This is a genomic window from Streptomyces sp. NPDC006296 (assembly GCF_040613235.1).
GTDB lineage: Bacteria > Actinomycetota > Actinomycetes > Streptomycetales > Streptomycetaceae > Streptomyces.
On sequence record NZ_JBEXRT010000011.1, the window covers coordinates 56,609 to 113,207 of the forward strand.

The window sequence follows — 56,599 nt, forward strand, 5'->3', positions numbered from 1 at the left end:
AGCCTGTTCCGCACCTTCCACCCGGGCGGCACCCTCCGCGAGCACCTCGGCCTCGGACGCCCCGCCAACCGCTACGCCCACGCGGGCACCCCGGGAGGGACGTCGTGAGGCAGATGCACCTCGCCGCGCACTTCCCGGGCGTCAACAGCACCACGGTGTGGGCCGACCCCCGCTCGCGGAGCCAGATCGACTTCGCCTCGTTCGAGCACCTCGCCAGGACCGCGGAGCGGGGCAGATTCGACTTCTTCTTCCTCGCGGAGGGGCTGCGGCTGCGCGAGCACAAGGGCCGCATCCACGACCTGGACGTGGTGGGCCGCCCGGAGTCCCTCACCGTCCTCAACGCCCTGGCCGCCGTCACCGAACGCCTCGGCCTCGCCGCCACGGTCAACGCGATCTTCAACGAGCCCTACGAACTCGCCCGCCGCCTCGCCACGCTCGACCACCTCAGCGCGGGCCGCGCCGCGTGGAACGTGGTCACCTCGTCGGACGCCTTCACCGGCGAGAACTTCCGCCGCGGCGGCTACCTCGACCGGGCCGGCCTCCGGGACGCCGGCTCCGCCCGGCCGCGGGAGACCCCCTACACGCGCGCGGCCGAGTTCGTCTCCGCCGCACGTGCGCTGTGGGACTCCTGGACGCCCGACGGCACCGCCCGTCCCTTCGCGCACTCCGGGCGGCACTTCGAGATCTCCGGGGAGTTCACCGTGCCCCGCTCGCCCCAGGGCCACCCCGTCGTCATCCAGGCCGGGGACTCCGGCGAGGGACGGGAGTTCGCCGCGTCCAGCGCCGACGTCGTCTTCACCCGGCACGGCACCCTGGAGGCGGGACGGGCGTTCTACGCCGACGTGAAGGGCCGCCTCGCGGCGTACGGCAGGAGCCCCGGGGACCTGAAGATCATGCCCGGGGTGACCGTCGTGCTGGGCGACACCGACGCGGAGGCGCAGCGGAACGCCGCCGAGATCCGCCGGCAGCAGGTGTCCCCGCAGAACGCGATCGTCGCCCTGGAACAGGTCTGGGGGCGCGACCTCTCCTCCTGCGACCCCGACGGACCGCTGCCCGACGTCGACCCCGACCCGGGATCGGACCTGGTCCAGGGCCGGGTGCGGGTCGCCGACCCGCTCGCCGTGGCGGCGCGGTGGCGTCAGCTCTCCGAGGCCGAGGGGCTGTCCATCCGGGAGACCGTCATCGAGTCCACGGCGCGGCAGTCCTTCATCGGCTCCCCGCAGACGGTCGCCGCGGAACTGGAGAAGTTCGTCGCGGCCGACGCGGCCGACGGATTCATCCTGGTGCCGCACCTCACCCCGGGCGGGCTCGACGACTTCGTCGACCGGGTCGTCCCGCTCCTCCAGGAACGCGGGTCCTTCCGCTCCGAATACACCGGCTCCACGCTGAGGTCGCACCTCGGCCTGGCCGAGCCCGTGTGGAAGGGTTGACGGCATGAGCACGGACGCACAGCAGGACAGCGAGGAGTTCCGGGCCTGGCAGCGCTGGCACGAGGGGCGCATCGTCGCCGTGGCCGCGCCGCACGGCCCCCTCTCCCTCACCGGCACGCACTGGCTCGCCGACCATCCGGAGGGCCGCATCCCGGACGTACCCGGGGTGTGGCGTGAGGAGGAGGGCCGGGTGGTGCTCGCCGGCACCCCCGCGGACGGGCTGACCGTCGACGGGAAGCCGCTGGACGGAGAGGTCCGGCTGGGCGCCGACCGGGGCCCCGTCGACGCCTCCCGGGTGGCCCGGGGCGAGCGCCGGCTGGTCGTACTGAGCCGCGAAGGCCTCTGGGCGGTACGGGACTTCGACCCGCGGTCCCCGGCCCGCCAGGCTTTCAGGACCATCGACGCCACCCCGTACGACCCGGCCTGGTCGCTGGACGGCACCTTCCACCCGTACGACTCCGACCGGACCGTCCGCGTCGCGAACGCCGACGGGCGCGAACGGGGGCTGGGGCTCTCCGGGGAGATCGCCTTCACCCTGGACGGCAGCCGGCACACCCTCCAGGTGGCGGTCGAGCCCGACGGTTCGCTCTGGGCGGTCTTCGCCGACGCCACCAGCGGGGACGGCAGTTACCGCTTCCGCTTCCTGCGGCCCCCGGCCCCCGACGGGGACGGCCGGGTACGGATCGACCTCAACCGCGTCCTGCTGCCGCCGTGCGCCTTCGCCGACCACTTCATCTGCCCCTTCCCGCCGCCGGGCAACACCCTCACGGCGGCCGTGCCGGCGGGGGAGCGGAACCGTATCGACGGCTGACCGGTGCCACCCGGGACGGCGGGCCCGGGGCGCGGGCGATCCGCCGTCCCGTTCGCCGGGGCTCCGGCCGTTCGCCGGGGCGCCGGGCGGGTGCGGCGCCGGACCGGTGCGACCCGGCCGGACACCTCCGCACCCCCGTGAGCCCCCGCCGGTCCCCGGCGGGGGCTCCCTTTCGTCCGGCGGCTCTTGGGAAGATGCCGGTACGGTCGGTCGCAGAGGGAGCACGGGGGCGGCCGCGGTGCCGGCCCGGAGGGGTGCCCTCCGGGAGCCCCCGCAGACACCAGGGGGTTCCAGGTCCGTGAAACGCATCGGAGTGACCGGTCACCGCTCCATCCCCCCGGAGGCCCACGCGCACGTGACCGAGGGGCTGAGGGCCGCGCTGTGCGGGCACGGCTCCCTGGAGGCGCTGTCCAGCCTCGCGGTCGGGGCCGACCAGCTCTTCGCCGCTCTGGCCCTGGCCCGGGGCGCGGAGCTGACCGTGGTCGTCCCGAGCGGGGACTACGAGGCGGGCTTCACCGACGCGGCGGACCTCGATCGCTACCGCGCGCTCAAGGCGCGCGCGGCCCGCGAGGTCCGGCTGGACTTCCCGCACTCCACCGACGAGGCCTACTACGCGGCGGGGGCGTACATCGCCGACCACTGCGACCGCCTGCTCGCGGTCTGGGACGGCCGGCCCGCGCGGGGCCGGGGCGGCACCGGCGACATCGTGACGTACGCCCGCAGCCTCGGCCGCCCGGTCACCGTCATCTGGCGCGAGGGCGTCGAGCGGAGCTGAGCCCCGGCTCACATCCGGTGCCTGACCAGCCAGTCGGTGTGCTCGGGCGACACGATCCGCTCGGTCTCGAAGACGGCGGCCGCCCAGTGCCGTTCGGTCAGGGTGGTCTCCATCGCGGCCTGCAGGTGCTCCAGGTCCTCCTCCACCAGCGAGTGGGCCGTGACCAGGGGGTGGTGCCGGCGCGTCTCGTTCCAGGCGAGACAGGCCGCCGCGGCGGCGGAGAACGTCCCCGTCAGCGCGAGCGAACCGGCGCTCCCGAAGGTCCGCAGCACGGCCAGGACCAGCGCCGGGAGCGTCAGCGCGGCGATGGTGCCGGACCACACGAGCGCACCGCGCCGCGACGCGACCCGGCGCCTGCGGTACCAGCGCCGCTGCTCGATCAGCCGGTCCCGGATGTACGTCTCCTTGCGTACGGTGAAGGCCTTCTCGCGCAACTCCCGCATGGACGCGGTGATCAGGACGCCGCCCGAGTCGGGCATCTCCTCCCGCGGGTCCTGCCAGCCGACCTTCCGCAGCTCCTGGAGCCCCTCCTCCAGCCGGCTGGCGAAGACCGCCTCGGGGTGCAGGACGGAGGAGTCGAAGGGAGCGCCGTGGACCGCGTAGCGCCAGCAGTTCGACTTGATGAACTCCGCTGCGGAGCGGTTGAGTTGCCAGTGCGACTTCGCTTTGCGCCGGGAGGCCAGAAAGGTCGCTATCAGGACACCGAGATACGCCGAAACGGCTATGGCGTCCAGGAGTTGGACGCCCCCGCCGACCCGGACGCGCCAGGGGACCGCGGCGGGCAGGGTGCCGAGGACGAGCAGGACCAGCTGGCCGCGTGCGGTGTCGACGGCCTCACGCCGGCGTGCGACGGCCACGGCGTCGGTGTGGTGGAAGAGTTCGGGCAGATCAGCGCTCCTGAAGACCATGCTCTGCAGTGGTCCTGGAATCGCCGCCATGATCACCCCTGAATTCGATGTGGTGGTGGCCCCGGTCCCCGTGCGAACGGGTTTTCCGCCCATTCGGAGCAGTCGTGCGAATCGCTCGGGTCGCGGCTGTACGCGTTGAGTTGCGCACCGGGTCCATGAGGGTAAAGTCGTGCCGCCGGGCACTGCAATGGCGCAGGTGTCGGCGCTGTTTCCGTGTCCGGAACGAGCCCCTCGAGGACGACCGTGAAGACCTACGAATCCACCCCTGAATTCGCTGCCGCGAAGCGCCGTGTGCCGCTCGCGAAGATCGATGTGTCCGGCGGTGCGGCAGCCAGGAAGATGGGCCGGGTGCTCGCCGCGGCGAGCGGTCGCCCGACCGGAATCTCCACCTTCAACTCCTCGCTGTAGGAAAGCGCCGCGGAAACAGGACCTCCGGTCCGGAAAAAACCTGAATACTGCACTCGTCCGGTCGGCCGGCTTCTGCGATCGGGGCCCTGGCGCGCGCAGCGGCTGGACTAGAATGAGTGAAATGACAGGCCCCGCGGTCCCGTTCCGCGAAATCGTTCTGAAGGTCCACAGCAGGTGCGACCTCGCCTGCGATCACTGCTACGTCTACGAACACGCGGACCAGAGCTGGAGAACCCGGCCGAGGACGGTTTCCGACCGCGTCGTCGCCACGACCGCCCGGCGCCTGGCGGAGCACGCGAAGACCCACGCCCTGCCCTCCGTATCGGTGATCCTGCACGGAGGGGAGCCCCTGCTGGCGGGCCCCGAACGGCTCCGCCGGGTCTGCGAGGAGTTCGGTTCCGCCCTGTCGGGGGTGGCCGACCTCGACCTCCGGATCCACACCAACGGCCTCCAGCTCGGCCCCCGGTACCTGGACCTCTTCGCCGAGTTCGGCGTCCGGGTGGGGATCTCCCTCGACGGCGACCGCGCGGCCAACGACCGGCACCGCCGCTTCGCCGACGGCCGCAGCAGCCACCCCCTCGTGCTCAGGGCGGTCGAACTGCTCCACCAGGACCGCTACCGCCACCTCGACCTCGGTCTGCTGTGCACCGTCGACGTCCGGAACGACCCGCGCGCGGTGCTGGACGCCCTGGTCGCACTCGACCCCCCGCTCATCGACTTCCTCCTCCCGCACGCCACCTGGGACACCCCGCCGCCCCGGCCCGACGGGTCGCCGACGGCCTACGCCGACTGGCTCCTCGCGGTCTTCGACCGCTGGCAGGAGAAGGGCGGCGCGGTGCCGGTGCGCCTGTTCTCCTCGGTGCTCTCCACCCTGAGCGGCGGTCCGAGCCTCACCGAGTCCCTCGGGCTCGCCCCCACGGACCTCGTGGTCGTCGAGACGGACGGTCAGCTCGAACAGGTCGACTCCCTCAAAAGTGCCTACGAGGGCGCGGCGGCCACCGGATTCGACGTGTTCGGGCACTCCTTCGACGAGGTCGCCGCGCACCCGGGGGTCCGCGCCCGGCAGCTCGGTCTGGCCGGTGTCAGCGAGGCGTGCCGCCGGTGCCCCGTCGTACGGTCCTGCGGCGGCGGGCTGTACACGCACCGGTACAGCTCGACGGGCGGCTTCGACCGGCCCTCGGTCTACTGCGCCGATCTGGCGGCGCTGGTGCGGGGGATCGAGGCGCGGACCAGCGCCGCCACCGTCTCCCCGGCGGTCACCGACCGGCGCGAACTGGCCGCCGCGCAGGACGACCTGACCCGCACGCTGCTGGCCGGGCTGCACGACGCGCTGGACGGCCGCGGCGGTGCCCGCTGGGACGAGGCGTGGGGGCTCGCCGGTGTCCTGGAGTCCTCGGCGGAGGGCGCCGCCGGGCTCGATCAGGTCCTGGCGCACCCCTACACGCGTACCTGGCTGGTGGAGACGCTGGACGGGCTGCACGCCGAGCGGCCCGGTGCCGTCGGCCGGGCGCTGCGGCTGGAGTCGTACGTGGCCGCGGCGGCCGTGCGCTCCGGCCTCGGCCCCGAGGTGCCGGCCGGCTACCGGGACGGCAGGCTCTTCCTCCCCACCCTCGGTGAACTCCGGCTCGCGGGGCCCGGCGAGACGGGCCGGGCCCGGGTGCGGGCCGCCGGTGACGGCTTCTCGGTCCGGTCCGGGAGCGGTGGCGAGCGGATCGTGCCGATCGGGGCGGACGGCCCCGGATGGCTCCCGGTGCGGCGGGCGGTGACCGGGGGTGCGCCGGGGTTCGTCCTGGACGACCTCGACCCGTACCGGGACTGCTTCGAGGCCCCGGCCGCGCCGCGCCTGGGCCGGGCGGAGGCGGAGGCGTGGATCCGGGACGTCGGCCGGGCGTGGGAGCTGCTGGAGCGTGCCGCCCCGGGGCAGGCGGCCGAGGCGGCGGACAGCCTGACCACGCTGACCCCGCTCGTCGCCGGCCGGAACGCGGAGCGGCCGTGCGGCTTCGGGGCCGTCGGGCTGGTGCGGACGCGGGACGGCCGGGCGCTCGCCACCGGACTGCTGCGCGCTCTGCGCCGGACCAGGCTGCGGGCCCTGCTCGACGTCACGGACCTCTACGCACTGGACGGGGCCTGGCAGTACCGGCCGCCCTGGGACCGGAATGCGAAAGTCCCCTTTTCCGAACTACTGGCCTCCACCTACGAACGTGTGGGACTTTCCTTCCTCGCGCCCCGATTCCTGGACGGTGTGTCCGAGGCGCTCGACATGATGGACGGAGCGGCCGAACCGACCGTCGGAGGAATGCGGCTGCTGAGGTCGTTGCGTGACGAGGTGAAAGGTGTACAGGGGGCACGGGGGACGGACAGCCCTGTGAATGCCGCGGATCACGAACCTGTTCGGTGAATACCGAGCAGGTATGACCGAAAAGCGGCGCTGATTGACCGAACGCTATGGGGGTGGAGCACAGTCCGCTCCGGAATGATGAATTCGCTCGCCTCCCTTCACCGCCCCGGGACGCGGGTGCTCACCCAGGACGGGGGTCGTGTGCACGCATGACGCACCAGCGAGCGGACCATCGGCCGTACTTTTTCCTGAGCTACGCGCACACACCGGGGTACGGCGGTGGATCGGACCCGGACATGTGGGTCGAACGGCTTTTCCAGGACCTCTGCGGTCATGTGATGGCCATGACCAATCTCCCCGCCGGATCACCGGCCGGTTTCATGGACCGGGAGATACGCTCCGGCGAGGGCTGGTCCGAGCGCCTGGGAAACGTCCTGGCCGACTGCCGGGTCTTCGTACCGCTGTTCTCGCCGCGCTATTTCGCCAGCGAGATGTGCGGCAAGGAGTGGTACGCCTTCGAGCAGCGCGCCATCCATCACCGGGCCCGGTCGAACCAGCCGGCCGAGGCGATCGTGCCCGCGCTCTGGGTGCCGGTGCCGCCGAGCCGGCTGCCCGGTCCGGCCGAGCGGTTGCAGTTCAACCACCGTGACTTCGGGGAGCGGTACGTCAGCGACGGGCTCTACGGGCTGATCAAGCTCACCCTGTTCGCGCAGGACTACGAACAGGCGGTCTACCACCTGGCCAAACGCATCGTGCACGTCGCCGACACCGTGCGGATCGGCTCGGGCCGGCCGCTCGACTTCCGCCTCGTGCCCAGTGCCTTCGGCGCGCCGGGGGGCGGCACGGTCGGACCGCGGCCCATGCGCATCACCATCGCCGCGCCCACCCGCCACGATCTCCCGGAGGGCCGGAACCCCGAGTACTACGGCGACAACCCGCAGGAGTGGAACCCCTACCATCCGGCCTCGGCCCGGCCCCTGGCCTACGTCGCCGAGGAGCTGGTGCGGTCCCTCAACTACCAGGTCGTCGTCGCGCCCTTCGACGAGGAGCCGGGGCAGCGCGAGGGCAAGCAGTCCCCGAGCACCCCCGAGATCCTCCTGGTCGACCGCTGGGTCCTGCGGGACGAGGAGCTGAGGCGGCGGCTCGCCGCCTTCGACCGGGAGAACCGGCCCTGGGTGACCATGGTCGTCCCCTGGTGCAGGGACGACCACCAGGGCAGGGAGGCCGAGACCGAGCTGACCGAGATCCTCGAACAGACGATGCCCGCCACGATGCGGCAGGGGCGTGCCCTCTGCCGTACCGCGGCCAAGGGGGTGCCCAGCATGGAGGCGTTCGGCCGGATCCTTCCCCAGGTGGTCGAGGTGGCCGCCCAGCAGTACCTGCGGCACGCCGAGGCCTATCCGCCGGCGGGCGGACGGCACAGCGAGCGGACCCGGCTGACGGGCCCCATGGGCAGTACCCGGTTCATACCCGACATGCACGACCCTGCGATGGATGCGGAGGACGTATGACAGCCGGTCGTGACGGGCACATCGTCACCTTCTACTCGTACAAGGGCGGCACCGGGCGCACCATGGCCCTGGCGAACACCGCCTGGATCCTCGCCGCCAACGGCAAGCGGGTGCTGGCCGTCGACTGGGACCTGGAGGCCCCGGGGCTGCACCGGTTCTTCCACCCCTTCCTCGACCCCTCGACGCTCGGCGCCACCACCGGTGTGATCGACCTGATCACCGAGTACGCCTGGGCCGCGACCGACCCGGCCCGGCGGGCCGACGACTGGCACCGCGACTACGCCCGCATCCAGCCGCACGCGGTCTCGCTCACCCCCGGCACGCTCGGCTGGGAGTTCCCCCGGGGCGGCACGCTCGACTTCGTCTCGGCCGGGCGGCAGAACCGCGAGTACTCCGCCACCGTCTCGACCTTCGACTGGGACAACTTCTACGACCGGCTCGGCGGCGGGCACTTCTTCGACGCCCTGCGGGACGACATGAAGGCCCACTACGACTACGTCCTCATCGACAGCCGCACGGGCCTCAGCGACATCGCCGACATCTGCACCGTCCACCTTCCCGACGTGCTCGTCGACTGCTTCACCCTCAGCGACCAGTCCATCGACGGCGCGGCCTCGGTCGCCCGCCAGATCGCCGAGCGCTACACCGGCCGGCCGATCGCCATCTACCCCGTCCCGATGCGCATCGACGAGGGCGAGAAGGAGAAGGCCGACGCCGGCCGTGCGCTGGCCCGGCTGAGGTTCGACCGGCTGCCTCGCGACCTCTCGGGCGACGCGCTCACCGCCTACTGGGGCGCGGTGGAGATCCCCTACCGCCCCTACTACGCCTACGAGGAGACGCTCGCCACCTTCGGCGACGAGGCGGGCCTCAGCAACTCCCTGCTGTCCGCCTTCGAACGCCTCACCGCGTTCGTCACCCGGCAGGAGGTCACCTCGATGCCGCCGGTGGGCGAGGAGGCCAGGCTGCGCATCCGGGACGCCTTCACCCGGCGCAGGCCGGCCCTCCCCGCGGACCTCTTCCTCTGCTACGTGGCGGAGAACCGCATGTGGGCCGACTGGATCGAGTCGGTCCTCACCCGGGCGGGCTTCCGCGTGGTGCCGCGCGACGTCTCCGCCGACGCCGGGCCCGAGGGCGCCCCGCACACGGCCGAGACCGCGGCCCGCACGGTCTTCCTGCTCTCCGGCGCCTACCTCAAGTCCCAGCGGGCCGTGAACCTGTGGGACCGGGCGGTCTCCGGGGACCCCGGGGGCGGCCTGCGCCGGCTGCTGCCGCTCCGGGTCGGCGAGGTCCGGCTCACCGCGTCGTACATCGACCGCAACCCGGTCGATCTGTTCCGGCTCGACGAGGTCCACGCCACCGCGGCCCTGATGCGCGCCCTGGACCGGCCGCTGCAGCTCGGCGACGGGACGTCCCCGGGGCCCCGCTTCCCCGGTACCGTGCCCCGGATCTGGAACGCCCCGCCCCGCAACCCCGGCTTCACCGGCCGCTCCCTGGTCCTGGAGCGGATGCGGGACCAGCTCGGCGGGGGCATGGCCGTCGTGCTGCCGCAGCCGCAGGCGCTGTACGGCCTGGGCGGTGTCGGCAAGACCCAGGTGGCGCTGGAGTACGTGCACCGCTTCATGGCCGACTACGACCTGGTGTGGTGGATATCCTCCGAGCAGACCGACGACGTGGTGGCCGGCCTCGCCGAACTCGCCGGGCGGCTCGGCGCGCAGGGCGGCGACGACATGGCGGCCGCCTCCAAGGAGGCCGTGGACCTGCTGCGGCGGGGCGTCCCCTCGGAGCGCTGGCTGCTGGTGTTCGACAACGCCGACGACCCCCAACGCCTCACCCGCTACTTCCCGCAGGGCGGCTCCGGGCACATCCTGGTCACCTCCAGGAACCAGGCCTGGTCCCAGCACGGCGACGCGCTGCCGGTCGACGTCTTCCTGCGCGAGGAGTCGGTCGAACACCTCCGGCGCCGGGCGCCGGGGCTCAGCGACGAGGACGCGGACCGGGTGGCCACCGCCGTCGGGGACCTGCCGCTCGCCGTAGAACAGGCGGCGGCCTGGATCGCGGAGACCGCCACCCCCGTCGACGCCTATCTGGAGCAGCTGTCCCGCCAGGCACCCCAGGTCCTCGCGCTGAACCAGCCGGCCGGATACCCGGAGCCCGTCGCGGCCACCTGGAACATCTCCATCGAGCGCCTCAAGGAGCGGTCGCCCGCAGCGGTCCGGCTGCTCCAGCTCTGCGCGTTCTTCGCGCCCGAGCCGATCTCGGCCGACCTCCTCTACAGCAAGGAGATGATCGAGGCCCTGAAGCCGTACGACGCCTCGCTCCAGGAGAAGCTGGTGCTGGGCCGGGTCATCCGGGAGATCGGCCGCTTCGCCCTCGCCAAGGTCGACCAGGTCTCCAACTCCATCCAGGTCCACCGCCTGGTGCAGGCGGTCATCAGGGCGCAGCTCGACGAGGAGGAGCAGCGCGAGGCCCGGCACGTGGTGCACCGCATCCTGGCGGGTGCCCGGCCCGACGACGACGAGCCGATCGACAACCCGGCGACCTGGCCCCGCTTCGCGACGATCTGGCCGCACCTCGGCCCGTCGGACGCGCGCGACTGCCGGGAACCGGAGACCCGCAGGCTGCTGATCGACCGGGTGCGCTACCTCTGGAAGCGGGGGGACGTCCGCACGGCGGGCCGGCTCGGGGACGAGCTCCGCGACAGGTGGCGGGAGACGCTGGGCAACCGGGACCTGCAGTACCTCTACCTCTGCTTCCACCTCTCCAACATCCTGCGGACCCGGGGCCGGTACGGCGAGGCCAAGGAGCTCGACGAGGTGACCCTCGACCGGCAGCGGGAGGTGCTGGGACCGGAGCATCCGCACACGTACATGACCACCAGCAGCCTGGCCATCGACCTGGGGCTGCTCGGCGACTACACCAGGGCGATCGAGCTGGCGACCGCCGCGCACGAGGGGTTCAGCCAGATCTTCCACGACCGGCACCCCCGCACGCTGGCCGCGGCCAACAACCTGGCGCTGAACCTGCGGACCGTCGGGCAGTACGCACGCGCCCGCGAGATCGACCAGGACGTCTACGACCTGCGGTCCGAGGTGCTGGGCCCCGAGCACCCGTACAGCCTGTCCTCGGCGATGTCGCTGGCGCGCGACCTGCGTGAGGTGGGGCGCTACGAGGACTCGGTGGGCCTGCTCAGCCGCACCTACGACTCCTACAAGGCCACGCTCGGACGGACCTACCCCACCACGCTCAGCGCCGCCAAGAGCCTGGCGGTCTCGCTGCGCCGGGCCGGGCGGCTGGAGGACGCGCGCAGGCTGACGGTGGCCACCCGGGCCAGATACCGGGCCAAGTACACCGCGGCCAACCCGGAGTCACTGGCCTGCGACCTCAACATGGCGGCCGACCTGTTCGCCGCGGGGGAGACCGCGGCGGCCAGGGACGCCGCCCAGGAGGTGGTGGACCAGTGCATGAAGGTGCCGGGAGCGCGGCATCCGTACACCCTGGCGGCGCAGAACAACCTCGGTGTCTACCTCTCGGGCAGCGGTGCACCGGTGGAGGCGGAGAGGCTGCTGACGCAGGTGGTCGCGGCCATGCGCGAGGTCTTCGGGCGGGAGCACCCGGACACGCTCTTCTCGGTGATGAACCTCGCCAACGCCACCGCGGACCGGGGTGAGCTCGGGATCGTGCTGGAGACGGAGCGCACGGTGGCGGGCCGGCTGCGGGAGGTGCTCGGAGCGCACCACCCGGAGACCCTGGCCATGACCTCGAACCTCGCGGTCACGCTGGACGCGATGGGACGCGCGGACGAGGCGCTGAGGGTGCGGGCGGAGACCGGGGACGAGCTGGCGCGGCAGCTCGGTGACGACCATCCGCTGACCCGCACGGCGCGGGACGAGCGGAGGTTCCGCCGCGAACTGGAGCCGATGTCGGTGTGAGCCGCAGATCTCCCGGCCGGGCCCGGCTCTCCGGGGCCGGCCGGGGTCCGGTCCGGTCCGGGCCTCCACGGCCGTTCGGGGTCCGGGTCCGGTCGGGTTCCGGGGCCGTCGCGGTCAGCCGGCCGCCACGGTCCCCGGATCCTCCTCGTCCAGCAGCCAGTTGAGCACGCCGGGGAGCACGGACAGGGCGTCGAAGTGTGCCGCCGCCGGTTCCAGCACGGCGGTGGCGCCCGGGATCTGTCCGGCCAGCCAGCGGGAGTGGCCCACGGGGGAGAACACGTCCTTCACGCCGTGCCACAGCAGCACCGGGCAGGTGATGTCCGCGGGATCGAACCCCCACGGCCGGCAGAACGCGAGCGCGTCGTCGATCCAGCCGTACGCCGAGGTGCGCAGTCCCTCCCGGAAGTTGGCGAGGAGCATGGAGCGGATCCCGGCGTCGTTGACCACGGTCCGGTCGGAGTCGGTCAGCTCCCGGCGCAGGTCGTCCAGGAGCCGGACCGGGTTCTGCCGGATCTCCGCCGAGCGGCTGATGAAGGACTCCGCCAGCCCGTCCGGATCCGCCACCGCCCGGGAGTAGGCGAGGACGTTCGACTCCGCCATCCCCTCGAACCAGTCGAGCCCCTCGGCGTCCCGGGGCGCCAGGCTGACCAGAGCCGCGGTCCGGGTGACCCGGTCCGGCATCAGCGCGGCGCAGGCCAGCGCGTGCGGAGCGCCGCCCGAACGGCCGGCCACCGCGAACCGCTCCAGCCCGAGCGAGTCCGCGATCGCCCGTACGTCCCCGACGACGTCCCGCACCAGGCGCCCCGGCAGCCGGTCGGAACCGCCGTACCCCGGCCGGTCGTAGGCGATCAGCTGCATCCTCCGCTGGTAGAGGACCATCCCGCGCGGAGCGGGACCCAGCCGGCTGCCCGGCATGCCGTGCAGGAGGAACACCGGTCTGCCCCGGGGGTCTCCCTGACGCTCCACCATCAGATGCCGACCGTCCGCCACGCGCACCCGACTCCGCACGCCGCTCCTCCGCTCGGTCACCGTGCCCCGTCCGGACACCAACCACCCGAAATGTGCTGCCTGTTCGATGATGACCCATCGGAGGGGATACCGGCACTCCCCGTCCGGTCGCGCCGGTGGTGTCCGGGGCGTGCGGAGGCGCTCGGCGGTGTCCGGCTTCGGGGGTGTACGCCGCGGGATCCGGACTCCGGGAGTCATTACAGGACAGGACTAGTCCTCACCCGCTGCCGATCTTCCGTCGCACCGGGTGTTCGCGATCGGAACCGATGCGGCGGTGCGCAGGGCTTGTGAACACGGCGCGTACGAACCGTCGCCGTCGTGTGCGCGTCCGGAAGTCGACCTTGTGTGCTATCCATCCCGTCGGAATAGTGGGCGCCCCATCCTCCGTGTTCCGGACACCCCACATGTCCGTGCACGGCCCCACAGGAGGTCGAAGTTGAAGCACCGACGCATACCCAGCAAGCGCGTGGCGATGGCCGGTACGGCCGTTCTCGCCCTGGTCGCCGCAGGAGCGACGTTCCAGACTGCGAACGCCAGTGACGCCGTGCCTCAGTCCGACGCCCGCACCCTCAGCGCCGACTCGGCGGGAACTCTCGCCGCCACCCTGGACAAGGACCTGGGCGCCGACGCGGCCGGTTCGTACTACGACTCCGAGGCGAAGAACCTCGTCGTGAACGTCGTCGACGAGGCGGCGGCCGAGCAGGTCCGTCAGGCGGGGGGCAAGGCCAAGCTGGTCCAGCACACCCTCGCCGAGCTGAAGACCGCCCGGCAGACCCTCGCCGACAAGGCGTCCGTCCCCGGCACCTCCTGGGCCGTCGACCCGGTCAGCAACAAGGTCGTCGTGACGGCCGACCGCACGGTCGGCAAGGCGGACTGGGCCAAGCTCGGCAAGGTCGTCGACGGGCTCGGCTCCAAGGCCGAACTCAACAGGTCCGCAGGGGAGTTCAAGCCGCTGATCGCGGGCGGCGACGCGATCTGGGGCGACGGCGCCCGCTGCTCCCTGGGCTTCAACGTGGTCAAGGACGGCGAGCCGTACTTCCTGACCGCCGGCCACTGCACCGAGTCCATCACCAGCTGGTCCGACTCGCAGGGCGGCTCGGAGATCGGCGCCAACGAGGGATCCAGCTTCCCGGACAACGACTACGGCCTGGTCAAGTACACCTCGGACGTGGAGCACCCGAGCGAGGTCGACCTCTACGACGGCTCGACCCAGGCGATCAGCCAGGCGGGCGACGCGGCCGTCGGCATGTCGGTGACCCGCAGCGGTTCCACCACCCAGGTCCACGACGGTGAGGTCACCGCCCTGGACGCCACGGTCAACTACGGCAGCGGCGACATCGTCAACGGCCTCATCCAGACCACGGTCTGCGCCGAGCCCGGCGACAGCGGCGGCGCGCTCTTCTCGGGCGACACCGCGCTCGGTCTGACCTCGGGCGGCAGCGGCGACTGCTCCTCGGGCGGCGAGACCTTCTTCCAGCCGGTGCCCGAGGCACTGGCGGCGTACGGCGCCGAGATCGGCTGACCCACGGTTCCGGCTCCTGACGGCCGGCGAGCCCGCCCCTCCATGTGAGGGGCGGGCTTCGTGTGTGCCTCCGGCCGCCCTGCCCGCCGCTCCGGTTCCGGCCTTGCCTCAGCCGCGCGCGAGCGACAGGAACGCCGCCCACTCCGTACGGCCCACCCGCAGCGCCGGTCCGTCGCCGGCCTCCTTCGAGTCCCGCACATGGACCGCGCCGCCGCCGACGGCCACCTCCACGCAGTCGCCGCCGCCCGATCCGCTGTGGCTGCTCTTGAACCAGCGCAGCTCGTCCACGTTCCCGGTTTCCTGCTCGACGCTCATGTCTCTCCCACCAGCTGTCCGATGAGCCGCGCAGACTCCTGGGCGTTCAGGGCCTGCGATCGCAGCTTGCCATATCGCAGTGCGAAGCCGCTGACGTCTGCCGGATCACTGACGATGCATCCGATCTCCTGAGCCTCGATGTATCCGATGCGCCGGAGTTCGCTCGTCTCCACCAGGACGAACGGACCGTCCAGGCCGGTATGGAAACCGCTGCCGGCGGGCATCACCTGTACCTCGACATTGCGCAAGGTGCCCACCTCGAGCAGGCGTTGCCACTGCCTCCGCATCACCTCGACACCGCCCACCGGGTTCCGCAACGCCTCCTCCCCGATGATGAACGACAGCTCCGCCATCGGGTCCCGTGTCAGCAGGCGCTGGCGACCGAGCCGGGCCTCCGTGTGCCGGTCGACGGTCTCCTCGCCGAACGGCGGGCAGTGGCCGGCGAACACCGCCCGTGCGTACGCCTCCGTCTGCAGCAGCCCCGGCACCAGCAGCGGATCGTACGAGAAGCGGCTCAGCACCTCGGCCTCGATGAGCGCGAAGTTGCGGAAGAAGCGGGGGAGCTTCGCCCGGTCCACCTCGCCCTGGAGCACGTCCAGCACACCGCCCGCCTCCAGCACCCGCTCCGCGGCCACCGTGAACGTCACCTTCGCCGCCCGCCGCCCCTGCTCGACCGAGGCGACCTGCTCCAGCGAGTACCCGATGGCCTCGCCCAGCGCCTGCTGGTTCAACCCGGCCCGCCTGCGGAGGTGCTGGAGCAGGGTCCCGTACGCCACCCACACCCCCGGCAGTTCGCTGTCCTCCCTCTGCTTCTGCTTCGGCCTCGTCGCGCGCCCGCTGCCCGTCTCCCGCACTGTCCTCACGTCCTTCCGGCCACCGCACCACGGCTGGACATGGTTCAACCGCGGGGCGCCTTCCGCGTCACGGGCCCGGACCCGTACAGCACCCGTACAGGAAACCGGGCGACGAGGGCTCCGCCCCCGCCCCCGTGCACGACGGGCCGTACCGGTCGGCCGCGCGGCCGTACCGGGTGCCGGGGTACGGCAGGAGGCCCTGGCCGGGGCGTCGGTGCGGCGGCACGGTGGCCGCATGTCACCGAGAAGCGTCGCCGCAGGTCCCCGTTCCGAGCCGGCCGATGTCGTCATCCGCCTCAGCAGCACCCCGCGAGGGGCCCGCCTCGCGCGGCGGCTGGCCGAGCAGCAGCTCGCCCTGTGGGGGATCCCGTACGGCTCCGGCACCGCGCGGACCGTGGCCCTGGTCACGGCGGAGCTGGCCTCCAACGCGATCACCCACGGCGGCCTGCCCGGACGGGACTTCCGCCTCGCCCTTGTCCGGCTGCCGCACGCCGTCCGCGTCGAGGTGACGGACACCCGCCCCGAACGCCTGCTGCCGGAGCCGTCACCCGCCCCCGCCGACGCCACCTCCGGCCGCGGACTGCTCATCGTCGAGGCGTACGCGGACCGCTGGGGCTGCACGGTCCGCGACACCCGCACCAAGACGGTCTGGGCGGAGGTGGCCACCGAGGCCGCCGGCGACAACTCGGGGGCGCACCCGGGTCCCTGAGGTGCGGGAGCTCCCCGCGGCGGCGGGGGGCGTCGCGCTGCCGCCGGCAGGGGCAGCACTGGTCCGGCCGGCGGCAGCGACGACCGCCCGGGCCCGCCCGCCCCGCTCCCGAAAACCCCGTGCGGGGCGCCCCCGGCCCCCGTAGGCTGCCGGGCATGAACATCCACCAGATCTACGGCTGACACCGGACGGGGCGGCGCCCCGTTCCCCGTGCCGCGCACCCGTGCGCGCTCCCCGGCAGGCTGTGCCCCGGGCGGCGGCGCACCGGTCCGGTGTGTCCTTCTCGCCGTAGACCTGAAACGAGTGATTCCTTATGTCCCGTCGCCGTGCCCACATCGCGATGATCGGCATCCCGGCCGTCAGCCACATCCTGCCCGGCCTGGAGATCGTGCGTGAGCTGGTGGCCCGCGGCCACCGGGTGACGTACGCCAACGACCCCGCCGTGGCGGACCTGATCACGGCCACCGGTGCCGAGTTCGTGCCGTACGGTTCCGCCCTGCCGTTCGCCGACAACGACTGGCCCGCCGACCCGATCGCCGCCATGGGCGTCTTCCTCGACGACGCCGTCCAGGCGCTGCCGCAGCTGCGCGCCGCCTACGACCGGGACCGGGCGGACCTCTACCTGTACGACATCGGCGCCTACGCCGCGCGCGCCCTCGCGGAGGCGCAGGGCAGGCCGGTCCTCCAGCTCTCCCCGACCTTCGTGGCCTGGGACGGCTACGCCGAGGAGATGGGGGCGGCCCTGTGGGAGCTGCCGGGCGCCGACGCGTACCGGGCGACGTTCGCGCGGTGGCTCGCCGGGTCCGGGGCGACGACCACGGACGTCGACACCTTCTCCGGCCGTCCCGCGCGGGCCCTGGCGCTGATCCCGCGGGCCATGCAGCCCCACGCGGACCGGGTCGACGCCGACGTGGTGTCGTTCGTCGGACCCTGCTTCGGCTCGCGTGCGGACCGGGACACCTGGACCAGGCCGGCCGGTGCGGAGAACGTCCTGCTGGTCTCCCTGGGCTCGGCGTACACCCGGCAGCCGGACTTCTACCGCCGGTGCCTGGAGGCGTACGGCGACCTGGCGGGCTGGCACGTCGTGCTCCAGATCGGGAAGTACGTCGACCCCGCGGAGCTGGGGCCCGTCCCGGGCAACGTCGAGGTGCACTCCTGGGTGCCCCAGCTGGCGATCCTGGAGCAGGCCGACGCGTTCGTCACCCACGCGGGGATGGGCGGCAGCAGTGAGGGGCTGTACACCGGTGTGCCCATGATCGCCGTCCCGCAGGGCGCCGAGCAGTTCATGAACGCGGACCGGCTGGTGGAGCTGGGCGTGGCCCGCCGCGTCGACACGGCGGACGCCACGGCCGAGGCGCTGCGCACCGCTCTCACCGGACTCGTCGCGGATCCCGGCGTCGCCCGGACCTCGGCGCGGCTCCGGGCCGAGATCCGGACCGAGGGCGGCACCGCCCGGGCCGCCGGTCTCGTCGAGGAGATGCTCGGCTGACCCTCGGCCTCAGGCGAGCGTCGAGCCGTTCCCGGGGGAGGCGGGCGTTCCTCCGGGAACGGCCGCCTCCCGCGCTCCGCGCGTGTCCCGGCCGCGGCGCATCGCCAGCAGCAGGGTGAGCGCGGTGCCGGCGACCGCCCAGGCGGAGAGCACCAGCAGCGGGCCGGTGACCGCGTTGCCCCGGAAGTAGGCGATCGAGCGGGCCACCCAGGTGCCCGCCCCCGGTGGCAGGGCGGGGCCGATCGCCCGCCAGAAGTCCGGCAGCATCGGCAGCGGGAAGGCGCCGCCCGCGCTCGGGTTGCCCGCGACCACGATGACGAGGACGGCCAGGCCGATGCCGACGATGCCGGTCAGCGCCTCCAGGGCGAGCGTGGTCATGCCGACCGAGAACACGACCAGGGCGCCCAGTCCGGCCAGGGCCCACACACTGCCCGGGAGCGCGCCGAGGACCGGGCCGATGATCACCGCGCCGCCGATGCCGCCCACGATCGAGTACAGCGCCATCACCCCGGTGCGGATCACCGCGCGCTGCCGGTTCGCGGGCCTGGTGCCCGCGCTGATCGCCAGGATCGAGGCGCAGAGGTAGCCGCCGACGCACCAGCCCACGACCAGGTAGAAGGACGAGAGGCCGTCGAAGTCGTCCGGGGAGGCGGGGGCCACGTCCACGGTCCGTACCGTGCGCTGCCGCGGCGCCTCCGCCGCCTTGACGATCTTCTCCAGCGAGGTCGCCAGCACCGTTCCGCCGCCCGAGGCGACGAGCACGGTGTCGGTCGACCCGGTGGGGCTGACGACCAGGGCCCCGTCGATCTCGCGGTTCTGGATCTGCCGGCGGGCCTCGGCCTCGTCGGACACCGCGCGCGGATCGAGCGGGCCGCCCGGCAGCCGGTCCAGCTGCGTGACGAGCTGCCCGGACACCTGCCGGGGCGCGACGACCCCGAAGGGGACGTCCGTCGGATCCGGCCGGTGCAGCGCACCGACGTAGGAGGCGATGAACAGCAGTTGCAGCGCCAGTACGCCGACGACCAGCAGGGCGGCCCGTGCGGTGACGGCGTTCTTCACCTCGTCAGCGAAAGTCATGCCCCCACGCTCCGGGCGGTGTGCCGTGCGCGCAGTCGGGGGCGGGCCGAATGGCGGAGAGGCGACCCCGCCCCGTTTATCGTACGAATGTTCGAGACTTGGTCTATGGTGGAGAGCGAGGGGGTGGTGAGTACGGATCGGTCCAGGAGGTGCGGATGCCCGGGTTCACGCATCTGCATACCGTCTCCGGGTACTCCCTGCGCTACGGCGCCTCGCACCCGGAACGGCTGGTCGAGCGTGCCGCCGAGCGGGGGATGGACGCCCTCGCGCTGACCGACCGCGACAGTCTCGCGGGCACCGTCCGCTTCGCCAGGGCCTGTGCCGAGGCCGGGATACGGCCGCTCTTCGGGGCGGAGCTCGCGGTGGCGCCGCAGGGGGCGCGGGAGGAGCGCGCGCACCGGACGCGTACACCGGTCCGGGGCGGCGCCTTCGTCGACGAGTCGGCGCCCCGCGTCACCTTCCTGGCCCGGGACGGCGCCCGCGGCTGGGCCGGGCTGTGCCGGCTGGTCACCGCCGCCCACTCCGGCACCAGGGACCCGGGTGCCGGACAGCCCCTGGTCGGCCGGGACGCGCTGCCCGCCGAAGGGCTCACCGTGCTGCTCGGTCCCGCCTCCGAGGTGGGGGCCGCGCTCGCCGCGGGCCGCCCCGACCGGGCCGCCGCGCTGCTCGCCGGCTGGCGGGAGATCCACGGCGACGCCCTGCGCCTCGAAGCCGTCCACCACGGCCGTGCGGGCACCGGCCCCGGATCGCTGCGGCTCGCCGCCCGCACCGTCGGCTTCGCCGCCGAGCAGGGGGTGCGGGCCGTGCTGACCAACGCCGTCCGGTACGCCGACCCCGGGCAGGGGCCCGTCGCCGACGTGCTCGACTCGGCCCGCCGGCTCGTCCCCGTCGACCCGCGCCGCACCCCGCTCGACAGCGGGGAGCGCTGGCTCAAGGACGACCGTGCGATGCGGGAGACCGCGGAGCGGATCACCTCCGCGGCGGGACTCGGCCCGGGGGCCGGTGAGCGGCTGCTCGCCGAGACCCGGCGCACCGCCGACGCCTGCCGCGTGGACCCGGCCGGGGACCTGGGCCTCGGCAGCGTCCACTTCCCCGAGCCGCGCCTCGTCGGCGCGGAGCGGCGCACCGCCCAGCGGGTGCTGGCCTCCCGCGCCGCCGCGGGCATGCTGCGGCACGGCTACGACCGCAGGCGCGCCTACTGGGAGCGGATGCACCGCGAGCTGGACATCATCGCGTACCACGGCTTCGCCACCTACTTCCTGACGGTCTCCCAGGTCGTCGAGGACGTGAAGCGGATGGGCGTCCGGGTCGCCGCGCGGGGGTCCGGGGCCGGTTCGCTGGTCAACCACCTGCTCGGCATCGCCCACGCCGACCCGCTCGCACACGGGCTGCTCATGGAGCGCTTCCTGTCCGAGCGGCGCTTCGTGCTGCCCGACATCGACATCGACGTCGAGTCGGCCCGCCGCCTGGACGTCTACCGCGCGATCATCGGGCGCTTCGGGACCGAGCGGGTCGCGACCGTCTCCATGCCCGAGACCTACCGGGTCCGCCACGCCATCCGCGACGTCGGGGCCGCGCTCTCCATGGACCCGGCCGAGACCGACCGGCTCGCCAAGGCCTTCCCGCACATCCGGGCGCGGGACGCCCGTGCCGCGATGGAGGAACTGCCCGAACTGCGCGCCGTGGCCGGGCGGAAGGAGCGGTACGGGCGGCTCTGGGACCTGGTCGAGTCGCTGGACGCACTGCCGCGCGGCATCGCCATGCACCCGTGCGGAGTGCTCCTCTCGGACGACTCGCTGCTGCGGCGCACCCCGGTCGTGCCCACCGGCGGTGACGTCCCCCACAGCCTCGACGGCGCCGGAGGCGCCCCCATCCCGATGTCCCAGTTCGACAAGGACGACGTGGAGCACCTCGGGCTGCTCAAGCTCGATGTGCTCGGTGTGCGGATGCAGTCGGCGATGGCCCACGCGGTGACCGAGGTGAAGCGGGCCTCCGGGCGGGAGATCGACCTGGACGCCGTACCGCAGGGCGACCCGGAGACGTACCGGCTGATCAGGAGCGCCGAGACGCTCGGCTGCTTCCAGATCGAGTCGCCGGGCCAGCGCGACCTGGTCGGCCGCCTCCAGCCCGCCACCTTCCACGACCTGGTGGTCGACATCTCGCTGTTCCGGCCGGGCCCGGTCGCCGCCGACATGGTGCGGCCGTTCATCGAGGCCCGGCACGGCCGCGCGCCGGTGCGCTACCCGCACCCCGACCTTGAGGGAGCGCTGCGCGACACCTACGGGGTGGTCGTCTTCCACGAGCAGATCATCGAGATGGTCGACATCATGACCGGCTGCGGACGCGGCGAGGCGGACCGGGTGCGGCGCGGACTCTCCGACCCGGAGTCGCAGGCCCGGATCAGGGTCTGGTTCGCCGGGCGGGCGGCGGAGCGCGGGTACGGCGCCGACGTGATCGTCCGCGCCTGGGAGATCATCGAGGCGTTCGGGAGCTACGGCTTCTGCAAGGCGCACGCGGTCGCCTTCGCCGTGCCGACGTACCAGTCGGCCTGGCTCAAGGCGCACCACCCCGCCGCCTTCTACGCGGGGCTGCTCACCCACGACCCCGGGATGTACCCGAAACGGCTGCTCCTCGCGGACGCCCGGCGGCGCGGGGTGCCGGTGCTGCCGCTGGACGTGAACCGGTCGGCGGCCGCCCATCGGATCGAACTGGTGTCTGGTGATCATGGGCATAAATGGGGATTGAGGCTGGCACTCTCGGACGTCCACGGCATCAGTGAGGCGGAGGTCGCCCGCATCGAGGCCGGACAGCCCTACACCTCGCTGCTGGACTTCTGGCAGCGGGCCAGGCCCGGGAAGCCGGCCGCGGAACGGCTGGCCCAGGTCGGCGCGCTGGACGACTTCGGCGCCAACCGCCGTGACCTGCTGCTCCACCTGTCCGAACTGCACCGCGCCCAGCGCGGTTCCGGGGCCGGTGGCGGTGCCCAGCTCCCGCTCGGCGGCGGAGACCGGACCGGCGGCGTCGGACTGCCCGACCTCAACGAGGCCGAACGCCTCAGCGCCGAGTTGGGCGTCCTCGGCATGGACGTCTCACGCCATCTGATGGGCGATCACCACAGCTTCCTGGCGGAGCTGGGGGCGGTCTCCGCCAAGCGGCTGCGGGAGGCCGCGCACGGGGAGACCGTGCTGGTCGCGGGCGCCAAGGTGGCCACCCAGACCCCGCCGGTGCGTTCCGGCCGCCGGGTCATCTTCACCACCCTGGACGACGGGACCGGCCTGGTCGACCTCGCCTTCTTCGACGACAGCCACGCCGCCTGCGCCCACACCGTCTTCCACTCCTGGCTGCTGCTGGTGCGCGGGGTGGTCCAGCGGCGCGGCGCGCGCAGCATGAGCGTCGTCGGCGCGGCGGCCTGGAACCTGGCGGAGCTGGCCGAACTCCGGAGCACCGGCGGCCTCGACGCGGTCGCGGCACGGCTGGCGGAGGAGCCCGCCGACCAGGAGGGCGCGGCGGGCACCGGCCGCCGCATCCAGCTGCCGACCGGCTACGAGATGAACCCCTGGTCCGACCTCCAGCCGGCCGGTGAGGGAACGCCCACCGGGAGGAAGCTGTGGCACCGGAGCCAGGGGAGCGCGGGATGAACGACCGGCCCGCCGTCCTGTACCTGCGCTTCCGCCGGATCGGCGGCGGACCGCCGGACCACGCGGCCTACGAGGGGCTGCTCGCCCTCCTCGGATCGTTCACCCCGGTCGTCGAGGCGGCCCCGCCCGCCGCCGCGCTGGCCGATGTCGGCGGCGCGCTCCGCTACTTCGGGCAGGACGCGGCGGGCCTGGCCTCCGTGATCCGGGTGCGCGCCCTCGCCCTGCACGGCGTGGACTGCGCCATCGGCGCGGCCGTCAACCCCCTGCTGGCCAGGATGGCCGCCCAGCAGGCGGCGCCCGGAACGACCTTCGTGGTGAACCCCGGCGAGCACGAGCGGTTCCTCGCGTCCAGGCCCGCCGCCGCACTGGACGGCGTCGGGGCGGCGACCGCGCGCACCCTGTGCGGATACGGACTCGACTCCGTCGGCCGGATAGCCGCCGCACCGCTCGCCACCCTCCAGCGGATCACCGGGGTGCGCACCGGGCGCGAGCTGTGGGAACGGGCCAACGGCATCGACCGCACACGGGTCGTGCCGAACGCCGCCGCCCGGTCGGTCGCCGCCGAACGCACCTTCCCCCGCGACGAACTGGACCCCGGGCGGCACCGCCGCGCGCTCCTCTCGCTCACCGAGGAACTGGGCGCCAGGCTGCGCGGCGACGGACAGGTGTGCCGCTCGCTCGCGGTGTCCGTGCGCTACGCCGACCGGACCGGCTACGCCACGCTGACCCGCAGCCGCACGCTCCGGGAGCCCACCGCCCACTCGGCCGAGCTCACCTCGCTCGCGTACCGGATCCAGGACTCGTTCGCCCTGCAGCGGGCGAGGGTGCGGGGGATCGGGCTGCGGGCCGAGGGGCTCCACGCCGCCGAACACGCCTCCCACCAGCTCACCTTCGACCCGGTGGACGAGCGGGCGCGGCGGATCGAGGAGGTGTCCGACCGGCTGCGGGCCAGGTTCGGCCCGCAGGCCGTCAAGCCGGGGCGGCTCGCGGCCTGAGCACGGCGGGGCGGGCACGGGCGTCGGACGGGGCGGGGGCCGCGGGCCTGAGTGCGGGGTGGGGCGTGGGGGTGCGGGCGGGGCGGACGGTTCGGGTGGCGTGGGGTGTACGGGCAGCGCGGGCGGGGTGGGCGGTCCGGGGGCGCCGAAATCTTTTTACCGGCGCGTAACTTCCCTCACGCCCTTACCCGTGCGTAACTTTGCATCAACGCACGCACCTGGTGCGTCCGCAGAACCCGCCCCACTGAACCGCGCCACCCCCCACAGAAGCGCGCACCCCACTGAACCGCGCCCCCGCATCCGTGCGCCCGGAGAACCGCGCGTCCACCGAACCGCCCGCACGGAACCGTGCCCGGGGAACCGGGCACGCGCACCACGCCTCGTCCGGAACGCGGCCCGCCGCGGTCCGGATCACCGGGCGCGCCGAGCGCGCCACTCCCGTGAGCCGCAAGGAGACCCCCCGATGCCGCCCTGGACCCGTGTCCCGCGCCCCCCACGCGCACGCCGGAAGCTCGCCGCCCTGATCCTCACCCTCACCGCACTCGTCGCCGCCCCCACGGCGACCGCGACGGCCGCCCCCGCGCAGGCCGCCGCTCCCTCCAGGGGCTGGAACGACTACTCCTGCAAGCCCTCCGCCGCGCATCCCCGCCCGGTCGTCCTCGTCCACGGGACCTTCGGGAACTCGATCGACAACTGGCTGGTCCTCGCGCCGTACCTCGTCAAGCGGGGCTACTGCGTCTTCTCGCTCGACTACGGCCAGCTCCCCGGCGTCCCGCTCTTCAACGGACTCGGCCCGATCGACCGGTCGGCCGGACAGCTCGACGTGTTCGTCGACAAGGTGCTCGGTGCCACCGGCGCCCCGAAGGCCGACCTCGTCGGCCACTCCCAGGGCGGCATGATGCCCCGTCACTACCTGAAGTTCCTCGGCGGAGCCGACAAGGTGAACGCCCTCGTCGGGCTGGCGCCCGACAACCACGGCACCACGCTCCTCGGCCTCACCGGGCTGCTGCCGTACTTCCCCGGCGCCGAGGACCTCCTCACCACGAAGACCCCGGCCCTCGCCGACCAGGTCGCCGGATCGGCGTTCCTCACCGCGCTCAACGCGGGGGGCGACACCGTGCCCGGGGTCCGCTACACCGTCATCGCGACCCGGTACGACGAGGTCGTCACCCCCTACCGCACGCAGTACCTGAGCGGTCCCGACGTGCGCAACGTCCTGCTCCAGGACCTGTGCCCGGCCGACCTGTCCGAGCACGTCGCGATCGGGACCGTCGACCGGATCGCCTTCCACGAGGTGGCGAACGCCCTCGACCCGGCGAACGCCACCCCGACCACCTGCGCCTCGGCCGTCAGCTGAGCCGCACCGCCGGGCCCCCGGAACTCCCGGGGGCCCGGCGGTCACCGGGTCAGGCGCGGTGCGCGCCGCCCGCGGACCGGCGGCGGACCGAGAGGAACAGGGCGCCCGCACCGAGCGCCAGCGCGGCGGCTCCGCCCATCGCGAGATACGGGGTGCTGTCGCTGCCGCCGGTCTCGGCGAGGGCCACGTCCGCGGGCGCCCCGCCCGCGGGGGCCGTGGAGACGCCGTTCGGCTCGGGCGCGTTGGCCCCCCGGGTCCCGGCTTCCCCGGCCGCCGGGGCCGCCTCGGTGACCCGGGCACCGGTCGACGCGTCGTCGTCGCCGTGTCCGTGGTGCTCGACGGACGACTTGTCCGCGCCCTCGTCGATCTCCGCCTCGGACGGGGCGGATGCGGCCGGCGCCGGGGCCGCCTCCGCGCCGCCGTCCCCGGAGCTCCCGCCGCCGAACGTCACGTCGGAGCAGGCGTAGAAGGCCTCGGGGGAGTCGGACCGCTGCCAGACCGTGTAGATCAGCTGCCGTCCGGACGCCTGCGGCAGCGTGCCCTCGAAGACGTACGACCCGTCCGTCAGCGCCGGGTCCGTGGCCGTGGCGAACGGCTTCTCCCGGAGGTCCGACCACTTCAGCGGCTGCGACGGGTCGTAGCCCTCCTTGGTCAGGTACAGCTCGAACGAGCCCTTGTGCGGGGCGGTCGCCCGGAACGTGAAGGTGCGGCTGCCCGCCTGCACCGGCGTGGCCGGCCAGTCGGCGCGCGGCAGGTCGAGCCCCGTGAACTTCTCGTTGCCCGCGCTGCACAGCTTGCCGTCCGGGATCAGCTCACGGTGCTTGCCCGCCGCGTTGGCGATGTTGACGCCGTTCCAGTCGTACAGCGCCTGGGTGCCGCCGGCCGCCACCGCCGCCTTGCACGCCGCGGACCGCGGGTTCTCCGGTCCCTCCGCGAAACAGGCCGAGACCCGGCTGACCGGGTCGCTCAGCGAACCGTGGGCGGCGGCCGGAGCGGCGGCGAGTCCGGTCAGCACGAGCGGCGCGACGCCGAGCGCGACGAGGCCTCCGGCGAGCCTGCGGCGGGTGGGGGTGATGACGGCCATGGTGATGGTTCTCCTTCGGCGGCACGGCTGTTGGCTGCTGGTGACCAGGTCTGGTGATCAGCAAGCTAGCCGCCTCCGGAGGCGGATCCGGGCGGGAGAAGGCGCAGGTGGGGATCGTTATGGCGCGCTTAAGGAGAGGTTAGGGGAGGGCTCAGGAAGCACCGCCCGGAGCCGCCGGACCCCGGCTCCGGCGGCTCCGGGCGGGGCGGTGTCAGATCTGGACGCCCGGGGTGCCGTCCTCCACGACCACGCTCGCGCGTGTGCTGATCGGGGCGTCCGGCTTCGTCACGTGGGACAGGACCCGGAAGTCGCTCGTCCACCGCTCGCGGTCCACCGTGACACGCACGTAGCCGCGCTGGTTGTTGAAGAACTTCATGTGCGGGTTCGCCGCCAGGAACGTCTCGCCCTGGGCCGTCATGTCGGCGCCGTCGCCGCCGCTGGTGACCGAGGTGCCGACGAACTCCGAGCCCACGGTCGCCGATTCCGGGTCGGTGTAGTCGCGCTTGAGGTCCCAGGCGTAGTTCTGGTGGCGGTCGCCCGTGATGACGACCAGGTTCCGCACCCCGCGGGTGCCCGCCTCCGCGAGCAGCCGGTTGCGTTCGGCGACGTACCCGTCCCAGGGGTCGGTCCAGACCGTCGTGCCGGGACCCGGGTCCTGGTCGGTCTGGCCCATCGGCGCCTGGTTGCCGAGGATCTGCCAGCGCGCCTGCGAGCGGCTGAAGCCCGTGTGGACCCAGGCGCGCTGCCGGGCCCCCAGCAGGCTGCGGTCCGCGTCGAAGCGTTCGGCGCAGTCGGCGGAGCTGCCGTCGCCGCAGGCCTGGTCGTCGCGGTACTGGCGGGTGTCGAGCATCGTGAAGTCGGCGAGCCGCCCGTAGGGGAGCCGGCGGTACATCTGCACGTCCGGGCCGTTCGGCAGCTGGGTGCGGCGCAGCGGCGCGTGCTCGTACAGGGCCTGGAAGGCGGCGGCCCGGCGCAGCAGGAAGGTCTTCGGGTCCTCGTCGTTCTCGGAGGTCTCGCCCGCCCAGTTGTTCTCCACCTCGTGGTCGTCGAACGTCATGATCCACGGGAAGGCGGCGTGCGCCTCGCGCAGCGGTGCCTCGGACTTGTAGAGGCCGTACTGGAGGCGGTAGCGCGCGAGGTCGACCGTCTCGGTGTGGAACTTCGGGTCGGTGGTGACACCGCGCTTGTTGGTCTTCACACCGGACTCGTAGAGGTAGTCGCCGAGGTGGACGACCAGGTCCAGGTCCTCCCGCGCCATGTGGTCGTACGCCGTGAAGTAGCCGTCCTGCCAGGCCTGGCAGGACGCGAAGGCGAACTTCAGCTCACGCGGGGAGTCCCCCGGCGCCGGTGTGGTGCGGGTGCGCCCCACCGGGGAGACCGCGGTGCCGGCCCTGAAGCGGAACCAGTACGTGCGGTCGGGGGCGAGACCGCGCACCTCGGGGTGGACGGAGTGCGCGAGCGCGGGAGTGGCGACGACGCTGCCGCGGCGCGCGACCCGGCGGAACCGCTCGTCGAGCGCCACCTCGTAGTGGACGCGGACCGGCTTCGCCGGCATCCCGCCGAGACCGTCCTCGGCGAAGGGGTCGGGGGCCAGGCGGGTCCAGAGCACGACACCGTCCGACGTCGGGTCGCCCGAGGCGACCCCCAGGGTGAACGGGTCGCCCTTCAGCGGAGGCGCGGCGAACGCGGACTGGGCCTCCCACGCCCCCGTCCCGAGCATCAGCGCGGCGGCCGTCGCCCCGCCGAATCCGAACATCTTCCTGCGGGACACGGAATGCGCGAACACGGGTCCTCCTCGGTCGATCTGCGCCAACCTGGGACACGCTGCCGGGCAGTAATGTCATGCCCACGCGCAACATATGGCCGGAGGCCGAGCGTCACGTGAACAGGACGGCCGCACGTCCGGGCACTCAGGACACCGCGCGGTAGCGGCGCTCGGGCCGCCCCGTCCCGCCGTACCGGAGGGACACCTCGGCCCGCCCCGTCTCCGCGAAGTACTCGAGGTAGCGGCGTGCGCTGACCCGGGACAGGGCGCCCGCCGCGGCGCACTCGGAGGCCGACAGCCCCGCCGGATGCTCCCGCAGGACGCGTTCGACCAGATCCGCCGTGCGCACCGCCAGGCCCTTGGGCAGTTCGCGGGAACCGGGGGGACGCGTGCCGAAGATACGGTCCACGTCCTCCTGGCGGGCCTCCTGACGGGCCTCGTCCAAGGCGTCCAGGCGGTGCCGCAGCGAGGCCACGTGCTGCAACTGCTCCTGGAGGGCCGAGCGGTGGAACGGCTTGATCAGATAGTGCAGGGCGCCCGCCCGCAGGGCCGCCCTGACCACCCCGGCGTCCCGCGCCGCCGTGATGAAGAGGACGTCCGCGCTGCGGGTGTCCCCGCCGCGCTCCTCCGCCGCCCGCAGCTCCCGCAGCACCTGGATCCCGTCCATGTCGGGGAGGAAGACGTCGAGCAGGACCAGGTCGGGACGCAGCCGGCGGGCCGCGCGCAGGGCCTCGGCGCCCGTGTGGGCCACACCGACGACCGTGAAGCCGTCCACGGCGGACACATACCGGCCGTGCAGCTTCGCGACCATGAAGTCGTCGTCCACCACCAGCACTTTCGTCACGCCGACACGCTAGGGCGCGACCACAACGACCACAACGTCCATTGATTCCGGAACGGCGACAGCTCGTTAACGCGCAGGCAACATGTGGGCCACCTCACACCCGTCCCCACCCGGCTCGAAAGGCGGCACCCGGTGCGACTGCGCACTCCACTCGCCCTGTTCGGGGCTGCGCTGCTGGTGTTCCTCGGGCCACCGCTGCTCTCCACCGGCAGCGGTACCGACACCGGCACGCAGATCCCCGGACTGCGCTTCATGGTTCCCAACACACCCGGCGGCGGCTACGACATCACGGCGCGCACCGCGGCGAAGAACGCCGAGGACGCCGGACTCACCCACGGCATCGAGGTGTTCAACCTGCCCGGCGCGGGCGGCACCGTCGGCCTGACCCGGCTGGTCGCCGAACACGGCAACGGCAAGCTCGCGATGTCCATGGGCCTCGGCGTCGTCGGCGCGGTGCGCACCAACAAGGCGCCCAGGACACTGGCCGACACCACCCCGATCGCCCGGCTCACCGAGGAGCAGGACATCGTCGTCGTCGCCAAGGACTCCCCGTACAGGTCGATCGACCAGCTGCTCACCGCCTGGAAGAAGGACCCCGGCAAGATCCCGGTCGGCGGCGGCTCCTCGCCCGGCGGCCCCGACCACCTGGCGCCGATGCTGATGGCGAAGGCCGCAGGCATCGCCCCCAAACAGGTCAACTACGTGCCCTTCGACGGCGGCGGCGAACTGCTCGCCTCCATTCTCGGCAACAAGGTCGGCTTCGGCGTCTCCGGCGTCGGTGAGTACCTCGACCAGATCGAGGCCGGTGAGCTGCGCCTGCTCGCCGTCACCGGACCGGAGCGGGTCCCGGGCCTCGACGCCCCGACCCTCCGCGAGGCCGGCCTGGACACCGACTTCACCAACTGGCGCGGCATCGTCGCCCCGCCCGGGCTCTCCGACTCCGAGCGCGACAAGCTCGTCGGGCTGGTGAGCGAACTCCACGGCTCGAAGCAGTGGCGCGCGTCCATGGAACGCAACGGCTGGGACGACGCCTTCCTCACCGGCGACGCGTTCGGCGACTTCCTGGACGCCCAGGACCGACGCGTCGCCACCGTCCTCAGGGAGCTGGGACTGTGACCGGCGACAGCACGACCCCCCGGCCCGCCGGTCTGCGCTCCTGGCTGCGCGAGCACTCCGAACTCGGCGTCTGCGTCCTGCTGTTCGTGCTGGGCGTGCTCGTCCTGACCGACGCCCTCACGATGAGCGTGGACATCACCCAGCGCGGGCCCGTCGGACCGAAGACCGTCCCCGTCGCCGTCGGCACCGGACTGCTGGCCGTCGCCGTGCTGCTGGCCGTCGACGTCCTGCGCGGCGGACGCGGCGAGGCGGAGGGCGGCGAGGACGTCGACCTCGGCGAACCCGCGGACCTGCGCACCGTCGCCCTGCTCACCGGTGTCTTCCTCGCCTTCGCCGCCCTCATCGGCCCGCTCGGCTTCCCGGTGTCCGGCGCCCTGCTCTTCTGGGGCTCGGCCTACGCCCTCGGCAGCCGCCACCTCGACCGCGACCCGCTCATCGCGGCCGTACTCTCCCTGCTCACCTACTTCGTCTTCGACGACCTGCTCGGGGTGCCCCTCCCGGGCGGCCCGCTGATGGGGGTGCTCTGACCGATGGATTCCCTCAACTCCCTCATCGACGGCTTCGGCACGGCGCTCACGCCGGTCAACCTCCTCTGGGCCGCACTCGGCGTCCTGCTCGGCACGGCGATCGGCGTGCTCCCCGGCATCGGCCCCGCCATGGCCGTGGCGCTCCTGCTGCCGGTGACGTACGGACTCGAACCGACGGGCGCGTTCATCATGTTCGCCGGGATCTACTACGGCGCGATGTTCGGCGGCTCCACCACCTCGATCCTCCTGAACACCCCGGGGGAGAGCGCCGCGGTCGTCGCCGCGATCGAGGGCAACCCGATGGCGAAGGCCGGGCGCGGCGCACAGGCGCTCGCCGCCGCCGCCATCGGCCACTTCGCCGGGGGCATGATCGGCACGATCCTGCTGGTCGTCCTCGCCCCCACCGTCGCCTCGCTCGCCGTCGACATCGGCGCACCCGACTACTTCGCCATCATGGTGCTGGCCTTCATCGCCGTCACCTCCGTCCTCGGCTCCTCACGCATCCGCGGTCTCGCCTCCCTCCTCATCGGCCTGACCATCGGGCTCGTCGGCCTCGACCAGATGACCGGCCAGCAGCGCCTGACCTTCGGCTCGCTCCAACTGGCCGACGGCATCGACGTGGTGATCGTCGCCGTCGGGCTCTTCGCCATCGGGGAGGCCCTCTGGGTCGCCGCGCACCTGCGCCGTTCCACGGGCAAGCCGATCCCCGTCGGCCGTCCCTGGCTGGGCCGCCAGGACGTCCGGCGCACCTGGAAGTCCTGGCTGCGCGGGCCCTTCATCGGCTTCCCGTTCGGCGCGATCCCGGCCGGCGGAGCGGAGATCCCCACCTTCCTCGCGTACGTCACCGAGAAGCGGCTGTCCAAGCACCGCGACGAGTTCGGCAAGGGCGCCATCGAGGGCGTCGCCGGACCGGAGTCGGCGGCCTCCGCGTCCGCGGCGGGCACCCTCGTCTCCATGCTCACGCTCGGCCTGCCCACCACGGCCGTCGCCGCCGTCATGCTGGCCGCCTTCCAGCAGTACGGCATCCAGCCCGGTCCGCTGCTGTTCGAGCGCGAACCCGAGCTGGTCTGGGGCCTGATCGCCTCGCTGTTCGTCGGCATGGTGCTGCTGCTCGCCCTGAACCTGCCGCTGGCGCCGCTCTGGGCGAAGCTCCTGCGGATCCCGCGCCCCTACCTCTACGCGGGCATCCTCTTCTTCGCCGCCATCGGCGCCTACGCGGTCGGCGGGGAGGCCGTCGACCTGGTGATCCTGCTGGTCATCGGACTGATCGGCTTCGGAATGCGGCGGTACGGACTGCCGGTGCTCCCCGCGATCATCGCCGTCATCCTCGGACCGTCCGCCGAACAGCAGCTGCGGCGCGCCCTCCAGATCAGCGACGGCAGCGTCACGGGCCTGGTCGACACCCCGTTCTCGGTGACCGTCTACGCCGTCGTCGTGCTCATCCTCGCCTGGCCGCTGGTGCGGAAGGCACTGCCCCGCACCAAGGAGTGAGGGACTGTCGGCGGCGGCTGCGAGGATGCGGTCATGACGACGATCGACTGGGACGCCGCCGCCGGCTCCTTCGACGAGGAACCCGACCACGGACTCCGCGACCCGGCGGTCCGCGACGCCTGGGCCCGGCGGATGGAGACCTGGCTGCCCACCGCACCCTCCGCGGTCCTCGACCTCGGCTGCGGCACGGGCAGCCTGTCCCTGCTCGTCGCCGGCCAGGTCAGCACGACAACCCACCCTGCCGGGTGCCACCCCCTGCCGTCAGCTACTCCCAGCCGTGTTCGGTGAGCGCCCGGTCCCCCTCCAGATATGCGAGCAGCCCTTTCTCCGGGTACTCGATGATGTCGTCCGGCAGCTCGTGGACGCTGAACCACTCCAGACCGAGGCACTTCTCGGGTTCCCTGTTGACCGGCTCCCCGCTCCACCGGGTGGCCTCGAAGAAGAAGCCGATACGCTCGATCTCCGTACTCTGCCGGTGGTGGACCACGTGCACCATCCGCAGGTGTTCGGGGGCCACCCTCACGCCGGTCTCCTCCAGGAGCTCCCGGGCGGCCCCGGATCGCAGGGCCTCGCCCCGATCGAGCTTGCCCGAGGGCATGTGCCAGCGGCCGTAGCCGTACGGTCCGCCGCGGCGGGAGAACAGCAGCTTGTCGCCCTCACGCAGGATGACGTGGGTGTCGATGACGGGTTCTGCGAGTGGTTCCGGGGTCATGGTTCCTGGGATGGTGTCGACTGCGGTGAAGCAGCCGACGCTATCGGCGAATCGGGGATCGCGTCGGCGATTGTGGCAGCGACCTCCGATGGGGTGGCTTCACCGGTGTTCACGACGAGCACCTTCACACGGGCTGTCATCAGGGTCTGTGCCGCAGCCTCGTAGAGCAGGACCTCGCGGCCGGGCACGGCGCCGGGCCCGCGTGTCCTCCTCAGGTGAGCAGGGCCGTCAGCCCACCCGTGCGGGCCAGGTGCTCCAGCTCGTCCAGGGCCCGGAGGGCGGCCTCCGCCGCCGGGGCGTCGCGGCCGGCCAGACCGCTCTCCTCGAACTCGTCCTCGTCCAGCCGCAGGACCGACGCACCGTCGGCCGACACCCACAGGTCCAGGTCCAGGTCCTCGACGAGGAGTTCACCCTCCCGCAGCACGGCGGGCCGGGTGACGTCGCAGTACCAGCCCTTCAGCTCCCCGGCTCCGGTGCGTACCTCCTTCACCGCGTACCACCGGTCCCGCCAGTAGTGCTCGGTGAGGACGTCCCCGGGCTCGAACCGTACGAAGCCGAAGTCCCGGGCACCCGGGGCGGCCCAGGGGGCCCGGACGGTGATCCGGTCGCCGTCGTCGGCGACCTGCTCGGCCGGGTAGCGGATCTTCACCCGGCCCTCCTTGACCAGGGCCACCGTCAGAGCGGTCCCGGCATCAGCCGATCGCGCGGACATGGCGCACCTCCGTGGCACAGATCTCGTAGCCGAACCAGCGGTTGACCGCCAGCATCGGGCCGTTGCCGGCGTCGTTTCCGGTGAAGGCGTCCGTGTACCCGGCGGCGCGGGCCCGGTGCAGGGAGCTGTTCTTGGCCAGCTTCGCCAGCCCCCTGCCCCGGAAGGCGCGCAGGGTGCCGGTCATGGCCGACGAGTAGCGGGTCAGGCCGTCGGTCTCCGCCGCGCTGAACGCGGCGACCCGGCCGTCCACCGTCACGACCGTGGTGAGCGCGTGGTCGAAGCCGGGCCGCCGCCAGGTCGTCGCCAGCCAGTCCTCGTAGTCGGAGAACTGCACCGGGACGTCGCTCGGTTCGTCCGCGGTCGTCTCCGCGTCCGCCTCGAACAGCGGGCGCGGATCGTCCTCGAAGTCCGCCGCGGTGAGCAGCCGGACCCCGGCGGGGAGGTCCTGGAGCGGCGGCAGCGTGCCCTCCGCCAGGCCGAGGCGGAGGAAGTGCGCGGACCGGCGCGCCGTGTAGCCGCGCTTCCCGGCGAACGCGCGGTGGGCCGGCTCGTCGAGCACCCAGGAGTAGACGGCGGTCGCGCCCGCCGCGGCCAGGTGCTCCTCACCGGCCCGCAGGAGCAGCGACCCCGCGCCCCGGCCCCTCCGGTCCGGATGGACGTACGGGTTGCAGAAGCCCTGGCCGGGCTTCGGGCTCTCGTGGGAGATCCCCGCCTGCGCCGTCCCGATCACCTCGCCGTCGTCCTCGGCGACCAGCAGCCGGTAGTGCCGTTCCGGACGGGCGTCGGCCAGGTCGCGCAGGACCTGTTCCGGGGTCGTCACCATGAAGGGCAGGGCGGCACGCCGCACCCGCACCCAGGCCTCCGCGTCGGAGGGCACGAAGTCACGCACGCGTACGGTCATGCCCGGACGCTAGTGCGGACCCCGGTCCGTGCGCCTCCGAATTTCCGGCGGCACGCCCGGTGATCCGGCCCCTCGGTGGGAGACAATCGGTGCGTGACCCTGAAGATCGTCGTTGACCCGGACTCCGCCACCGCCCCGTACGAGCAGCTGCGCGCCCAGCTGTCCGCACAGGCCCGCTCCGGGGACCTGCCCGTCGGCCACCGCCTCCCGACCGTGCGCGGTCTCGCCGGGGAACTCGGCCTCGCCGCCAACACGGTGGCCAAGGCCTACCGCGCCCTGGAGACCGACGGGGTGATCGAGACCCGGGGCCGCAACGGCACGTTCGTCGCCGCGGCGGGCGACGCGGCGGTCCGCCACGCGGCGACGGCGGCGCAGGAATACGCCGAACAGGCCCGGCGCCTCGGCCTGTCGCAGGCCGACGCGCTCGCCCGCGCCGAGGACGCGGTGCGCGCCGCCTACGCGCGGTAGGAGCACGGCAGGAGGCCGGCCCGTCCTCCCCGGCGGGCGCGAGGACGGCAGCCGGGGCGAGTGCACGACGGCAGCCGGGGCGGGCCCGCCACGGAGGCACTGCGGGCGCACCACGGCAGCCACGGCATCCGGCCGCGGTCCCGGGGTGCCGCCGCGGTTCCGGAGCCGTGCCGAGGTCTCGGGGACACGCCGCGGCCCCCGGGAACGCGCCGGGTCTCGGCGGCGCGTGCCGGTCTCAGAGGTACAGACCGGCGTCCGCCCTCGCGTCCTGCTTCGGCACGGACGCGGGACCGCTGCCCCGGCGCAGGGCGAACAGCTCGGCGAGCGTCGCGCCCTCGCGGCCGATCCCCTCCTCCGTGCCCAGCCAGGACACCGACTCCGCGCGGGTCAGCGCCCCCACCTCGATGCGGGCCAGGCAGCGGCCCGGCCTGACGACGGCCGGATGCAGCCGCTCCAGGTCCTCGTTGGTCGTCACCCCCACCAGCACGTTGCGCCCCTGGCCCAGCAGACCGTCGGTCAGGTTCAGCAGCCGGGACAGCGCCTGCCCCGCCGTGTGCTTGGCCTCGCCGCGGATCAGCTCGTCGCAGTCCTCCAGCAGCAGCAGCCGCCAGCGGCCCTTCGACGAACCGTCGTCCTCCCCGATGGCGATGTCCATCAGATAGCCGACGTCGTTGAACAGCCGCTCCGGGTCCAGCACGCAGTCCACCTGGCACCAGTCGCGCCAGGACCGGGCCAGGGTGCGCAGCGCCGAGGTCTTGCCGGTGCCCGGCGGGCCGTGCAGCAGCAGGAGCCGTCCGGAGATGTCGTCGGGGGTCACCTTCATCAGGCGGTCCATCGCGTCGGCCACCGGAGCCGTGTAGTTGGGCCGGACCTCGTCCCAGCTGCCGGCGGTGATCTGCCGGGTGGTGCGGTGCGGGCCACGGCGCGGCGAGACGTACCAGAAGCCCATCGGCACGTTCTCGGGCTGCGGCTCCGGCTCGTCCCGGGCGCCGTCCGTCGCCTCGGAGAGGATCTTCCGCGCCAGCTCGGGGGAGGTCGCGGTGACCGTCACGTCGGCGCCCCTGTTCCACCGGGACACCAGCATCGTCCAGCCGTCGCCCTCGGCCAGCGTCGCGCTGCGGTCGTCGTCCTGGGCCGACCTCAGCACCTCGGCCGCGGCGGGGAGCAGGGTCGCCCCCGGTCTGACCCGGTCCAGGGAGGAGCTCTGCGAGTGCGGCTGCTCGCCCGTCGCGAAGCGGCCCAGGAACAGCGCGTCCACGACGTCGGACGGCCCGTCGCTGTCGTCCATGTTCAGCCGGATCGGCAGGGCGGTTTCGGGGTTGGCAGACATGGCGCCCATGATCCGGCACGGCGCCGCCCCGTGCACCCGGGTTTCAGGAGCCGCCCCGGGGTCGGCGGGGGTCCGCGTCGGCCCGTCGGCCCTTCCGCTCAGGGACGTTGACGGACAGGGGATGTGTCCACGGATGCGGCTGATCGCCCGTTTCCGGCTGACGCGCCGACAGGAGTCGGCCCGGACGGCTGGTTCCAGCATTTTGGCATGAACACTTCCGGAATTCAGGTCCGGACTGCTACCACGGAGTAGGCAGAGATCCTGCCCAAGGAGGTTCCATGAAAATGTCCAGACTCGTGGCGTTCTCGTCCTCTCTCCTGCTCGGCACCGTCCTCGCGCTGACCGGCGTGGGCGTCGCGCAGGCACAGGAGTCCGTCGCCGCCGTCGACTACGTCGCCCTGGGGGACTCGTACGCGTCGGGCGTCGGCGCCGGAAGCTACGACAGCGCGAGCGGTGACTGCAAGCGCAGTACCCGCGCCTACCCCGTGCTCTGGAAGGCGGCCAACAACCCCGCCTCCTTCGCCTTCACCGCGTGCTCGGGCGCCACGACCGGAAACGTCACGGCCGGCCAGCTCGGTCCGCTCAACTCCGGCACCGACCTCGTGTCGATCTCCATCGGCGGCAACGACGCCGGGTTCGCCGATGTCATGACCACCTGCGTCCTGCAGTCGGAGGCCACCTGTCTGAGCCGGATCGCCACCGCCCGCGCCTTCGTGGACTCCACCCTCCCCGGCAGGCTCGACTCCGTGTACACGGCGATCAGCGCCAAGGCACCCTCGGCCCGTGTCGTCGTCCTCGGCTACCCCCGCTTCTACAAGCTCAGCGGCAGCTGCATCGCCGGTCTCAGCGAGAACGAGCGCTCCGCCATCAACGGCGCCGCCGACTACCTCAACGCCGCCACGGCCAAGCGCGCGGCCGACCACGGCTTCACCTTCGGCGACGTCACCCCGGCCTTCACCGGGCACGAGATCTGTTCGAGCAGCGCCTGGCTGCACAGCGTGAACTGGCTCAACATCGGTGAGTCCTACCACCCCACCGCCGCCGGGCAGTCGGGCGGCTATCTGCCCGTCTTCAGCGCGAAGGCCTGACCGGTACCCGTACGGCGCACGCGGCGCGGCGGCTCAGCCCCGCGCCGACGAGGAGGGGGCTCCGTCCTGCGGGGCCCCCTTCCCGTGCGCCGGGGCGGGGCCCGCCCGCACCTCCGGGGGCGGACCCGCCGACCGGTCCGTCACCGCCGCGCCGCCGTTCTTCCGGCCCGGTTCGTCGTCACCCGTCAGCGCCCACACCAGCCCGCCGGCGAGGAGCAGGACGAACACCGCCACCACGGCCACCAGGACGCCGGTGCGCCCGGTCCGATCCGCGGCATCCGCGGCCGTGGTGGTGTCCGCCTCGTCCGTGCCGTCCGTCTCGTCCGCCGGGGACGGCGGGGAGGGAGTGACGGGAGCCGAGCCGGTGCCGCCCGCCGCCAGGATCCGCAGCCGGCGCTCCGCCTCCGCGGCGGCCAGCCGCTCGGCCGGGTCCCTGCGCAGCAGTCCCTCGATGACGGGCCCCAGTGCTCCGGCCCGCTGGAGCGGCGGCGGCTCCGCGTCGCCCACCGCGCGCAGGCTCTCCGCAGGGGTGTCCCGGCGGAAGGGGGAGCGGCCCTCGGCCGCGGTGTACAGAAGCACTCCCAGCGACCAGAGATCGGATTCGGGCCCCGGCGTGCGCCCCAGCGCGCGCTCGGGTGCGGCGTACTCCGGCGAGGTGATCGGCTCACCCGCCACGGTGGCCGCGGGAGCGCCCCGGTCCGCGGTGATGCCGAAGTCCTTGAGCATCACCCGGCCGTCGTTGGCCAGCATGACGTTCCCCGGCCGCACGTCACGGTGCACCGCACCGGCCTCGTGGCCGCCGCGCAGCGCCGCGAGCACCTCCGCGCCGATCCGGGCCGCGCGCCGGGGGGACAGCGGACCGTCGGCGTCCAGGACGTCGGACAGGACGAGCCCGCGGACCACCTCCATCACGATCCAGGGCCGGGAGTCCTCGGTGACCACGTCGTGGACCGTGACCACGTTGCGGTGGGTGACCCGGGACGCCGTGCGGGCCTCGTCCTCCAGCCGGGAGAGCAGCCGCCCGGCCTCGTCGGCGGAGAGGCCTGGGGGTACCCGCACCTCCTTGACGGCCACCTCGCGCCCCAGCACCTCGTCACGGGCGCGCCACACGGTGCCCACCGCGCCCTCGCCCAGCGGGTCCAGAAGGCGGTAGCGATCCGCGATCACCCTTCCGGTGTCGGGGACTTGGCTCATCGGTGACCCTCCATCAGCAGTCTCGCGCGGCACGGGCGAATCACCTCCACGCTAACCCGATCCGCCCGCGGACCGACAGGATCCGGTAACGGGCCGTCAACCCCCGTGCACCGGTGTGCAATCCTGCGGCCGGGATACACGAGTGTCACCGCGGGACGATAGGGTTAACCTGCCCGGGCCGGGTGCCCTCGTACGGGTGGGGAGTGACATGGAACAGATAACGATGCGCAGCAGGCCGCGTGTGCCTGCGATCACATGTGGGAGCGGTGCGACCAGTTCGCGTCTCGACCGTCATCTCGCGGTGCTGGGCGGCCCTGCCGTCCCGCAGCGCGAGTCGGCCGAAGCGACGCTGCTGATGCTCGAACTCACCTCGCGCGACGCCGCGCGCATCCGCAGGAGCAGGAGCGCGCGAGTCTCGCTCTTCGCCCCCCTGCGGCGGCTGCGGCGCTCGCTCTTCGGCAGCCGCCGCTGACCGACGGCTGTCACGACCGGTCCGGCCCTTCGTCTCAGGGCCGTGTCCACGATCACTCCGTTCCGGCGCAGTGCTGCTGTCCGCCCGACCGTCATTCCCGGGTCCGGCAGCGTTGCGTCGGATGCTCCCTCGGCGCCGGTACGGCACCATCGGCGCCGGCCCCGCCCGGCAGCGAGACCGGGAGCAGCGGCACCCGCGGCACAGGACCCACGAGCGTCCCCGCAGCCGCCCCGGCACGACGGTCTCCGCCGCAGCCGCCTCACAGCAGCGCGAACTGCCCCTCCGGGCCCTCCTCCTGGTGATCCAGCACGGACGCCGGCCGACGGGCCGCCGCGGGCACCGGAAGCACCCCGGCCGTGCGCAGGCCGTCCCGGGCCAGCGTGTCCGCCCCCTCCAGCGCCTCCCGCAGCGCCTCCTGCCGGGGCCGCAGCCCGGCCAGCAGGGTCAGCACCGAGATCAGTTCCAGCAGGTCCGAGGTACGCTCCGGCGGCCAGCCGCGCGGCCCCACGGCCGCCAGCCCCTCGCCCGGCGCCGTGCGGCGCCCGAACCACAGCTCCAGCACACGCACCCCGCCGACCCGGAAGTCCCAGGCCGCCGCGGGCACGGGTGAGATGCGCCCCTCTCCGATGACGAGCGCCTCCTCCCCGGCCTCGTGGCGCATCCCCTCGGGCCGCGCCGGGAGCGGCGCGCGGACGTACGGACGCCGTCCGCCGGGCAGCCGGGGGCGTTCCGCGCCGCGCGCCCCGCGGAGCTGGACGCGCAGCATCTCCCGGCCGATCTCCACGCCCCGGTCCCACAGGGCGCGGTCCGCGGGCAGCGGGACGACGGGGCCCGCGGGGGAGGGGCGGGCGGCGGCGAGGACCCAGGCCAGGACGGATTCAGGGGGGACCGGGGCCCCGTACGTCCCGGACAGCAGGGCGGTCAGTCCCGGGGCGAGGTTGGGCTCCCGCCCGCCCGGCCGCCGGTAGAGCGGCCGTATCCGGCCGGGGCGTCCGGCGGGGGAGTGCCCGTCCGGCAGCAGCGCGGTCGCCGACAGGACGGGGCCGCCGTCCTCGGGCACCTGCCCGTGCTCGACGGCGAAGAGCTGGTGCCCGTCGGCGACCCGCCACAGCTCGGGCCGCGCCGCGTCCAGCAGCCGCTGGTCGGGGATCAGCCACTGAACGTCGAAGGGGCCGTGCAGGATCCGCACGGGGTCCGGACACGGTCCCGGGTCCCGGGCGAACGCGCTCGTCCCGGTGGACCGGCCCGGCAGCGCCGCCGCCGGTGCCCCCGGTGTGCGCGAGCGGCTCGGCCGGAACAGGCGTTCCTGCTCCGCCCCCTCCGCCGCCGCCAGCAGGTCCCAGCGGGCCCGGAGCGAGGCGGCCTCGGGGGCCGTCACCCAGGGGCGTCCGGTCCGCAACGGCCGCACCGACCACGGCATGAGGTCGTCCAGCAGCGGGAGCGCACCGCTCCCGCCCGCTCCGGCCGCCACCCGTGCTGCCACCGTGTCGTCCTCCCCGTCGCCACGTCCGCCGCCCTCAGCATCGTAACGACCCCGCTCCGCCGGCCCGCGCCCCGTGCGCGCCGGCGGTCACCAGGGAGGGGAGGCCGGCCCCTCGCGCCCGTCCCCTCCCCGCGGGGAGGGGACGGGCGCGGGCTCACGGCCGGAAACGGCTGCCCAGGCCCTGCCACACGTCGTCGTAGCCCCGCTGGAGGTGGTCCGCCCCCGCCGCCTGCGCGGTCGCCGTGACCGGCCAGCGGGTCTCGAACATGAACGCCAGGCCGTCGTCGACGCGCTGCGGCACCAGCTCCGCCGTGCTCGCCCGGTCGAAGGTCTCCCGGTCCGGCCCGTGGGCCGACATCATGTTGTGCAGCGAACCGCCGCCCGGCACGAACCCGCCCGCCTTGGCGTCGTACGCGCCCTCGATGAGGCCCATGTACTCGCTCATCACGTTGCGGTGGAAGTACGGCGGCCGGAAGGTGTCCTCCCCGACCAGCCAGCGCGGGGCGAAGACGACGAAGTCGACGCCCGCGAGCCCCGGGGTGTCGGACGGCGAGGTCAGCACGGTGAAGATCGAGGGGTCCGGGTGGTCGTAGCTGACGGTCCCCATCACGTTGAAGCGGCGCAGGTCGTAGACGTACGGCGTGTGGGTCCCGTGCCAGGCGACCACGTCGAGCGGCGAGTGGTCGTACGTCGCGGACCAGAGGTTCCCGCAGAACTTGTTGACCACCTCGACCGGGCCCTCCCGGTCCTCGAACGCCGCCACCGGCGCCAGGAAGTCCCGGGCGTTCGCCAGGCCGTTGGCGCCGATGGGGCCCAGGTCGGGCAGGACGAAGGGCTGGCCGTAGTTCTCGCAGACGTAGCCGCGCGCCGTGGCGTCCAGCAGCTCGACGCGGAAGCGCACGCCGCGCGGGATCAGCGCCACATGGCCGGGTTCGGCCCGCAGCAGGCCCAGCTCGGTGCGCAGCAGCAGACCGCCGCGCTCCGGCACGACGAGGAGCTCCCCGTCGGAGTCGCCGAACACCCGGTCCGTCATGGAGGCGTTGGCGCTGTACAGGTGCACGGCCATGCCGGTGCGCCGGGTGGCGTCGCCGTTGCCCCCCAGCGTCCACAGGCCGTCCAGGAAGTCCGTACCGGGCGCGGGGTCCGGGAGCGGGTCCCAGCGCAGCCGGTTGGGGTCCGGCACCGTCTCGGTGAACGGTGCGCTGCGCAGCGCACCGCCGTCGACCCGGACGAAGGCTGGATGGGCCGCGGAGGGGCGGATCCGGTAGAGCCAGGACCGGCGGTTGCGGGCCCGGGGCTCGGTGAAGGCCGAGCCGCTGAGCTGTTCCGCGTACAGCCCGAGCGGGGCGCACTGGGGCGAGTTGCGGCCGTGCGGCAGGGCGCCGGGGACAGCCTCCGAGCTGTGCTCGTTGCCGAAGCCGGACAGATGGCCGAGATTCTCCGCCGCTTTCCTCGCCTGTTCGATACCGCTCATCGTGCGCTCCCGTCGGACGGGGATCCTCCGTGTCCCTGACGAGGAATCCTCTGCGTCACCGTAGGAATCGTGGGCGGGGCCCGTCAACGGCATGCGGGCATCATGGAAACGTGTCCCACGCCCGCACGAACCTCCGACGCGTCCCCGTGCAGCAGCGGAGCGCCGAACGCCTCGTCCGCATCCTCGACGCCGGCGCCGCGCTGCTCGACGAGACCGGCTACGAACAGCTCTCCACCCGGGCGGTCGCCGACCGGGCCGGAGTGCCCATCGGCTCCGTCTACCGCTTCTTCCCCAACAAGCGGGCCCTGGTCGACGCCCTGGCCGAGCGCAACCTGGAGCTCTACACCGGGCGGGTCGCCGCCCGGGTCGAGGCGATCCCGGAGCGGGAGTGGCGTGCGGCCATCGACGCCGTGCTCGACGAGTACCTCGCGATGAAGCGTTCCGTCCCCGGCTTCGGCCTCGTCGACTTCGGCCCGCCCGTGCCCGCCGCCGGGCCGCCGGACGAGGAGGTGAACCGGCTCGTCGCCGGGCGCCTGGCGGACCTGCTCTCCGGCCATCTCGGCCGCGGCCGGGGCGGGGCCGCCTCCGACGCCGCGCTCCTGCGCACCGTCCTGGTCTGCGTACAGGCGGCCGACGCCCTGCTCCAGCTCGCCTTCCGCACCGATCCGGCGGGTGACCCCGGCCTGATAGCCGAGACCCGGGTCCTGCTCCGGGCGTACCTCGCGGAGATCGTCGGGTGACGGGCCCCGGTGCGGTGCGGGGTTCCCGGACGTCCGGCGGTCCGTCCCGGGGCCTCGCCCCCGTCCGTACCGGTCGGTATGCTCGGTCCGCCGGATGCCGCGCCCGCCCGACGCGCCGCGGCACCGCCGGATCACGCCCGCGCGCCACCGCCGCCCCGGGGAGGGCCCATGTCCCACGACTCCCGCACCGCTCTGCGGATCTGCCCGCTCTGCGAGGCCACCTGCGGACTCACCCTCACCATCGAGGGAACGGCGGTCACCGGCGCCCGCGGTGACCGCGACGACGTCTTCAGCCAGGGCTTCGTCTGCCCCAAGGGCGCCTCCTTCGGCGGCCTGGACGCCGACCCCGACCGGCTGCGCACCCCGCTCGTCCGCACCGGCGGCGTCCTGCGCGAGGCGACCTGGAGCGAGGCCTTCGACCTGATCGCCGCGCGGATCCCCGCCCTGACCGGGGAACACGGCAAGCAGGCCGTCGGCGTCTTCCTCGGCAACCCCAACGTGCACACGATGGCCGGCGGGCTCTACCCGCCCCTGCTGCTGTCCACGCTCGGCACCCGCAACGTCTTCACGGCCAGCACCCTGGACCAGATGCCCAAACACGTCTCCAGCGGACTGCTCTTCGGGGACGCCCAGGCCATCCCGGTGCCCGACCTGGACCGCACCGCGCACCTGCTGCTCATCGGCGCCAACCCGCTGGAGTCCAACGGCAGCCTCTGCACCGCCCCCGACTTCCCGGGCAGGCTCAAGGCGCTGCGCCGGCGCGGCGGCACCCTCACCGTCATCGACCCGCGCCGGACCCGGACCGCGCGCCTGGCCGACCGGCACGCCGCGATCCGGCCCGGCACCGACGCGCTCCTGCTGGCCGCGCTCGCCCAGGTCCTCGTCGAGGAGAAGCTCGCCGACCCCGGCGCGCTCGCCGAGCACCTTGACGGCTACGACGAACTGACCCGCGCCGTCGCCGACTTCACCCCCGAGGCCGTGGCCGGGGCCTGCGACCTCGACGCGGAGACGATCCGGGGGATCGCCCGCGAGCTGGCGGCCGCCCCCTCCGCCGCCGTCTACGGGCGCATCGGCAGCTGCACCGTCGAGCACGGCACCCTGGCCAGCTGGCTCGTCGACGTACTCAACATCCTCACCGGCAACCTCGACCGCCCCGGCGGCGCCCTCTTCCCGCTCTCCGCCACCGCCCGCGCCCCGCGTCCCGCCGGCCCCGGCAAGGGCTTCGCCCTCGGCCGCTGGACGAGCCGCGTCTCCGGACACCCGGAGGCCAAGGGTGAACTCCCCGTCACCGCCCTCGCCGAGGAGATCGAGACGCCGGGGGAGGGCCGCATCCGGGCCCTGATCGTCATCGCCGGCAACCCGGTGCTCTCCGCGCCCGACGGCGACCGCCTCGACCGCGCACTCGCCGACGGCCTCGACTTCATGGTCAGCGTCGACCCCTACCTCAACGAGACCTCCCGGCACGCCGACGTGGTCCTGCCCCCGCCGCCGCCCTCGCAGAGCGCCCACTTCGACTTCGCGTTCAACTCCCTCGCGGTGCGCAACCAGGTGCGCTACAGCCGCCCCGCCGTCCCGCTGGAGGACGGCCGGATGGACGAGAGCGAGATCCTCGCCCGGCTGGTCCTCGCCGTGGGCGGGACGCACGGCGCGCCGCCGGAGTCCGTCGACGACCTGGTCATCGGCGCCGCGCTCGCCCGGGCCGGGGCGCCCGAGGCGCTCGCAGGCGAACTGACCGGCCGCACCGGCGCCGAACGGCGGCTCGACCTGATGCTGCGCCTCGGCCCGTACGGCCTCACCCTGGAGCAGCTCCTCGCGCATCCGCACGGGATCGACCTCGGCCCGATGGAGCCGCGCCTGCCGCAGGTGCTCAGGACCCGCAGCGGACGGATCGAGCTGCTGCCGGCCCCGATCGCCGCCGATCTGCCCCGGCTCCGCGCCGCCCTCGACGCGCGGCCCGCCGGCCTGGTCCTGGTCGGCCGCCGCCATCTGCGGTCCAACAACAGCTGGATGCACAACGTCGCCGCACTGCGCGGCGGCTCGAACGTCTGCACCCTCCAGATCCACCCCGACGACGCGGCACGGGCCGGGATCGCCGAGGGCGACACCGCCCGGATCACCGCCGCGGGCGGCGTGATCGAGGCGCCCGCGGAGCTCACCGACGCGGTGCGGACCGGGGTCGTGAGCCTCCCGCACGGCTGGGGGCACAGCCGCCCGGGCGTCCGTATGGCGGTCGCCGGCGAGGACCCGGGGGTCAACGTGAACCAGCTCCTGGACGGCACGCTCCTGGACCCGCTGTCCGGCACCGCCGTGCTCAACGCCATCCCCGTGACCGTCACGCCAAGTCGTTGACCTGGGGTTTTGCTCGTATTGCTCGCAGGTCAACACCTTGTTAACGCCATGTGAGGGCCCCTAACGTCAGCCGGGCCGCCGGCACCGGCGGGAGTTCAAAGGTGAACGTGAGGTGTCCCCCATGCTGACAGTCCTCGGCTTCGTCATGATCGCGACCTTCCTGGTCCTGATCATGACGAAGAAGATGTCGCCGATCGCGGCGCTGGTCCTGATCCCTGCCCTGTTCTGTGTGGCCGTAGGGCAGGGCGCACAGCTCGGCGACTACGTCATCGACGGGGTCGGCACCCTCGCGCCGACCGCGGCGATGCTGATGTTCGCCATCGTCTACTTCGGCGTGATGATCGACGTCGGCCTCTTCGACCCGATCGTGCGGGCCATCCTGCGCTTCTGCAAGGCCGACCCGATGCGCATCGTCGTGGGCACGGCGCTGCTCGCCGCGATCGTCTCGCTGGACGGCGACGGTTCGACCACCTTCATGATCACGGTCTCGGCCATGTACCCGCTCTACAAGCGGCTGAAGATGAGCCTGGTCGTCATGACCTGCGTCGCCGCCACCGCCAACGGGGTCATGAACACCCTGCCCTGGGGCGGTCCCACCGCACGGGCGGCCACCGCCCTCAAGGTGGACGCGGCCGACATCTTCGTCCCGATGATCCCCGCCCTGGCCGTCGGGCTGCTCGCCGTCCTCCTCCTCGCCTGCGTCCTGGGCCGTCGGGAGCGCAAGCGGCTCGGGACGCTCACCCTCGACGAGGCACCGGTGACCGAGCATGAGACCGTCCTCGTCGGCGTGGGCGGCGGCGACCGTCTCACCAAGGCGCCGCAGGGATCCACCGGCGGCACCACCACCGGCGGCACGCCGGGTGCGGGCGGCGCCGGTGCCCCCGCGGACGACGACGAGGTCCAGGAGCTCAAGGGGCTCGACCCCGACAGGCCCACGCTCCGCCCCCGGCTCTACTGGTTCAACGCCGGTCTCACCGTGGCCCTGCTGGCCGCGATGATCCTGGAACTCCTGCCGATCCCGGTGCTCTTCCTGATCGGCGCGGCCCTCGCCCTCACCGTCAACTTCCCCCGCATGTCCGACCAGCGGGCCAGGATCGCGGCCCACGCCGACAACGTGCTCAACGTCGCCGGCATGGTCTTCGCCGCGGCCGTCTTCACCGGTGTGCTCACCGGTACCGGTATGGTCGAGCACATGGCGGACTGGCTCGTCGGGGCGGTCCCCGACGCGATGGGCCCCCACATGGCCGTCGTCACCGGTCTGCTGAGCCTTCCCCTCACCTACTTCATGTCCAACGACGGCTTCTACTTCGGAGTGCTGCCCGTGCTTGCCGAGGCCGGCGCCGCCCACGGCGTCTCCCACCTGGAGATCGCCCGCGCCTCCATCGTCGGACAGCCGCTGCACATGTCCTCGCCGCTGGTGCCCGCCGTCTACGTCCTGGTCGGCATGGCCAAGGTCGAGTTCGGCGACCACACCCGGTTCACCGTCAAGTGGGCGGTGCTCACCTCGCTGGTGGTCCTCGTCGCGGGCATCCTCTTCGGACTCATCTGATGACTACCGGGCAGGAGCCCGGCCGGGGCTGGCTGCTGCGTCTCGTCCTCGCCTTCGCCTTCGCACAGGGCGCGGTGTCGATGGCGCGGCCCGCCGTCTCCTACCGGGCCCTGTCCCTGGGCGCCGACGAGCGGGCCATCGGCGTCATCGCCGGTGTGTACGCGCTCCTGCCGCTCTTCGCCGCCGTACCGCTCGGGCGGCGGACCGACCACGGCCGCTGCGCCCCGCTGCTGCCCGTCGGGGTCCTCCTGATCGGCGCCGGCTGCGCGCTCAGCGGCACCTCGGGCTCCCTCCCGGCGCTGGCCGCCTGGAGCGGGGTCATGGGGCTCGGCCACCTGTGCTTCGTGATCGGCGCCCAGTCGCTCGTGGCCCGCCAGTCGGCCCCGGCGGAACAGGACCGAAACTTCGGGCACTTCACCATCGGCGCCTCCCTCGGCCAGCTCGTCGGCCCGGTCGCCGCCGGCTCCCTCATCTCCGAGGGGGAGGGCGCGATCGCCCGTACGAGCGCCCTCGCGCTGCTCGTCTCGGCGGCCGTCGCCGCCGTCTCCCTCACCTCGCTGTGGCGCATCGAGCACCGCAGGCCCGCCGGGTCGCCCCGGACGGCCGCCCCGAAGGTGCCGGTGGGCAGCATCCTGCGCACCCGCGGGGTCCCGGCCGGCATCTTCATCAGCCTCGCCGTGCTCAGCGCCACCGACATCCTCACCGCCTACCTGCCCGTGGTCGGCGAGCACCGCGGCATCGCGCCCGCCACCGTCGGTCTGCTGCTCAGCCTGCGGGCCGCCGCGACCATCGCCTGCCGGCTCGTCATGACGCCCGTGCTGCGCCTGGTCGGCAGGGCCGCCCTGCTCTGTACGACCTGCCTCGTCGGCGGTCTCCTCTGCGCGGCCCTCGCGCTGCCCGTCCCGGTGTGGGGGCTCGCCGTGATGCTGGCCGTGCTGGGCTTCTGCCTGGGGTTCGGCCAGCCGCTCTCGATGACCACCGTCGTGCAGGCCGCGCCCGCCGCCGCCCGTTCCACCGCGCTCGCCCTCCGGCTCACCGGGAACCGGCTCGGCCAGGTCGCGGCCCCCGCCGCCGCCGGACTGATCGCCGGAGTCGCGGGCACGGCCGCGCCGTTCGTCATGCTGGGCGCCCTGCTGGTCGGAGCCGCCGGCCTCGGTCTGCGGGGCGGCGGACCCCGGGCGGCGGACCCGGGCCCGGCGGACCCGCCCCCCGCGGCCCGCGCCGGGCGCCCGCGGGAGGAGCGCCCGCAGGAGGAGCGCCCCGGTGCCGGACGGCCGCGCGCCGGGCGGGACTCCGCCTGACGGGCCTCCGCCCGACGCGGTGCCCGGCCGGTGCCTCGGTCTCGCCGCACCTGCCGGCGGCCCGGTCCGGCGGCCTCGGCCACCGTCCCGACCGCCGCCCAGGTCTCGCCGCAGCTGCCACCGCTCTGGTCCGGCGGCCCCGACCACCGCCCTGGTCTCGCCGCCCCGGCCACCGGCCCCGATCGCGCCGCCCCGGCGCCCACGGTGCCGTCGCGGGCCGCCGCGCGAGCCGGTCCCGCCGGGGCCCGGGAGCGCCGTGCCGCCGCACCCCGAGCGTCGCCCGGCCGGCGTCCCGGCCACCACCCCGGTCCCCCGCCGCCCCACCACCCAGGTCGCGCCGCCCCGACAAGGGGTGCGCGAGGGCCGGTCCGCGGGACGTGAGCGGTCTCTCCCGTGCTTCGTCGGTCTTCTCCGGTCCTTCTCTGGCGCCGAAAAACTAACAGCGCTAGTTTGGGCCCGGGACGGCATCCGTCCGTACGAGCACGGCTTCGGCGGCAGGCACAGCGAGCCCGGGAGGGACAGCCATGAAGGCGCATGACGGGATGTACATCGGCGGGGAGTGGCGGCCCGCCTCGGGCCGGGACACGATCGCGGTGGTGAACCCGGCCGACGAGCAGGTCATCGGCCACGTCCCGGCGGGCACCGCCGAGGACGTCGACGCGGCGGTGCGCGCCGCACGGGCCGCGTTCCGCGGCTGGGCCGCCACCCCGCCCGCCGCGCGGGCCGAGAGGATCGCCGCACTGCGGGACGTGCTCGCCGCGCGCGCGGAGGAGATCGCCGAGACGGTCACCGCGGAGCTCGGCTCGCCGCTGCCGCTGTCCCGGGCGGTGCACGCCGGTGTACCGGTGCTGGTCGCCGGTTCGTACGCCGAACTCGCCGCCTCCTTCTCCTTCGAGGAGAAGCTCGGCAACTCGACCGTCCTGCTGGAGCCCGTCGGTGTGGTCGGCGCGATCACCCCCTGGAACTACCCGCTCCACCAGATCGTCGCCAAGGTGGCCCCGGCGCTGGCCGCGGGCTGCACCGTCGTGCTGAAGCCCGCCGAGGACACCCCGCTCACCGCGCAGCTCTTCGCCGAGGCCACCCGGGAGGCGGGCCTGCCGGCCGGTGTCTTCAACCTGGTCACCGGGGTCGGGGCGGTCGCCGGGCGGGCCCTCGCCGAGCACGAGGACGTGGACCTCGTGTCGTTCACCGGGTCGACGGCCGTCGGCAGGCAGATCGGCGCCGCCGCCGGAGCCGCGGTCAAGCGCGTCGCCCTGGAGCTCGGCGGCAAGTCCGCCAACGTGATCCTGCCCGGCGCCGATCTCGCCCGGGCCGTGAACGTCGGCGTCGCCAACGTGATGTCCAACTCCGGCCAGACGTGCAGCGCCTGGACCCGGATGCTGGTCGACGCCGAGCGCTACGAGGAGGCCGTCGCGCTCGCCGCCGCCGCGGTCGCCAAGTACGTGCCGGGGGAGCGGATCGGCCCGGTCGTCAACGCCGGGCAGCAGGCCCGGGTGCTGGGGTACATCGAGAAGGGCGTCGAGGAGGGGGCCCGCCTGGTGGCGGGGGGTCCCGAGGCGCCCCTGGCCCAGGGGTACTACGTCAGCCCCACGGTCCTCGCGGACGTCACCCCGGACATGACCGTCGCCCGGGAGGAGATCTTCGGCCCGGTCCTCTCCCTCCTGAAGTACACCGACGTGGACGACGCCCTGCGGATCGCCAACGACACCGTGTACGGCCTGGCCGGAGCCGTCTGGGGCGCGGACGACGAGGAGGCCGTGGCCTTCGCCCGCCGCATGGACACCGGACAGGTCGACATCAACGGCGGCCGCTTCAACCCCCTGGCGCCCTTCGGCGGTTACAAGCAGTCCGGGGTGGGCCGCGAGCTCGGCCCGCACGGCCTCTCGGAGTACCTCCAGACCAAGTCCCTGCAGTTCTGATCCGCCCGACGGCCCCGGCCGTCCCCCTCCCGACGACCCACCGAGGAGTCTGTTCGTGGTCCGCGCCGCCGTACTGCCCGCCGTCGGAGCTCCCCTGGAGATCACCGACATCGTCCTCCCCGAGCCCGGCCCCGGCCGGGTGAGCGTCTCCCTCGCCGCCGCCGGGGTCTGCCACTCCGACCTGTCCCTGTCCGACGGCACCATGCGGCTGCCCGTCCCGGCCGTCCTCGGCCACGAGGGCGCCGGCACGGTGCTCGCCGTCGGCGAGGGCGTCACGCACGTCGCCCCGGGCGACCCGGTCGTCCTCAACTGGGCGCCGTCCTGCGGCGCGTGCTTCCACTGCGGGATCGGCGAGGTGTGGCTGTGCGCCCACGCGCTGAAGGGCGCGGCGGACATCCACGCGCACAGGGCCGACGGCACCGGGCTCCACCCCGGCCTCAACGTCGCCGCCTTCGCCCAGCAGACCGTCGTCGCCGCGAACTGCGTGCTGCCCGCGCCGGAGGGCATCCCGCTCGACGACGCGGCCCTGCTCGGCTGCGCGGTCCTGACCGGATACGGGGCGGTCCACCACGCGGCCCGGGTGCGTGAGGGCGAGAGCGTGGTCGTTCTCGGGATCGGAGGGGTCGGCCTGGCCGTCCTTCAGGCGGCCCGTATCGCCGGAGCGTCGAAGATCATCGCTGTGGACGTGTCCCCCGAGAAGGAGGAACTGGCCCGCCGGGCCGGGGCCACCGACTACGTCCTCGCGTCCGACACCACCCCGCGCGCCGTCCGCGCGCTCACCGGCGGGCAGGGCGCCGACGTCGCCGTGGAGTGCGTGGGCCGGCCCGCCACGATCCGCGGGGCCTGGGAGTCCACCCGCCGGGGCGGCCGCACCACGGTCGTCGGCATCGGCGGCAAGGACCAGCAGGTGAGCTTCAACGCCCTGGAGATCTTCCACTGGGGCCGCTCCCTCACCGGCTGCGTCTACGGGAACAGCGACCCCGCGCGCGACCTGCCGGTGCTCGCCGGACACATCAGGGCCGGGCGGTTCGACCTCTCCATGATGGTCACCGAGCGGATCGGCCTGGACGGCATCCCCGCGGCCTTCGAGAACATGATCGCGGGCAGGGGCGGACGCGCACTCGTCGTCTTCTGAGGGCGGACGCCGGGCCGGGCCGGCTCGCGCACCTGCTCCCTCCGGGGGGCCGGGCCGGGCTGCGCCCGGCCCGTGCGCCGTCGTGGTGGCGCCGCGTCAGACGCCGTTCGGTGCGGACCCGGCGGTGGACCCGGGCGTGCGCCCGGCCGTCCGCTCGTACCGGAGGACGAGGCCGTCCAGCAGGGCGCGCAGTCCGGTCTCGAAGGCCCCCTCGTCGACCTGCCGGCTCCGGTCGGCCAGCAGGTGGGCCTGGCCGAGGTGGGGGTAGTCGGCGGGGTCGTACGCGGTCTCGTCGTCGACGAACCCGCCCGCGAAGGAACCCAGCGCCGACCCGGTGATGAAGTAGCGCATCAGCGCGCCGATGTGGGTGGCCTGGGCGGGCGGCCAGCCGGCCCGGACCATCGCCCCGAAGACCGCGTCGGCCACCCGCAGCCCCGCGGGACGGCGGCCGGGGCCCCGCGCGAGCACCGGGACGATGTGCGGGTGGGCGGCGAGCGCCGCACGGTAGGAGACGGCCCAGTCGTGCAGCGCCGCGGGCCAGTCGCGCGGGTCGTCCTCCTCGAACATCGACAGGTCGACCTGGGCGGACACCGCGTCGGCGACCGCGTCGAGGATCTCGTCCTTGTTCCGGAAGTGGTTGTAGAGCGAGGGCCCGCTCACGCCGAGCCCGGCGGCGAGGCGGCGGGTCGAGACGGCGTCCAGCCCTTCGGCGTCGACGAGGGCGCTCGCCGCCTCGACGATGCGGTCTCTGCTGAGGAGGGGCTTGCGCGGTCGGGCCATGCGGCACATAGTAGGGCCTGCAAGCCTAAAACTAGCAGTGCTAATTTAAGTGGGTGTCGCAGGATGAACCTGGAGCTGAGCGAGGAGCAGGCCGCCGTCCGGCAGCTCGCCGAGGACTTCGTCGCACGGGAGATCACCCCCCATGTCGTCGCATGGGACCGCGCCGAGAGCGTCGACAGGGCGATCGTGAAGAAGCTGGGTGCCCTCGGCTTCCTCGGGCTCACCGTCCCGGAGGAGTACGGCGGCTCCGGAGGGGACCACCTCGCCTACTGCCTGGTGACCGAGGAGCTCGGCCGCGGTGACTCCTCGGTGCGCGGCATCGTGTCCGTCTCGCTCGGCCTGGTCGCCAAGACGATCGCCTCCTGGGGGAGCGAGGAGCAGAAGCGCCGGTGGCTGCCGGGGCTCACCGCGGGCGACGCCGTCGGGTGCTTCGGGCTGACCGAGCCGGGCACCGGGTCCGACGCGGGGAACCTGAGCACCCGGGCGGTGCGCGACGGCGGCGACTACGTGATCAACGGCTCCAAGATGTTCATCACCAACGGCACCTGGGCCGACGTCGTGCTGCTCTTCGCCCGGACCGGGGACGCGCCGGGGCACCGGGGCGTCTCCGCCTTCCTGGTGCCGGCCGACACCCCCGGCCTCACCCGGCGCACCGTCCGCGGCAAGCTCGGACTGCGCGGCCAGGCCACCGCCGAACTGGTGCTGGAGGACGTCCGCGTCCCCGCCTCCACCCTGCTGGGTCCCGAGGGCAAGGGCTTCTCCGTCGCCATGTCCGCCCTCACCAAGGGCCGGATGTCGGTCGCGGCCGGATGCGTCGGCATCGCCCAGGCCGCCCTGGACGCGGCCGTGCGCTACGCGGGCGAACGGGAGCAGTTCGGCCGGCCCATCGCGGGTCACCAGCTCGTCCAGGAGCTCATCAGCGACATCTCCGTGGACGTCGACGCCGCCCGCATGCTGACCTGGCGCGTCGCCGACCTCGTCGACCGCGGCCAGGACTTCGCCACCGCGGCGTCCACCGCCAAGCTGTTCGCCTCCGAGGCGGCGGTACGGGCCGCGAACAACGCCCTCCAGGTGTTCGGCGGCTACGGCTACATCGACGAGTACCCGGTCGGCAAGCTGGTCAGGGACGCCCGTGTGATGACCCTGTACGAGGGCACCAGCCAGATCCAGAAGTTGATCATCGGCCGCGCGCTGACGGGGGTCTCCGCCTTCTGAGCCGACCGGGCGCCGGACCGGCACGGCACCCCTTCTGAGTACCGGGTGAGTACCCCGGCGGATGCCGGCGCACCCCGCCGGGCCGGATGCTGAGCGGCATGAGTGAGACGACATCGGTCAAACAGCAGAGCACCGCCGCCTTCTACGGACAGGCCGTCCTCTCCTTCGCGGTGGCGGCCGGCGCGGTGGCCCTCGGAATCTTCTTCCTCGACGCCGACGCCTGGGTGCGGGCCTTCCTCGCCATCGGCGTCCTCTACCTCATCACCTCGTGCTTCACCCTCGCCAAGGTCATCCGGGACCGGCAGGAGGCGGGGCAGATCGTCAGCAGGGTCGACCAGGCCAGGCTGGAGAAGATCCTCGCCGAGCACGACCCCTTCCAGAAGCTCTGACCCTTCCGGGAGCGGTGACGGTCCGGGAGCACCCCGAGCCCGCGCACTCTAAGCGCTTGCTCAGGTTCGGGGTATGGTGTTCGTCCCGCGGGCGATCTGCGGGCGAAAGGGGCATGGGGCGATGAGCACGGCGGAGGAGACCGGCGGCGAAGAGACGCCGTGGGGCGAGGTGACGCCCGAAGCGGCCCGGCGACTGCTCGTCGCCGCCGTCGAGGCGTTCGCCGAGCGCGGCTACCACGCGACCACCACCCGCGACATCGCCGGCCGGGCCGGGATGAGCCCGGCCGCGCTCTACATCCACTACAAGACGAAGGAAGAGCTGCTCCACCGGATCAGCAGGATCGGCCACGACCGGGCCCTGCGCCTCCTGGAGGCCGCGGCCGACAGCGGTGGCAGCGCGGCCGGCCGGCTCGCCGACGCCGTCCGCTCCTTCGTCCGCTGGCACGCCGAGCGGCACACCACCGCGCGGGTGGTCCAGTACGAGCTGGAGGCGCTCGCCGAGGAGCACCGCGCCGAGATCGTGGCCCTGCGCAGGAAGAGCGACGCCGCGGTGCGCCGCATCATCAGCGAGGGCGTCCGGGACGGCGAGTTCGACGTCCCCGACGTCCCGGGCACCACGCTCGCGGTGCTGTCCCTCTGCATCGACGTGGCGCGCTGGTTCAACGCGCAGGGCAGCCGGACGCCCGAGGAGGTCGGCACCCTCTACGCGGACCTCGTCCTGCGGATGGTGGGCGCCCAGAAGTGACGCCGGGCCCGGGGGCCCGGCGCACCCCGCACCGGCCGGAGACGCCGGCGCGCCTCAGAAGTAGTAGCGCGACACCGACTCCGCGACACAGGCCGGCTTGTCGCCGCCCTCGCGCTCGACGGTGACGAGGGCGGTCACCTGGACGCCGCCGCCCGCCTCCGCGACGTCCTTCAGCACGGCCGTGGCCCGCAGCCGTGAGCCCACCGGGACGGTCGAGGGGAAACGGACCTTGTTGGTGCCGTAGTTGATGCCCATCTTCGCGCCCTCGACGGACAGGATCTGGGGGACGAGCACCGGCAGCAGCGACAGCGTCAGATAGCCGTGCGCGATCGTCGTGCCGAACGGGCCGGCCGCGGCCCGCTCCGGGTCCACGTGGATCCACTGGTGGTCGCCGGTGGCCTCGGCGAACAGGTCGATCCTCTTCTGGTCGATCTCCAGCCAGTCGCTGTGACCGAGTTCCCGGCCCACCCCGTCCCGCAGCTCCTGCGCGGACGTGAAGATTGTCGGCTCTGCCATGTTCGTGGTCCCTGCCTTCCGGCTGTCGGCCGCCCTGTCCAGGGCGATGTCTAAGCGCTTGCTCAGCATGGGCGGGGCGCGCGCGCCTGTCAACGACGGACCGGCCGGTTGTCCGGAGTGGCGGCAGCGGCCCCGGTGCGGCCATTAAGGTTCGGGGAGTGCCGCAGATCCCGCAGACATGCCAAGAACTCACCGTCGGTCAGCTCTCCGCCCGCAGCGGCGCCGCCGTCTCGGCCCTTCACTTCTACGAGACCAAGGGGCTGATCAGCAGCACCCGCACTTCGGGCAACCAGCGCCGCTACACCAGGGACGCCCTGCGCCGGGTGGCGTTCGTCCGGGCCGCGCAGCGGGTGGGCATCCCCCTCGCCACCGTCAGGGAGGCGCTGGCCGAGCTGCCGGAGGAGCGCACCCCGAACCGCGAGGACTGGGCCCGGCTCTCCCGGGCCTGGCGCTCCGAGCTGGACGAGCGGATCACTCAGCTGTCACGGCTGCGCGACCACCTCACCGACTGCATCGGCTGCGGGTGCCTGTCCCTGGACACCTGTGTGCTGTCCAACCCGGACGACGTCGCCGGCACACGCCTCGCCGGCTCGCGGCTGATGCCCGAGCGGCGTACGGCGGACCGCTCCTGAGAGCCCGCGCCGCACGTCCGCCGTGACGCGCGGCCGGCCGGTCCTCCGTGACGCGCGGCCGGCCGGTCCTCCGCGACACGCGTCCCGGGTCCTCCGCGACACGCGCCGCACAGCCTCCGTGACACGCACCGCACGACCGGCGCGGCGCGTGACGTGCCGTCCCCCGGTCCCGGGGCCGGCCTGCCTCTCCGCCCCCGCGCGCCGGGCGGGCCGGAGCCCCGTTCCTCGCTGCCTGCCGTCGTCGCCCGGCCCCGCGCCCCGGCCGTCAGGCCGCCGACGCCAGTTCCCTCGTCCGTGCGCTCCGGGCCGCGTTGAGCGCCCCCGGCGTGAGGGCGGGCCGGGGCACCACGATGCCGCAGTCCGTGCAGACCGGTCCGGCCCCGGGCGCGTGGTCCAGGTCCTGCCGCCAGACGATGTCGATCCCCCGGCAGACCGGGCAGGCGGCGCGCGGTGTGCCGCCCAGGGCCGCGATCAGCCGCCTCAGGACCTCGCTCAGGGGGGCGCTGGGATGGACCTCCGGATCCTCGCAGTGCGCGATCCCGTTGCCGCCCCAGGTCCGCCGGTGCCAGTCGTCGAACGATCCGGGCCTCCGCAGCCCGTCGTGCTTCTCGCGGCGCCGCCGCTCGGCGAAGCCCGCCTCGTACGCGAGCCAGACGGCCCGCGCCTCCTCCAGTTCCTCCAGTGCGCGGATCAGCCGCCCCGGATCCGGGGCTCTGTCCTCGGGATCGATCCCGTGCCGGGCGCACAGGTGATCCCAGGTCGCCCGGTGACCGTACGGGGCGAACCGTTCCAGGCATTTGCGCAGCGAGTACCGCCGCAAAGCCAGATCACCCCGGGGATCGCGGACCTGTCTCGCAAGACTCCGGAAACCCGCCATGGCAGTGCCACCTCCGTCACTCGTACTTCGGCGTCAAAGAGATGGACGTACGACTGCCCTGTTCGGCTCCATCCAAGGGTGAAATGCGTCCACGGATCGAGACGGACCGTGCGGAGCCGTGCGAAAGGGTGCGGTGATCCGGAAAAAGTGACTGATGTTCACCTTACCGACGTGCCCTACCGCCAGTAACCTCCGGCGCATCGGCCACCCGGAGGAGCACGCATGCCCCCACGCACCCGCACGCTCAGAGCCGCCACAGTCGCGGCCGTCCTCGCCCTCGGCACGTCCCTGATCGCCTCGGCGCCCGGCGCCGGAGCGGCGGAGCCGGAGCCGCTCGCCGTCACCGACCACTGCCGTGACCGGTGCGCGGACATCCTGCCGCCCGGTGAGAACGGCAACGCCACGCTCGTGGAGATCCTCGGCAACAAGGCCTTCGGCACGCACCCCGCGCACAGCGACGACCAGCTCGACCGCTACAACGGCCTGGTCGCGGGGCACACCGCGCTCACCGACCGGAAGCTGACCGAGTTCTTCAACGACGCCTCCTTCGGGGTGGCCGCCGACCAGATCGAGTCGGTGACGAAGCCGCGCGAGGACGTCACGATCACCCGGGACAAGAAGAGCGGCGTCCCCCACATCCAGGGCACCACCCGCTACGGGACCGAGTTCGGCGCCGGGTTCGCCGCCGGACAGGACCGGCTGTGGCTGATGGACCTG

49 protein-coding genes and 1 pseudogene (2 of these 50 cut by a window edge) are annotated in these 56,599 nt (G+C 73.5%); 32 read left to right on the forward strand and 18 right to left on the reverse strand.

Annotated elements, in window-relative coordinates; genetic code table 11:
* From ABZ172_RS10370 to ABZ172_RS10385, 4 genes are all read left to right on the forward strand, one after another.
* Positions 1–108 carry the 3' end of an LLM class flavin-dependent oxidoreductase gene (locus tag ABZ172_RS10370; RefSeq protein ID WP_356882256.1) on the forward strand. Its footprint begins 969 nt before the window's first position, so 108 of the gene's 1,077 nt are visible here — the last part of the coding sequence; its start codon lies off the left edge, out of view; the stop codon is at positions 106–108.
* A 5-nt stretch (positions 109–113) separates the two neighbouring features.
* Complete coding sequence (locus ABZ172_RS10375) at positions 114–1,430, forward strand: NtaA/DmoA family FMN-dependent monooxygenase (RefSeq protein ID WP_356882448.1); 1,317 nt, start codon at positions 114–116, stop codon at positions 1,428–1,430.
* A 4-nt stretch (positions 1,431–1,434) separates the two neighbouring features.
* A complete protein-coding gene (locus tag ABZ172_RS10380) occupies positions 1,435–2,241 on the forward strand; it encodes a DUF1684 domain-containing protein (RefSeq protein WP_356882258.1) in 807 nt (268 codons plus the stop codon).
* A gap of 298 nt (positions 2,242–2,539) precedes the next feature.
* Entirely contained in the window at positions 2,540–3,016 is a 477-nt protein-coding gene (locus tag ABZ172_RS10385) for a hypothetical protein (RefSeq protein WP_356882260.1), read from the forward strand.
* An 8-nt stretch (positions 3,017–3,024) separates the two neighbouring features.
* Here the strand turns inward: ABZ172_RS10385 and ABZ172_RS10390 are convergent, their stop codons facing one another.
* Positions 3,025–3,924 carry a DUF4231 domain-containing protein gene (locus tag ABZ172_RS10390; protein ID WP_356882262.1) on the reverse strand — a complete coding sequence of 300 codons (900 nt, stop codon included), beginning with the start codon at positions 3,922–3,924 and terminating at the stop codon, positions 3,025–3,027.
* A 243-nt stretch (positions 3,925–4,167) separates the two neighbouring features.
* Here ABZ172_RS10390 and fxsA point away from each other — a divergent pair, with 243 nt between their 5' ends.
* From fxsA to fxsT, 4 genes are all read left to right on the forward strand, one after another.
* Entirely contained in the window at positions 4,168–4,332 is a 165-nt protein-coding gene (gene fxsA, locus ABZ172_RS10395; protein ID WP_356882264.1) for an FxSxx-COOH cyclophane-containing RiPP peptide, read from the forward strand.
* A 121-nt stretch (positions 4,333–4,453) separates the two neighbouring features.
* Positions 4,454–6,730, forward strand: a complete 2,277-nt coding sequence (gene fxsB, locus ABZ172_RS10400; protein ID WP_356882266.1) for a radical SAM/SPASM protein FxsB, inactivated metallohydrolase extension form — start codon at positions 4,454–4,456, stop codon at positions 6,728–6,730.
* Positions 6,731–6,879: 149 nt separating this feature from the next.
* On the forward strand, positions 6,880–8,181 hold the full coding sequence (gene fsxC / locus ABZ172_RS10405; protein WP_356882268.1) for an FxsC protein: 1,302 nt from the start codon (positions 6,880–6,882) through the stop codon (positions 8,179–8,181).
* On the forward strand, positions 8,178–12,110 hold the full coding sequence (gene fxsT, locus ABZ172_RS10410; protein WP_356882270.1) for an FxSxx-COOH system tetratricopeptide repeat protein: 3,933 nt from the start codon (positions 8,178–8,180) through the stop codon (positions 12,108–12,110). Before fsxC ends, fxsT begins: the two co-directional genes overlap by 4 nt.
* Before the next feature lie 114 nt (positions 12,111–12,224).
* Here fxsT and ABZ172_RS10415 read toward each other — a convergent pair whose 3' ends face one another.
* Positions 12,225–13,118, reverse strand: a complete 894-nt coding sequence (locus tag ABZ172_RS10415) for an alpha/beta hydrolase (RefSeq protein WP_356882272.1) — start codon at positions 13,116–13,118, stop codon at positions 12,225–12,227.
* Positions 13,119–13,461: 343 nt separating this feature from the next.
* Here ABZ172_RS10415 and ABZ172_RS10420 point away from each other — a divergent pair, with 343 nt between their 5' ends.
* A complete protein-coding gene (locus tag ABZ172_RS10420) occupies positions 13,462–14,640 on the forward strand; it encodes a S1 family peptidase (protein WP_356882274.1) in 1,179 nt (392 codons plus the stop codon).
* A gap of 108 nt (positions 14,641–14,748) precedes the next feature.
* On the opposite strand, the gene ABZ172_RS10425 is transcribed toward ABZ172_RS10420, so the two are convergent.
* Together ABZ172_RS10425 and ABZ172_RS10430 are read right to left on the reverse strand one after the other, a co-directional pair.
* Positions 14,749–14,955: a DUF397 domain-containing protein gene (locus ABZ172_RS10425; protein ID WP_356882276.1), complete on the reverse strand. Its 207-nt coding sequence runs from the start codon at positions 14,953–14,955 to the stop codon at positions 14,749–14,751.
* On the reverse strand, positions 14,952–15,809 hold the full coding sequence (locus ABZ172_RS10430) for a helix-turn-helix transcriptional regulator (RefSeq protein ID WP_356882450.1): 858 nt from the start codon (positions 15,807–15,809) through the stop codon (positions 14,952–14,954). The genes ABZ172_RS10425 and ABZ172_RS10430 overlap by 4 nt, the downstream gene beginning before the upstream one ends.
* 235 nt (positions 15,810–16,044) lie before the next feature.
* Here ABZ172_RS10430 and ABZ172_RS10435 point away from each other — a divergent pair, with 235 nt between their 5' ends.
* Positions 16,045–16,518: an ATP-binding protein gene (locus ABZ172_RS10435; RefSeq protein ID WP_356882278.1), complete on the forward strand. Its 474-nt coding sequence runs from the start codon at positions 16,045–16,047 to the stop codon at positions 16,516–16,518.
* A gap of 313 nt (positions 16,519–16,831) precedes the next feature.
* The gene (locus ABZ172_RS10440; protein WP_356882280.1) at positions 16,832–18,007 is read left to right on the forward strand and encodes a macrolide family glycosyltransferase; all 1,176 of its coding nucleotides are present in this window, start codon (positions 16,832–16,834) and stop codon (positions 18,005–18,007) included.
* Between the two features lie 9 nt (positions 18,008–18,016).
* On the opposite strand, the gene ABZ172_RS10445 is transcribed toward ABZ172_RS10440, so the two are convergent.
* Positions 18,017–19,084, reverse strand: coding sequence for a DUF3533 domain-containing protein (locus tag ABZ172_RS10445; RefSeq protein WP_356882282.1), 1,068 nt, complete (start codon positions 19,082–19,084; stop codon positions 18,017–18,019).
* A gap of 155 nt (positions 19,085–19,239) precedes the next feature.
* Here ABZ172_RS10445 and ABZ172_RS10450 point away from each other — a divergent pair, with 155 nt between their 5' ends.
* The 3 genes from ABZ172_RS10450 (at position 19,240) to ABZ172_RS10460 (ending at position 25,074) form a co-directional block, all read left to right on the forward strand.
* The gene (locus ABZ172_RS10450; RefSeq protein WP_356882284.1) at positions 19,240–22,722 is read left to right on the forward strand and encodes a DNA polymerase III subunit alpha; all 3,483 of its coding nucleotides are present in this window, start codon (positions 19,240–19,242) and stop codon (positions 22,720–22,722) included.
* Positions 22,719–23,717, forward strand: a complete 999-nt coding sequence (locus tag ABZ172_RS10455) for a hypothetical protein (RefSeq protein ID WP_356882286.1) — start codon at positions 22,719–22,721, stop codon at positions 23,715–23,717. Before ABZ172_RS10450 ends, ABZ172_RS10455 begins: the two co-directional genes overlap by 4 nt.
* Before the next feature lie 463 nt (positions 23,718–24,180).
* A complete protein-coding gene (locus tag ABZ172_RS10460) occupies positions 24,181–25,074 on the forward strand; it encodes an alpha/beta fold hydrolase (protein WP_356882288.1) in 894 nt (297 codons plus the stop codon).
* Between the two features lie 49 nt (positions 25,075–25,123).
* Here ABZ172_RS10460 and ABZ172_RS10465 read toward each other — a convergent pair whose 3' ends face one another.
* From ABZ172_RS10465 to ABZ172_RS10475, 3 genes are all read right to left on the reverse strand, one after another.
* A complete protein-coding gene (locus ABZ172_RS10465; RefSeq protein ID WP_356882290.1) occupies positions 25,124–26,158 on the reverse strand; it encodes a lytic polysaccharide monooxygenase in 1,035 nt (344 codons plus the stop codon).
* 211 nt (positions 26,159–26,369) lie between these two features.
* Positions 26,370–27,944, reverse strand: coding sequence for an alkaline phosphatase D family protein (locus ABZ172_RS10470; RefSeq protein WP_356882292.1), 1,575 nt, complete (start codon positions 27,942–27,944; stop codon positions 26,370–26,372).
* 124 nt (positions 27,945–28,068) lie between these two features.
* Positions 28,069–28,767: a response regulator gene (locus ABZ172_RS10475; RefSeq protein WP_356882294.1), complete on the reverse strand. Its 699-nt coding sequence runs from the start codon at positions 28,765–28,767 to the stop codon at positions 28,069–28,071.
* A gap of 132 nt (positions 28,768–28,899) precedes the next feature.
* Here ABZ172_RS10475 and ABZ172_RS10480 point away from each other — a divergent pair, with 132 nt between their 5' ends.
* The 4 genes and pseudogenes from ABZ172_RS10480 to ABZ172_RS10495 form a co-directional block, all read left to right on the forward strand.
* On the forward strand, positions 28,900–29,883 hold the full coding sequence (locus tag ABZ172_RS10480; protein WP_356882296.1) for a tripartite tricarboxylate transporter substrate binding protein: 984 nt from the start codon (positions 28,900–28,902) through the stop codon (positions 29,881–29,883).
* The gene (locus ABZ172_RS10485; RefSeq protein ID WP_356882298.1) at positions 29,880–30,410 is read left to right on the forward strand and encodes a tripartite tricarboxylate transporter TctB family protein; all 531 of its coding nucleotides are present in this window, start codon (positions 29,880–29,882) and stop codon (positions 30,408–30,410) included. Before ABZ172_RS10480 ends, ABZ172_RS10485 begins: the two co-directional genes overlap by 4 nt.
* Positions 30,411–30,413: 3 nt before the next feature.
* On the forward strand, positions 30,414–31,901 hold the full coding sequence (locus tag ABZ172_RS10490; protein WP_356882300.1) for a tripartite tricarboxylate transporter permease: 1,488 nt from the start codon (positions 30,414–30,416) through the stop codon (positions 31,899–31,901).
* Between the two features lie 33 nt (positions 31,902–31,934).
* Positions 31,935–32,120 (forward strand): annotated as a pseudogene (locus tag ABZ172_RS10495) (class I SAM-dependent methyltransferase); the annotation flags it as partial.
* A 46-nt stretch (positions 32,121–32,166) separates the two neighbouring features.
* On the opposite strand, the gene ABZ172_RS10500 reads toward ABZ172_RS10495, so the two are convergent.
* From ABZ172_RS10500 to ABZ172_RS10510, 3 genes are all read right to left on the reverse strand, one after another.
* A complete protein-coding gene (locus tag ABZ172_RS10500) occupies positions 32,167–32,613 on the reverse strand; it encodes an NUDIX domain-containing protein (protein ID WP_356882302.1) in 447 nt (148 codons plus the stop codon).
* Between the two features lie 211 nt (positions 32,614–32,824).
* Positions 32,825–33,325, reverse strand: coding sequence for a DUF402 domain-containing protein (locus tag ABZ172_RS10505; protein WP_356882304.1), 501 nt, complete (start codon positions 33,323–33,325; stop codon positions 32,825–32,827).
* Positions 33,306–34,226 carry a GNAT family N-acetyltransferase gene (locus tag ABZ172_RS10510; RefSeq protein WP_356882307.1) on the reverse strand — a complete coding sequence of 307 codons (921 nt, stop codon included), beginning with the start codon at positions 34,224–34,226 and terminating at the stop codon, positions 33,306–33,308. The genes ABZ172_RS10505 and ABZ172_RS10510 overlap by 20 nt, the downstream gene beginning before the upstream one ends.
* Before the next feature lie 93 nt (positions 34,227–34,319).
* Between ABZ172_RS10510 and ABZ172_RS10515 the strand changes: the two genes are divergently transcribed.
* A complete protein-coding gene (locus tag ABZ172_RS10515; protein WP_356882309.1) occupies positions 34,320–34,694 on the forward strand; it encodes a GntR family transcriptional regulator in 375 nt (124 codons plus the stop codon).
* A 235-nt stretch (positions 34,695–34,929) separates the two neighbouring features.
* On the opposite strand, the gene ABZ172_RS10520 is transcribed toward ABZ172_RS10515, so the two are convergent.
* Complete coding sequence (locus ABZ172_RS10520; protein WP_356882311.1) at positions 34,930–36,024, reverse strand: DUF5925 domain-containing protein; 1,095 nt, start codon at positions 36,022–36,024, stop codon at positions 34,930–34,932.
* Between the two features lie 278 nt (positions 36,025–36,302).
* Here ABZ172_RS10520 and ABZ172_RS10525 point away from each other — a divergent pair, with 278 nt between their 5' ends.
* Entirely contained in the window at positions 36,303–37,112 is an 810-nt protein-coding gene (locus tag ABZ172_RS10525; RefSeq protein WP_356882313.1) for an SGNH/GDSL hydrolase family protein, read from the forward strand.
* Between the two features lie 33 nt (positions 37,113–37,145).
* On the opposite strand, the gene ABZ172_RS10530 is transcribed toward ABZ172_RS10525, so the two are convergent.
* The gene (locus ABZ172_RS10530) at positions 37,146–38,306 is read right to left on the reverse strand and encodes a serine/threonine-protein kinase (RefSeq protein WP_356882315.1); all 1,161 of its coding nucleotides are present in this window, start codon (positions 38,304–38,306) and stop codon (positions 37,146–37,148) included.
* A gap of 208 nt (positions 38,307–38,514) precedes the next feature.
* Between ABZ172_RS10530 and ABZ172_RS10535 the strand changes: the two genes are divergently transcribed.
* The gene (locus tag ABZ172_RS10535; RefSeq protein ID WP_356882317.1) at positions 38,515–38,778 is read left to right on the forward strand and encodes a hypothetical protein; all 264 of its coding nucleotides are present in this window, start codon (positions 38,515–38,517) and stop codon (positions 38,776–38,778) included.
* A gap of 259 nt (positions 38,779–39,037) precedes the next feature.
* Here ABZ172_RS10535 and ABZ172_RS10540 read toward each other — a convergent pair whose 3' ends face one another.
* Both ABZ172_RS10540 and hmgA read right to left on the reverse strand, forming a co-directional pair.
* The gene (locus tag ABZ172_RS10540; protein ID WP_356882319.1) at positions 39,038–40,261 is read right to left on the reverse strand and encodes a type ISP restriction/modification enzyme; all 1,224 of its coding nucleotides are present in this window, start codon (positions 40,259–40,261) and stop codon (positions 39,038–39,040) included.
* Positions 40,262–40,415: 154 nt separating this feature from the next.
* Positions 40,416–41,735 carry a homogentisate 1,2-dioxygenase gene (gene hmgA / locus ABZ172_RS10545; protein ID WP_356882321.1) on the reverse strand — a complete coding sequence of 440 codons (1,320 nt, stop codon included), beginning with the start codon at positions 41,733–41,735 and terminating at the stop codon, positions 40,416–40,418.
* 110 nt (positions 41,736–41,845) lie between these two features.
* On the opposite strand from hmgA, the gene ABZ172_RS10550 reads away from it, so the two are divergent.
* The 6 genes from ABZ172_RS10550 (at position 41,846) to ABZ172_RS10575 (ending at position 50,728) form a co-directional block, all read left to right on the forward strand.
* On the forward strand, positions 41,846–42,475 hold the full coding sequence (locus ABZ172_RS10550; RefSeq protein ID WP_356882323.1) for a TetR/AcrR family transcriptional regulator: 630 nt from the start codon (positions 41,846–41,848) through the stop codon (positions 42,473–42,475).
* A gap of 168 nt (positions 42,476–42,643) precedes the next feature.
* The gene (locus ABZ172_RS10555; RefSeq protein WP_356882325.1) at positions 42,644–44,824 is read left to right on the forward strand and encodes a molybdopterin-dependent oxidoreductase; all 2,181 of its coding nucleotides are present in this window, start codon (positions 42,644–42,646) and stop codon (positions 44,822–44,824) included.
* Positions 44,825–44,945: 121 nt separating this feature from the next.
* Positions 44,946–46,373, forward strand: coding sequence for a citrate:proton symporter (locus ABZ172_RS10560; RefSeq protein ID WP_356882327.1), 1,428 nt, complete (start codon positions 44,946–44,948; stop codon positions 46,371–46,373).
* A complete protein-coding gene (locus ABZ172_RS10565; RefSeq protein WP_356882329.1) occupies positions 46,373–47,674 on the forward strand; it encodes an MFS transporter in 1,302 nt (433 codons plus the stop codon). Before ABZ172_RS10560 ends, ABZ172_RS10565 begins: the two co-directional genes overlap by 1 nt.
* 524 nt (positions 47,675–48,198) lie before the next feature.
* Positions 48,199–49,593 (forward strand): aldehyde dehydrogenase family protein, encoded by a 1,395-nt coding sequence (locus ABZ172_RS10570; protein WP_356882332.1) that lies wholly within the window; start codon positions 48,199–48,201, stop codon positions 49,591–49,593.
* A gap of 55 nt (positions 49,594–49,648) precedes the next feature.
* Positions 49,649–50,728 carry a Zn-dependent alcohol dehydrogenase gene (locus ABZ172_RS10575; protein WP_356882334.1) on the forward strand — a complete coding sequence of 360 codons (1,080 nt, stop codon included), beginning with the start codon at positions 49,649–49,651 and terminating at the stop codon, positions 50,726–50,728.
* A 96-nt stretch (positions 50,729–50,824) separates the two neighbouring features.
* Here the strand turns inward: ABZ172_RS10575 and ABZ172_RS10580 are convergent, their stop codons facing one another.
* Positions 50,825–51,508 carry a TetR/AcrR family transcriptional regulator gene (locus ABZ172_RS10580; RefSeq protein ID WP_356882336.1) on the reverse strand — a complete coding sequence of 228 codons (684 nt, stop codon included), beginning with the start codon at positions 51,506–51,508 and terminating at the stop codon, positions 50,825–50,827.
* Positions 51,509–51,571: 63 nt separating this feature from the next.
* Here ABZ172_RS10580 and ABZ172_RS10585 point away from each other — a divergent pair, with 63 nt between their 5' ends.
* The 3 genes from ABZ172_RS10585 (at position 51,572) to ABZ172_RS10595 (ending at position 53,857) form a co-directional block, all read left to right on the forward strand.
* Complete coding sequence (locus ABZ172_RS10585) at positions 51,572–52,723, forward strand: acyl-CoA dehydrogenase family protein (RefSeq protein ID WP_356882338.1); 1,152 nt, start codon at positions 51,572–51,574, stop codon at positions 52,721–52,723.
* A gap of 98 nt (positions 52,724–52,821) precedes the next feature.
* The gene (locus tag ABZ172_RS10590) at positions 52,822–53,112 is read left to right on the forward strand and encodes a YiaA/YiaB family inner membrane protein (RefSeq protein WP_356882340.1); all 291 of its coding nucleotides are present in this window, start codon (positions 52,822–52,824) and stop codon (positions 53,110–53,112) included.
* A gap of 121 nt (positions 53,113–53,233) precedes the next feature.
* Entirely contained in the window at positions 53,234–53,857 is a 624-nt protein-coding gene (locus ABZ172_RS10595; RefSeq protein ID WP_356882343.1) for a TetR/AcrR family transcriptional regulator, read from the forward strand.
* A 54-nt stretch (positions 53,858–53,911) separates the two neighbouring features.
* Here the strand turns inward: ABZ172_RS10595 and ABZ172_RS10600 are convergent, their stop codons facing one another.
* The gene (locus ABZ172_RS10600; RefSeq protein ID WP_356882345.1) at positions 53,912–54,373 is read right to left on the reverse strand and encodes a MaoC family dehydratase; all 462 of its coding nucleotides are present in this window, start codon (positions 54,371–54,373) and stop codon (positions 53,912–53,914) included.
* A 158-nt stretch (positions 54,374–54,531) separates the two neighbouring features.
* Here ABZ172_RS10600 and soxR point away from each other — a divergent pair, with 158 nt between their 5' ends.
* A complete protein-coding gene (gene soxR, locus ABZ172_RS10605) occupies positions 54,532–55,005 on the forward strand; it encodes a redox-sensitive transcriptional activator SoxR (protein ID WP_356882347.1) in 474 nt (157 codons plus the stop codon).
* Positions 55,006–55,270: 265 nt separating this feature from the next.
* Here soxR and ABZ172_RS10610 read toward each other — a convergent pair whose 3' ends face one another.
* On the reverse strand, positions 55,271–55,882 hold the full coding sequence (locus tag ABZ172_RS10610) for a hypothetical protein (protein ID WP_356882349.1): 612 nt from the start codon (positions 55,880–55,882) through the stop codon (positions 55,271–55,273).
* Positions 55,883–56,104: 222 nt separating this feature from the next.
* Here ABZ172_RS10610 and ABZ172_RS10615 point away from each other — a divergent pair, with 222 nt between their 5' ends.
* A protein-coding gene (locus ABZ172_RS10615; RefSeq protein ID WP_356882351.1) for a penicillin acylase family protein crosses the window boundary here: on the forward strand, positions 56,105–56,599 show its beginning. The gene runs 2,334 nt beyond the window's last position; the window shows 495 of its 2,829 coding nt (coding positions 1–495); its start codon is at positions 56,105–56,107; its stop codon lies off the right edge, out of view.

Bases quoted from the DNA above. Each gene is read 5' to 3' on its own strand.
- ABZ172_RS10555 (WP_356882325.1), top strand. From the start codon at position 42,644: ATGTCCCACGACTCCCGCACCGCTCTGCGGATCTGCCCGCTCTGCGAG.
- ABZ172_RS10450 (WP_356882284.1), top strand. From the start codon at position 19,240: ATGCCCGGGTTCACGCATCTGCATACCGTCTCCGGGTACTCCCTGCGC.
- ABZ172_RS10600 (WP_356882345.1), bottom strand. From the start codon at position 54,373: ATGGCAGAGCCGACAATCTTCACGTCCGCGCAGGAGCTGCGGGACGGG.
- ABZ172_RS10530 (WP_356882315.1), bottom strand. From the start codon at position 38,306: ATGAGCCAAGTCCCCGACACCGGAAGGGTGATCGCGGATCGCTACCGC.
- ABZ172_RS10440 (WP_356882280.1), top strand. From the start codon at position 16,832: ATGTCCCGTCGCCGTGCCCACATCGCGATGATCGGCATCCCGGCCGTC.
- ABZ172_RS10580 (WP_356882336.1), bottom strand. From the start codon at position 51,508: ATGGCCCGACCGCGCAAGCCCCTCCTCAGCAGAGACCGCATCGTCGAG.
- ABZ172_RS10375 (WP_356882448.1), top strand. From the start codon at position 114: ATGCACCTCGCCGCGCACTTCCCGGGCGTCAACAGCACCACGGTGTGG.
- ABZ172_RS10465 (WP_356882290.1), bottom strand. From the start codon at position 26,158: ATGGCCGTCATCACCCCCACCCGCCGCAGGCTCGCCGGAGGCCTCGTC.
- ABZ172_RS10510 (WP_356882307.1), bottom strand. From the start codon at position 34,226: ATGACCGTACGCGTGCGTGACTTCGTGCCCTCCGACGCGGAGGCCTGG.
- ABZ172_RS10535 (WP_356882317.1), top strand. From the start codon at position 38,515: ATGGAACAGATAACGATGCGCAGCAGGCCGCGTGTGCCTGCGATCACA.
- fsxC (WP_356882268.1), top strand. From the start codon at position 6,880: ATGACGCACCAGCGAGCGGACCATCGGCCGTACTTTTTCCTGAGCTAC.
- ABZ172_RS10455 (WP_356882286.1), top strand. From the start codon at position 22,719: ATGAACGACCGGCCCGCCGTCCTGTACCTGCGCTTCCGCCGGATCGGC.
- ABZ172_RS10610 (WP_356882349.1), bottom strand. From the start codon at position 55,882: ATGGCGGGTTTCCGGAGTCTTGCGAGACAGGTCCGCGATCCCCGGGGT.
- ABZ172_RS10500 (WP_356882302.1), bottom strand. From the start codon at position 32,613: ATGACCCCGGAACCACTCGCAGAACCCGTCATCGACACCCACGTCATC.
- ABZ172_RS10435 (WP_356882278.1), top strand. From the start codon at position 16,045: ATGTCACCGAGAAGCGTCGCCGCAGGTCCCCGTTCCGAGCCGGCCGAT.
- ABZ172_RS10520 (WP_356882311.1), bottom strand. From the start codon at position 36,024: ATGTCTGCCAACCCCGAAACCGCCCTGCCGATCCGGCTGAACATGGAC.
- ABZ172_RS10390 (WP_356882262.1), bottom strand. From the start codon at position 3,924: ATGGTCTTCAGGAGCGCTGATCTGCCCGAACTCTTCCACCACACCGAC.
- ABZ172_RS10490 (WP_356882300.1), top strand. From the start codon at position 30,414: ATGGATTCCCTCAACTCCCTCATCGACGGCTTCGGCACGGCGCTCACG.
- ABZ172_RS10445 (WP_356882282.1), bottom strand. From the start codon at position 19,084: ATGACTTTCGCTGACGAGGTGAAGAACGCCGTCACCGCACGGGCCGCC.
- ABZ172_RS10425 (WP_356882276.1), bottom strand. From the start codon at position 14,955: ATGAGCGTCGAGCAGGAAACCGGGAACGTGGACGAGCTGCGCTGGTTC.
- ABZ172_RS10570 (WP_356882332.1), top strand. From the start codon at position 48,199: ATGAAGGCGCATGACGGGATGTACATCGGCGGGGAGTGGCGGCCCGCC.
- ABZ172_RS10585 (WP_356882338.1), top strand. From the start codon at position 51,572: ATGAACCTGGAGCTGAGCGAGGAGCAGGCCGCCGTCCGGCAGCTCGCC.
- ABZ172_RS10380 (WP_356882258.1), top strand. From the start codon at position 1,435: ATGAGCACGGACGCACAGCAGGACAGCGAGGAGTTCCGGGCCTGGCAG.
- hmgA (WP_356882321.1), bottom strand. From the start codon at position 41,735: ATGAGCGGTATCGAACAGGCGAGGAAAGCGGCGGAGAATCTCGGCCAT.
- ABZ172_RS10595 (WP_356882343.1), top strand. From the start codon at position 53,234: ATGAGCACGGCGGAGGAGACCGGCGGCGAAGAGACGCCGTGGGGCGAG.
- ABZ172_RS10460 (WP_356882288.1), top strand. From the start codon at position 24,181: ATGCCGCCCTGGACCCGTGTCCCGCGCCCCCCACGCGCACGCCGGAAG.
- ABZ172_RS10590 (WP_356882340.1), top strand. From the start codon at position 52,822: ATGAGTGAGACGACATCGGTCAAACAGCAGAGCACCGCCGCCTTCTAC.
- ABZ172_RS10525 (WP_356882313.1), top strand. From the start codon at position 36,303: ATGAAAATGTCCAGACTCGTGGCGTTCTCGTCCTCTCTCCTGCTCGGC.
- ABZ172_RS10565 (WP_356882329.1), top strand. From the start codon at position 46,373: ATGACTACCGGGCAGGAGCCCGGCCGGGGCTGGCTGCTGCGTCTCGTC.
- fxsB (WP_356882266.1), top strand. From the start codon at position 4,454: ATGACAGGCCCCGCGGTCCCGTTCCGCGAAATCGTTCTGAAGGTCCAC.
- ABZ172_RS10560 (WP_356882327.1), top strand. From the start codon at position 44,946: ATGCTGACAGTCCTCGGCTTCGTCATGATCGCGACCTTCCTGGTCCTG.
- fxsT (WP_356882270.1), top strand. From the start codon at position 8,178: ATGACAGCCGGTCGTGACGGGCACATCGTCACCTTCTACTCGTACAAG.
- ABZ172_RS10505 (WP_356882304.1), bottom strand. From the start codon at position 33,325: ATGTCCGCGCGATCGGCTGATGCCGGGACCGCTCTGACGGTGGCCCTG.